This window comes from Paracoccus beibuensis (assembly GCF_026162625.1).
In the GTDB taxonomy this organism is placed as follows: domain Bacteria; phylum Pseudomonadota; class Alphaproteobacteria; order Rhodobacterales; family Rhodobacteraceae; genus Paracoccus; species Paracoccus beibuensis.
Genome location: NZ_JAOTBD010000020.1, coordinates 1 through 56069, shown reverse-complemented (window position 1 = coordinate 56069; position 56069 = coordinate 1). Strand labels below are relative to the sequence as shown.

The window sequence follows — 56069 nt, the reverse complement described above, 5'->3', positions numbered from 1 at the left end:
CCGCCGGCGAAGGCAAGGTCCTGCTGATCATGGGCGGGACCTTAACCGTTTCTCGGCTTGCCGCTTGAACCGACGGATCGCCCTGCCATATTCTCAACCATAGCGTGTAGCCAAGAGGGTCCGATGTCACATGCCACCCCGGCCGAGCGGTACTTCCTGCAGCTGGTCAACCAGGAACGTGCGCGGCACGACCTTGCCCCACTGGTGCTGGAAACGCGGCTGAACGACGCCGCAGCAGACCATAGCGAGTGGATGCTCGACGCAGATGTCTTCTCGCATACGGGCGAGGAAGGATCGAAGCCCTCCGCACGCGTGCAGGAGGCGAACTTTTCGCTGCAGGGCGGCTGGCGCGTGGCTGAAAACCTGGCCTACATCTCGGACGACCGCGACGGTTCGCTGCTGGACGAGGTCCGGCAGATGCACCGCAACCTGATGGACAGCCCCGGTCACCGCGCCAACATTCTCGACCCAGATGTCGACTATCTTGGCGTCGGGATCGATGTCGGAAATTTCGGCGCTCACCGGGTTGTCATGGTCACGCAGGATTTCGCGGCGACCGGCGGCCAGGTGCAGCTAGATGTCGCGCCGGATGTCACGATCACGACCGTCGGGACGCCGATGACAAACGCCGCGGCCCCGCGGGTGGCGGACTGGCTGGCGCAGGTTGGCGATCATCACAAAGGGCCCTTCGCGACCGGCGGCAGCGACCGGATCGTTCGCGGGGCCGGGAACGACTCGGTCTGGGGCGGGACGGGGTCCGACTGGATCTTCGGCGGTGCCGGGGACGACGCGCTGCACGGCGGACGCGGCAACGACGTGATCCTGGGCCATTTGGGCAATGATCGTATCTGGGGAGAGATCGGCAACGACCGCCTTCTGGGCGGCGCCGGAAACGACACGCTCGCGGGCGGAATCGGAGCCGACCTCATCAACGGCGACATGGGCGCCGACCGGATATTCGGTGACGATCACAACGACCGTCTGTTCGGGAACTGGGGCGCCGACACGCTGGACGGCGGTGCCGGGAACGACCTGCTTGCGGGCGGCGTCGGCAACGACCTGCTGCGGGGCGGCGCGGGGGCCGATCAGTTCGTCTTCGCAGGATCGGTCGGCACGGACCGGATCGCGGATTTCCAGTCCGGTCGCGACCGCATCCTGATCGACAAGGACCTCGTCGGCCCCGACGTGACCAAGTTCGTCCGCGACGATATCCGGGAAACGGCCGAAGGCGTCGTCATCGACCTGGGGTCGGGGCAGCGCATCGTCCTGACGGACCCGGACCTGACCTGGCAGGACGTGGCCGACGACGTCTTCATGTTCTGACGCCCACTAGTCGCGCTGCAGCAGATAGCAGTCCATGATCCAACCGTGCGCGGCCCGGGCAGCCGCGCGGGCCCGGACGATTCGCGGACCGGCCTCGGCCAGCGGGCCGTGGTCGAGGATCTGCTGCGGCATGCCAAGGAAGGCGCCCCACCAGATCCCGATGCCGTCTGTCGGCAGGGACTGGAAGGCGCAGGCGCCGTCCAGCATCACCACCAGCCGGTCGACCGCCGCGGGCCAGCCGCGGTCGCGCAGCATCCGGCCCGTGGTGATCTGCACCGGCGCGCCCAGGTTGTTCAGCGGGATCGCATGCGCCGCACACAGTGCCTGGATGGCCGTAACGCCGGGTATCACCGTCACCTGCGCATCCAACCGCGCGGCGATGCGCAAGCTGCTGTCGTAAAGCGATGGGTCCCCCCAGACCAGCAGCGCGACATTGCCGCCCTCCGGCAGGTGGCGCGCGATCTGAGTGGACCACGCTTCCGCGATGGCATCGTGCCAACGCTCGACCCCGTTCAGATAGTCTGGATCGGCACTGTCGCGGCGCGGCAGATCGAACTCTGCCAGTCGGACCTGCGCGTCCGTCAGGTGCCGGTCCAGCAGGGCGCGGCGCAGCCCTGCCAGATCGGCCTTTTCATCGCCCTTCAGCGGGATCAGCACCAGGTCCGACGCATGCAGGGCCTGGATGGCCTGCAGGGTCAGGTGGTCCGGGTTTCCGGTCCCGATCCCGATCAGGGTAAGACGGATCATGCGAACAGGCGCGGCGTCACCAGGCCGCTGTCGCGCAGGCCGCGCAGGGACTTGGCGCCGGCCAGCAGCGCAAGGTCGACCAGCGGCTCCAGCGCGACAACCAGCAGGTAGGCCGCGCCGAAGGTGGCGACGCCCTCCCATGCGGCAGCGCCTTGGCCATAGAACGCCCAGAATGCCACCCAGGCGACGACGCCGCCCTGGAAGGCCGTCGACAGCGCCAGCGCCTGGCCATAGCTCAGGTCGACATAGGCGGTGCCGGGGGCGATGACGCGGCGCGCCGCCGCGGCGACCGCGAACAGCGGCACCAGCAGCGTCGTGACGTTCATGCCGTATTGCGGCAGGTCGGCGGGCGCAAACAGCAGCCCTTGCGCCAGCAGCCCAAGCGCCAGCCCGATGGCGGCGGGGGCCGCGCCGAAGACCAGGAACAGCGTGGAGCCGAGGATCAGGTGCACCTCGGACACGCCGACGGGGAAATGCGGCAGCACTTGGAAGAAGACGAAGGTGGCAACGGTCGCCAGCGCGGCCCGTGCGCCAAGCGAGGAGAGGCCCCGTTCGCGCAGCGATTCGAAGGCCAGCTTCAGGGTATAGGCGCCGGCGGTCGCGGCGGTGGCATAGCTGAGCACGATCTTGGCGCCCGCGACGATGCCCGGTTCGATATGCATGGTCGATTCTCCTTTGGCCGTCACACCCGACGGCGGATCTGGTGTCTGCCATGGCCGGTTTCCTGGCTTGCGGGTCGGGGCGCGGCGTCGGCCTTCCCGGGGCGTGGCCCCAGTGGCACGGGTGACGCGCGCTCTCCGCATACAGTCGCGGGGGCGGCTGGGGCTTCGGGCGCCGCGATTGGGTCCGCCCTTCCCCATTCCCGATGAAGCCCGACGCTGAAACGTCATGCAGGCACCATGCAGGCCTTCACCTGAACGTCATCGCGCCGCCTGCGTCAAGTCGTGGCAGGCGCAATCAGATGAAAGAATGTCCCCGTGACCTGCCCACCGCCGGGCATCGCGCGATGGCTGCCAGTCTCGGGCACCTGGGCGCCGTTGGCATCCGTCACCTGCGCCAGCGGCGCGTCGGGCTGCGACAGGATCGAGGCATAGTGGAACTCGTGCCCCCGCAGCGGGTGCCGGCCGAGGCCCGGCACCGCCGCCAGCGGTTCGGCCCGCCGGTATCCCAGGTGCATCCGGCGCTTGGCATAGCTCGTCTCCAGCCCCAGCAGGCCCAGCATCGGGTGTCGTTTGCCCTCGGCATCGACCAGCCCCGCCCCAAGCGCCATATAGCCGCCGCATTCGCCGTGCACCGGGCGGGTTGCGGCAAAGCGGTGCAAGGCCGCGCGAAAGCCTTCGGCAGACGCGATGCGCGGCGCGTGCAGTTCAGGATAGCCGCCGGGCAGCCAGCAGCAGTCCGCGCTGACATCCGGGCCCTGGTCGGCCAGCGGCGAGAACGGCAGGATCGTCGCACCGGCTCTGCGCCAGGCCTCGATCACGTGGGGGTAGACGAAGCTGAAGGCGGCATCCCGGGCCAGGGCGATGCGCATGCCGGGCGCGGTCAGCGGCAGCGGCGCCGCGTGATCGGGCAGGGTGCGGCTGGCGGCGGCGGCGACAATGGCATCAAGGTTGCAATGCGCGCCGACAAAGTCGCCCGCATGATCCAGAATCGCCTGGAGGCCAGCGGTCTCTTCGGCCTGGACCAGCCCCAGGTGGCGTTCCGGCAGGGTGATGTTGCCCTGACGCGGCAGGACGCCCAGCACCGTGATCCCGGCGGCGCGCATCCCTTCGCGGATCAGCGCCTCGTGCCTCGCCGAGGCGACGCGGTTCAGCACCACCCCCGCGAAGGGCAGGTCCGGCCGCAGCGTGGCAAAGCCCCGCGCGGTGGCGGCGGCCGACTGCGCCTGGCCGCCCACGTCCAGGATCAGCACCACCGGCCAGCCCATCATCTGCGCGATCTCGGCGCTGGAACCGATGCCGGTTTCCCCGGCCGACGCGACCCCGTCGAAAAGCCCCATCGATCCTTCGGCCAGCACCAGGTCGGCAGGCGGCTGGCCCGTGACATGGGCGGCGATGCGCCCCGGCTCCATCGCCCAGGCATCCAGATTGAAGCTGGATCGCCCCGAGGCCGCATGGTGGAACCCCGGATCGATGTAGTCGGGTCCCGACTTGAAGGGCTGCACGGTCAGCCCCTTGCGCCGCAGCGCCGTCAGCAGGCCCAGCATCAGCATCGTCTTGCCGGTCCCCGAGGCAGGGGCCGAGATCATCAGTCCTGGCGTCATTCCGGAAACCTCGGGTCGGGGCCGACAGGGCGATAGCGGCGGTCATAGTCGGCGGCGTAAAGGCGGCTGTCGTCGAACCCCTCGGCCGCCAGTGCGGGGCCGACCAGGATCAGCGCGGTCCGGTCGATCCCCTGCGCGTCGTCCTGAACCCGCGACAGCGTTGACCGGATGATCCGCTGGTCAGGCCAGCTGGCCCGCCAGACCACCGCCACCGGGCAGTCGGGGCCGTAATCCGGCATCAGGTCCGCCACCACCCGGTCCAGCGCGTGGATCGACAGATGGATCGCCAGCGTCGCCCCGGTGGCGGCGAAGGCGGTCAGCGTTTCGCGTTCGGGCATGGTCGAGGCGCGGCCCGGCGTCCGTGTCAGCACCACCGATTGCGAAATGCCGGGCAGCGTCAGCTCGGTCTCCAGCGCGGCGGCCGCCGCGGCGAAGGACGGCACGCCCGGCGTCACCTGGAACGGGATGCCAAGCTGGCGCAGGCGGCGCAGCTGTTCGCCCAGTGCCGACCAGACCGACAGGTCGCCCGAATGCAGCCGCGCAACGTCATGGCCTTTGGCATTGGCCTGCGCCATCTCCTCGACGATCTGGTCCAGGCTGAGCGGCGCGGTGTTCACGATCCGGGCGCCGGGCGGGCAGTGCTGCAGCAGGGCGGGCGGCACCAGGCTGCCGGCATAGAGGCAGACGGGACAGGCGGCGATCAGGTTGCGGCCCCGCAGCGTGATCAGGTCGGCGGCACCGGGGCCGGCGCCGATGAAATGGACGGTCATGGAACCTCTGCGATGGCGATGGTGACGGGGCCGAAGGTGCGGCGCGGGGCCAGCAGCCTGCCGCCGCAGGCGATGGCGGCAGCCTCGGCCACCGATCCGGTCCCGTGCAGCGACTGGATGCGCGGTGACTGCGTCGGCGTGGCGATGCCCGTGACCGCGACCAGGTGCAATGGCAATCTTAGCGCGGCAGCGGCGGGGCGTAACTCGGCTTCGCGGGCGGGAATGGTGGCCAGCGCGTCGATGCTGCCCGCCGCTGCGATGGCGTCAAGGATCGGGCCGGAGCCGGTTCCGGGACGACAGCCGATGCCGGCGATCCTCATCGGCTGACTGCCCATTGCACGACCGGGCGGGCCGGTTGCCAGCCGCGCATGCCGCCCAGGGGGGCGGCGCGGGCGAACTCGATCCGGGTCAGATCGCCGCCGTGACGGGCATGGCGGTCGGCCAGCAGCGCCTCGGTCTCTAGCGTCACGGCATTGGCGACCAGCCGCGCGCCGGGCGGCAGCACGGGCCACAGCATGTCGAACAGGGCCGCGCTGGCCCCGCCACCGACGAAGACCGCATCCGGTTCGGGCAGGTCCGCCAGCGCCTGCGGCGCCGCGCCCTGTCGCAGCATCACGCGGTCGGCCAGGCCGAAGTCGTCCAGGTTGGCGCGGATCAGCGCCAGCCGGTCCGCCCGCGGCTCGAGACAGATCGCGCGGCCCCCGGCCAGCGCCCACTCGACCGAGATCGACCCCGACCCGCCGCCGATGTCCCACAGCAGCGCGCCGGCCCTCGGCACCAGCGCCGCCAGCGTCAGCGCCCGGATCGGCGACTTGGTGATCTGGCCCTGATGGGCGAACTGGTCGTCGGGACGGCCCGCAACAGCCGACAGCCCGAAGCCGCGTGGCAGGTCCGACCCGTCCAGCGCCACGGCCACCGGCGCGCCCACATCCGTCAGCGCGAACCCCGCCGCCGTGGCCTGGCGGACACGTTCGGCGGGCCCTGCAAGCCGCTCCAGCACCGTCATCCGGATGGCCCCCGCGCTCTGCGCCCTCAGCCAGGCGGCCAGCGTGGCCGGGGCGTTACCGTCCCGCAGCGTCGCAATGATCCGGCAGCCGCGCGCCAGATGCGGCCGAAGGCGCGCGAAGGGGGCGGCGTGCAGGCCCAAGGTCACGCAGCTCTCGATCCGCCAGCCAAGCCGCGCAGCCGCCAGCGACAGCACCCCCGGCGCGGGTAGGGCGCGCCATTCGGCGGGCTGCAACGCTGCGGCAAGGCTGCCGCCGGCGCCGAACCAGAAGGGATCGCCCGAGGCCAGCACCGCCACCCGCTGCCCCCGCAGCGCCAGCACCGGTGCGATGTCGAATGGCACCGGCCAGAACCGTCCCCGCGCGCCGACCCCCGCAAGCTGCAGATGGCGAGGGCCGCCGAACACGACCTCGGCCGCGGCCAGCGCATGGCGGCTTGCATCGCCCAGGCCGGGCAAGCCATTCTCGGTGATCCCGATGATTGTCAACCAAGGGTCAGCCATGCCGCGCGTCCTTCTGCTGGGCGGAACGTCCGAAGCCAGCGCCCTGGCTCGCCTGCTTGCCGAAGCGCAGGTGCCGGCGATCTATTCCTATGCCGGGCGCACCGCCGCACCGTTGGCCCAGCCACTGCCGCTGCGCATCGGCGGCTTCGGCGGCCCCGAAGGGCTGGAGCGTTACCTGCGCGACAAGGCGATCAGCCACCTGATCGATGCCACGCACCCCTTCGCCGCCCGCATCAGCCGCAACGCGACCCAGGCCGCGCGCCGCGCCGGTGTGCCGCTGCTGGCCCTGCAGCGCCCGGAGTGGCAACCCGGTCCGGGGGACGACTGGACCGGCGTTGCCGACATCGACGGTGCCGTCGCGATGCTGCCGCCGACGCCCTCGCGGATCTTCCTGGCCATCGGCAAGCAGAGCCTTGCGTCCTTCGCCGGCCTGCCGCATCGCTGGCTGCTGCGGCTGATAGATGCGCCCGGCGAACCGCCCCTGCCGCAAGCCGACGTCGTGATCGCCCGCGGACCCTTCACCGAAGCCGGCGACCGAGCGCTGATGGCCGCGCATGGCATCACGCACCTGGTCGCCAAGAACAGCGGCGGCAGCGGGGCGGCGGCGAAGCTTGCTGCCGCGCGGGCCCTGGGCATCCGCGTGATCATGATCGACCGCCCATGGGTTCCAGAGCGCATGACGGTCACCGAGCCGCAGGTGGCGCTGGATTGGCTGCGCGACAGCACCCCTGCCGGCAGCGGCTGACAGTTCCGGCAACTGCCGGCAAGGGCGCCGCGTCTGACGTCCGCCTCGCATCAGGCGACGCCTGCGCTGCGGGGGGTATAGACCCACCGGCCGACCCGCCGCGTGGCAGAGTTGCCGACCAGCACGACCGTGCGCATGTCGGCCATCGCGGGGTGGGCATCGGCCAGCGTCACGATCTGCAGCGCCTCGTCCGGGGTGCTGACGGCGCGGGCGAAGATCAGCAGGCGCCCAGGTTCGCATTCCTCGCGCAGGATCTCCAGCACGCGGGCAAAGCCCTCGGGGCGGGACCGCGACCGGGGGTTGTAAAACGCCATCGCGAAATCGCCCCGCGCCGCATGGCGCAGGCGGTGTTCGACCAGCGCGAAGGGCTTGAGGTTGTCCGAGAGGTTGATCGCGCAGAAATCGTGGCCCAAGGGCGCGCCGGCCCGCGCCGCCGCCGCCAGCATCGCCGTGATGCCCGGCAGGATGCGGATGTCCGGATCGGCGCCCGCCGCCTCGAGCGCCTCGAATAGGGCCGAGGCCATGGCAAAGACCCCCGGATCGCCGGACGACACGATGACCACCCGCCGCCCCGCCGCCGCCAGGTCCAGCGCGTGGCGCGCGCGATCCAGTTCCACCCGGTTGTCCGAGGGATGCAGCACCAGGCCCGGACGCGGCGCGACCCGCGCAACATAGGGGATATACCCGATCACATCCGTCGCCTGATCCAGGGCGGCGGTCACCTCGGGCGTGACCAGTGCATCATCGCCCGGCCCCAGGCCCGCGACGGCGATCCAGCCGGTCATTCGGCAGCATCCGGCACCGCAACAGGGCGGCGGCCCTGGCCGTGGACCAATACGATGGCGAAATAGGGGCAGTCGGCGCCCTCGACCTCGGCCAGCCGCGCGATGCGTTGGCCCGGCATGGTGCCGCGCTCGACCAGCCAGGCGTCATCAAGGCGTCCGGCGGCGGCCAGCGCGCGGCGGACCTTGGGCAGGTTGCGGCCGGTCTTCATGACCACCATCGCGTCGCAGGCCGACATGTGGCGCGCCAGGTCGGCTTCGGGAAGCGTGCCCATCAGCACGGTCAGCACGTCGTCGCCCCAGGTGATCGGCGTGCCGCTGGCATTCCAGCAGCCGACCATGCCGGGAGTGCCGGGGATCACCCGCACCGGCACCCGGTCCTTCAGCCGCACATAGAGGTGCATGAAAGAGCCATAAAGAAACGGGTCCCCTTCGCACAGCACCACCACCTCGTCGGTCGCGGCCAGCGCCGCCAGACGCCCTGCCCAGTCGTCGTAGAAGGCCGACAGCAGGTCGTTATAGGCTGGGCTGTCGAAGGGCAGTTCCGTCGTCACCGGGTATTCCATCGGGTATTCGGTGCAACCGGCAGGCAGCATGCCCTGCACGATCCGCCGGGCCTGCCCCTGCCGTCCGGGCTTGCGGAAGAAGGCCACGTGCCGCGCGCCCCGGATCGCGCGGTCCGCGCCCACCGAGATGAGGTCCGGATCCCCCGGCCCAAGACCCGCGCAGATGATCTGTCCCATGGTTCACTCCTTCCGGCTGGCCAGCGCGTTGATCGCCGCCACGGTGATGGCCGAGCCGCCAAGCCGCCCGCGCACGATGACCGAGGGTGCAGGAGGTGCCGCCATCAGCGCGTCCTTGGATTCGGCCGCGCCCACGAAGCCCACGGGGCAGCCGATGATCGCGGCGGGACGGGGGCAGGCAGGGTCTTCCAGCATGTTCAGCAAGTGGAACAGGGCGGTCGGCGCATTGCCGATGGCGACCAGCGCGCCGTCCAGATGCGGACGCCACAGCTCCAGCGCGGTGGCGCTGCGGGTGTTGCCCATGTCGCGCGCCATGTCTGGGACGCGAGGGTCGTGCAGGGTGCAGATAACCTGGTTGTTCGCGGGCAGCCGGGCACGGGTCACGCCTTCGCTGACCATGCGCGCATCGCAGAGGATCGGGGCACCGGCCGCTAGCGCCGCGCGGGCGGCGGTCGCCATGCCGGGGGTGAAGGCCACGTCGCGTTCCAGGCCCACCAGCCCCGCCGCGTGGATCATGCGGACGACGACGGGCTCCTCGTCGGCGTCGAAGCGCGCCAGATCGGCCTCGGCCCGGATGGTGGCGAAGGACTGGCGATAGATGGCGGCGCCGTCCTTTTCATAGTCGTGGGGCATCAGAGAACCTTCGGCAGTTGGTCGGGGTGCAGGCCGCGCAGGGCGGCGGGATCGGCGGCGCGGCCGTGGCAGATCAGGTCGAACCCTTCGGTCGTGGCGGTCAGGGTGCGGTCGGCGGCGTGCGGCCAGCCGCAGCCCTTGGCGCAGCCAGACACATGCAGCACCGCGCCGGGCGGGACAAGCTCTGCCAGGCTGCGGGCCAGGTTGCGGGTCTCGGCCAGGGCCTGCGGACAGGCGGGCGCGCCGGGGCAGGCCCGCAGCCTGAGGCGGGGGTCTATGGGGTCAAGGATCAGGCCCGGCATCGCGGGCAGGTGGCGCGCGCCCCGCACCAGCAGCATCCGCCACGGAGTCATCCGCAAGGGGCCAAGGCGCGCCAGGCGGCGCAGCGTGTCGGGGGGGACCTGCCCGAACTCCATCGCCGCCAGCATGCCCTGCGGGACCGCGCCGGGGCCGGGCGGGGGCATGGGGGCGGGCGCCGGCAGCGCCGCATCGGGGCGGATGCCCCGCGCGATCAGCGCCGCCATCCGGCCACGGCCACCGGCCGCGCCGCCCATGTCCAGAAACCACCGCGCCAGCGCCAGCGCATCATCGACGGATCGCAAGGGGGCGGCGAGATTCACCCCGTCGGCGCGCAGCAGCAGGGCCTCGCGGCCCCGCTCGATGCGGATATCGGCCGGGTCGCGGGCCAGGACCGGGACGCGGCCGGGATCGACCGCAAAGCCGAATTTGGCCGGCAGCGGCAGGTCCGAGGCGGCCAGCGCCCCAGCCAACGCCTCGGCCAGGGCATCCGCCTCGGCATCCGCGAAGGGGGTGACAAGGATGTTGCGCCGCGTCTCGGCGGCGATGTCGGCGTCGATCAGGGCATGCGCCGACAGGGCCGCAACCAGCGGCGCGTGCGCGGCGGGCGCCACGCCGCGCAGCTGCAGGTTGGCGCGTCCGGTCAGCTCGATCACGCCGTTGCCATGGGCCTCGGCGGCATCGGCGATGGCCCCCGCCTGCGCCGCGTCCAGCCGCCCGCCCCGGGGGCGGATGCGGACGACCCAGCCGTCGCCGGACTGCATCGGCTGCAGCGCACCGGGGCACCAGCCCTTCACCACGCTCACAGCGTCACCGCGATGGAGTTGCGGCGCGTCACCCACAGGCCCGCCTCGTGCAGCCGCTGGAACAGGTCGCGCATCGCGGCCAGCGCCGGCGCGTTCTCGGCCTCCATGAAGTTCACGATCTCGGGCCGGCCAAGCGTTGCCTCGTGATACAGGTCGAACAGATGCGGCGGCACGGCGCCCGCCAGATGGGCAAAGGCCGCCATGTGGTCCAGCGTCGCCGCGATCTCGGCAGCGCCGCGAAAGCCGTGGCGGGTCATGGCGTCGGCCCAGGCCGGGTCGGCGGCGCGGGAGCGGACGGTGCGGGCCACCTCCTCGGTCAGGGTGCGGGCGCGGGGGCGGTCGGGCTGCGTCGCGTCAAGATGATACAGCGCCGCCTTGCCCCCCAGATGAGCCATGGCGGCGGCGAATCCCGCCTCGTGTGCGGCAAAGTCGGCGGCCATCAGCAAGTCGGTCTCGGGCAGGTCTTGCGGGTGCACGAAGCTGTCGACGCCCGCCAGCCGCGCCTCCAGCCCCGCGCGGTCGGGGCGGCTGGTTCCGTCCGCGCCGATCGCCCAGGCAGAGGCCGACAGCCACGCCTCTCCGGCCGCCTGCCGGGCCGCATCGGTGAAGCTGTCCGGCGCAGTGCCCATGCCCAGGCCATATTGCCCCGGCTGCGGGCCAAAGACGCGGGGCGCGCGGGCGGCATAGGGATTTCCGGCCTCGTCCCGGTCCGCCAGGGTGGCCGTCCCTGTCTCGAACAGCTGCGCCAGCACCGGAAAGACGTCACGAAAAAGGCCCGAGACCCGCAGCGTCACGTCGATGCGCGGCCGGTCCAGCAGCGCCGCCGGGATCACCTCGACCCCCGAGACGCGGCCCGAACCCGCATCCCAGACCGGCTTCAGCCCCGCCAGGTGCAGGGCCATGGCGAATTCCTCGCCGGCGGTGCGCATGGTCGCGCTGCCCCACAGGTCCACGACCAGCCCCTGCGGCCAGTCGCCGTGATCCTGCAGGTGGCGGCGCAGCAATTCCTCGGCCAGTTTCACGCCCTGCGCATGGGCTGCGGGCGTGGGCACGGCGCGCGGATCGACCGAAAAGAGGTTCCGGCCCGTCGGCATCACGTCCCGGCGCCCCCGGTTCGGCGACCCCGAGGGGCCCGGCGCCACGAACCGCCCATCCAGCGCGGCCATCAGGCCCGCGCGTTCGGCATCTCCACACTCACCGCTGCCCCAGACATGCAGCCCCTCGCCATACTGGCTTTCCTTGATGTCGCAAACGAAGCGGTCGATGCGGGTGATCGCCTCGGCGGCAGAGGCATCGGGCGGGATGCCCAGGTCATCCTCGACCCCCAGGGCGCGGGCCTCGTCGCGGATGGCGGCGATCAGGCGGTCGCGGCGCGCGGGGTCCAGCCCGTCGGCGGTGGAATATTCGTCCAGGCTCCGCTCCAGCCCCGCCATGCCAGGGGGCAGGGCGGATTGCCGCATCGGCGGCGGCATGTGGCCCAACGTCACCGCACCGATGCGGCGCTTGGCCTGCGCGGCCTCGCCCGGGTCGTTGACGATGAAGGGATAGATCACCGGCAGCGCCCCCGTCAGCGCCTGCGGCCAGCAGTCGCCCGACAGCGCCACCGCCTTGCCCGGCAGCCATTCCAGCGTGCCATGGGCCCCCATGTGGACCAGCGCATGCGGGCCTTGCGCGCGCAGCCACAGGTAGAAGGCGACATAGGCGTGGCGAGGAACGCGGGTCAGGTCGTGGTAATCATTCTCGCGCCCCGCGCGGTGGCTGCGCTCGGGCTGCAGCGCGACGATCAGCTTGCCGCGCCGGATCGCGGCGATGCGGAAAGCGCCATGCCGGCAGTCGGGGTCGTCCTCGGGGGCGCCCCAAGCCGCCTGCAGATCGTCCTGCAGCGCCTGCGGCAGGGTGGCCAGCGCGGCGCGGTACTCCTCCAGCGGGCAGTCCAGCCGCGCGGTCGTCAGCGCGGCCGCGCTGCCGGGGGTGGCGTCATACCCGGCCTTGGCCAGCATCCCCCCCACCGCATCTGCCGAGGCGGGCGCGTCCAATCCGACGGCATGGGCCATCTGCCAGTCGCGGCCGGGATAGGTGGACAGCACCATCGCCACCCGGCGCGCGGGCAGGGGCGTTTGGGCCAGCCGCGCCCAGGCCTCGATCCGGTTCACGGCGGCGGTCAGCAGGTCGGGGTCGGGCCGGTGGGCAAAGCGCGAATATTGCAGGTCGGGGTCGCGGCGTCCGGGCGACTTGAAGCTGATGACGCCGGCGAAGATGCGGCCGTCCACCTCGGGCAGGACGACGTTCATCGCCAGGTCCGAGGGGGACAGGCCACGTTCGGCCCCCGCCCAGTCACGGCGGCGGTTGGTGGACAAGGCGACCTGGAAGACCGGCGCGGGGAAATCTGCAAAGGGTGCCATTCCGGCCCGGGCTGTTTGGCCGAGGGGAACGACCTGTTCAGCTGCGCCGCTGCCCGCCGCAAAGCCGGTGGCGTTCACGATGATCCGGGGCGCCGTGGTCAGGGCGGCCGCCAGCCAGTCGCCAAGCCCCTCGGCCTTCAGAGAGGGCGCGAATGCCCCCGTGGCGCTGATCCCGCCCCCGCGCAGCGTGCGGATCAGCGCGTCGATGGCGGCCATGTCGGCGGCGGCCAGCCAACTGCGGTAAAAGGTCACCAGCGCCTGCACTTCGCCCGGCGCATCGACCACGCCGTGGTCGGGATCATAGAACCCCATCTGCGGCAGCGTCTTGCGGCCCGGCACCGGCGCGGCCTCCAGCCCCGAGGCGATGGCCATCTGCGCCAGCGCCGCCTGCGCGGCCACCGCGCCGCCCTGGTCGCAATGCCGCCGTAGCACGCGCAGGACCGATGCCGGAACGGTCGAGGCCTCCTCCAGCCGCGCATCGTCGCGACCGTCGGCGGGCAGCACGGCCAGCGCGATCCCCTTCCGGCGCGCAAGATCCTGCACAGAGGCCAGGCCATAGGGCCAATAGGCCTCTCCTCCGATCAGGCGGATCAGGATGCCTTTCGCGCCGGCCAGCGTGTTTTCGACATAGGTATCGACCGACACGGGGTGCCGCAGCGCCACAAGGTTGCAGAGCCGCAGCGACGGCAGTCCGCCCGCCGCGCGCCGCCAGCCCTCCGCGAATGCCCCGAGGTCGCTGTCGGAAAACGACAGGACCACCAGATCCGCCGGCGTCTGGCCGGGGTCGTAGGGGGTGTCGGACCGCTCGAGTCCGACCTGTTCGCGGAAGATGACGTGCATTACGCGGGCACAGCCTCCAGAACCGCCCGGATCGCCGCCGGATCGACGTGGTCGTGTTCGGCGATCACAACCAGACGCGACCGGCGGGGCTGGTCGCCCCAGGGGCGGTCGTACTGGTGGCGCACCCGCGCGCCGACCGCCTGCACCAGCAGGCGCATGGGCTTGCCAGCCACGGCGACATGTCCCTTGACGCGCAGGATGTGCTGTTCGGCGGCCAGCCGTGCGATGCGGACGGTCAGATCGGCGGGATCGGCGATTTCGGGCAGGTCGATCACGACGGTGTCGAAATCCTCATGCTCGTGATCGTCAGCGCCGTCATGGTGGCTGGGCCGGGCGGCCAGGTCATCCTCGGCGGCCTTGCCGAGGCCCAGGATCAGGCGCGGGTCGATGGCGCCCTCGGTCACGGTCAGGATGGGCAGGGGGCGGGGCGCCTCGGCCTCGATCACGGCGCGGGCGGCGGCGATGCCCGCCTCTCCGGCCAGATCGGCCTTGGTCAGCAGCACCACATCCGCGCAGGAGATCTGGTCCTCGAACACCTCGGACAGCGGCGTCTCGTGATCCAGGCTGTCATCGGCCTGCCGCTGCGCGTCCACCGCCGCCACGTCGGGGGCAAAGCGGCCCGCCGCCACCGCCTCGGCATCGGCCAGCGCGATCACCCCGTCCACGGTGATGCGCGAGCGGATCGCCGACCAGTCGAAAGCCTTCAGCAAGGGTTTCGGCAGCGCCAGGCCCGAGGTTTCGATCAGGATGTGATCGGGCTTTTGCGGCAGCGCCATCAGCGATTCCAGCGTCGGGATGAAGTCGTCGGCGACCGTGCAGCAGATGCAGCCGTTCGACAGCTCCAGGATGTTCTCGGCCGGGCAGGATGCGTCGGCGCAGCCCTTCAGGATGTCACCGTCGACGCCCATCGTGCCGAATTCGTTGACGATCACCGCAAGGCGCTTGCCCTGCGGGTTCTGCATCAGGTGGCGGATCAGGGTCGTCTTTCCCGACCCCAGAAAGCCTGTAATCACGGTGACGGGGGTCTTGGTCAGATCGGTCATTGTCACTCCTGCGGGGGAATTCGGGCAAGGCTCTGCTTGCGGAAGATCACGGGGCGCTCGCGCCAGGGCACGATGCCGTCGGGGGTGCCGGCATAGGCGGCGGCGCCGGCCAGGATGTCTGCGGCGTCTTCGGGCGTCAGGCGGCCATAGACATAGGACCACTTGCCCGGAGCCGACAAGGCCACCGAACAGCCCTGCGAACAGGCCGAGAGACATTCGACCGCACGGATCTGCACGCCCTCGGGGGCGGCGTCCTGCAGCGTCTCGTGCAGGACGGCGCCGGGGCGCGGGGCGTCGAGGTCCTCTGCCGGCTGGGTGCCGCGGCAGGTGGTGCAGACATGCAGAACAGCGCGCATCGCCGGCCTTTCCTTTGTGGGGTCGGGGAATGTCCGAAAGGGACGGCGCGGGTCGACCGGCCATCGCCTGCCGGTCGCGAAACACCCCGTTCGCCCGTCAACAACAGGTGCTGGCAGGTCTCCCGGCTTGCGGATCCAGGGTTTCCCCAACGGTCGGCCCACCTTCCCGGCATCTGCCAGTGGATCGGGCGACCTTTCCGGTCACGGTCGCGGGGGCGGCTGCGCCTGGGGCCGGGGCCCTGTCGCATTCCCTCTTCACCTGTCGTAGGACAGGAACCAACACGCGTCCACCAAAAGCGCCGCGCCAGTGATTTGTCAACCATGGAGGAGCCTGCCCGTGACCCAGAACGACCCCATTCCCGCCGAGGATCTGGCCCGCCACGCCCGGAAGATGGCCAAGAAGAAGGCCGCCCGCGACCGCATGATGGAGACGAAGACCGGCGAAAAGGGGCTGATCATCGTCCATACCGGCCCGGGCAAGGGCAAATCCTCCTCCGGCTTCGGGATGATCATGCGCTGCATCGCGCACGGGATGCCGTCGGCGGTGGTGCAGTTCATCAAGGGGGCGTGGGACACGGGCGAACGGCGGCTGCTGACGACGCATTTCCCCGACCTCTGCCAGTTCCACAGCATGGGCGAGGGGTTCACTTGGGAAACCCAGGACAAGTCGCGCGACATCGCCGCCGCCCAGGCTGGCTGGGCCAAGGCCCGGGACCTGATCCGCAACCCCGATATCCGCATGGTTCTGCTGGACGAGATCAACATCGCCTTCCGCTATGGCTATCTGGACGTGACCGAGGTGGTGGAGTTCCTGGCATCCGAGAAGCCGCCGATGACGCACGTGGTCCTGACCGGCCGCGGCGCGCCCGAGGCTCTGGTCGAAGCCGCCGACCTGGTGACCGAGATGACGCAGGTGAAGCATCCCTTCCGGTCGGGCATCAAGGCGCAGGCAGGGGTGGAATACTGACCGCCATGCCGCATCGCGGCAGAAAAATACACGGAATGGTGAACCAGTGGGGGGCTTCGGGGGTTGGATGTTGACGCCACTGGTCCGTGTCCACGCCTTGCAGGAGTATCGCCGCCCATGAACCCCCCTCCGCTTCCCGCCGATGCCGCGCTGTTTCTCGATTTCGACGGTTGCCTGGTCGAGATCGCCCATCGCCCGGACGCGGTTGTCGTATCAGAGGCGCTGCGGGACCGGCTGGTCAGGCTGAACGACCGGCTGGACGGGGCGCTTGCGTTGATTTCGGGGCGGGACGTGGCGGACCTGCGCGGCCACCTGGTGGATTTCCGGGGTATCGTCGCTGGCAGCCACGGGTCAGAACTCTCGGTCGGCCCCGACGAGATCCAGACGCTGCACCAGGCGCCCTTCGACGCCGCCGCCCTTCATGCCGCCGCACGGAAGCTGGCCGCCCCCCATCCCGCGATTCTGGTCGAGGAAAAGCCGCATGGCGTCGCCATGCATTACCGCGACACGCCCTCGCTTCAGGGCTTCGTCGAGGATGCGATGCACGATCTGGCCGCCCGCAACCCGCACCTGATGCTGCAGCCCGCCAAGATGGCGCTGGAGCTGCGGCCCGGCGGGGTCGGCAAGGATACCGCGCTGGCGCAGCTGATGCAGATGCCGCCCTTCGAGGGGCGCGTGCCGGTCTTCGCCGGCGATGACACCACCGACGAACCCGCCATGGCCGAGGCGCAATCCCGCGGCGGTTTCGCGATCAAGATCGGCGAGGGTCCCACCGCCGCCCGCCACCGCCTGTCCGACCCTGCCGCGCTGGCGGCCTGGCTGGACGCATCGCTGAACTGAGGGAGAGAGCATGTCGCGCCTGATCGTCGTCTCGAACCGCCTGCCTCTGGGCGACAACCCGTCCGGCGGCCTTGTTGTCGCGCTGGAAGACGCGTTGCGCAGCTCTGGCGGGGTCTGGATCGGGTTCTCGGGCGAGGTGGCCGACGATCCGTCGGACGACCTGCAGGACAATCCCGGTGCGCCGTTCCAGCGCCTGTCCTTCGACCTGACGCCGCAGGATCACGAGGAATACTATCTGGGGTATTCGAACTCGATCCTCTGGCCGCTCTGTCACGGGCGTCCGAACCTGATGCGCATCCTGCCGGAATACGTGGACGGCTATCGCCGGGTGAACGCGCGCATTGCCCGGATGATGGTGCCGCACCTGAAGGAAGGCGACCGGATCTGGGTTCAGGACTATCACCTCTTCCCGCTGGCCGCCGAGCTGCGCAAGCTGGGCGTCACCGCGCCCATCGGGCATTTCCTGCACACGCCCTTTCCCGGCCCTGCCGATTGCGCCGCACTGCCGAATCCGGACGAGCTGTTCGAGTGGCTGTCCCACTACGACCTTCTGGGCTTTCAGGCGCAGCGCGACCTGGGCGCCTTTTCCGAAAGCGCGCGGCAACTGGCCAAGGTGGTCCAGCTGTCGCCGACCAGCTTCCTTCTGGGCGATCGCCGGGTCCACGCGCAGGTTTTCCCGATCGGCATCGATGCCCAGGCCTTCGTGGCCGAGGCCGAGCATGCCCCCGACGAGGACCGCATCCGCAGCCTGACCGGGGCCAAGCTGATGATCGGGGTGGACCGGCTGGATTACTCCAAGGGCATCCCGCAACGCTTCCGCGCCTTCCAGATCCTCCTGGACCAGAACCCCGACCTGGTCGAGAAGATGTCGTTCCTGCAGATCGCGCCTCCCACGCGGGGCGAGGTCGAGGCCTATCAGGTCATCCGCGAGGAAACCGAACACCTGGCGGGCCGGATCAACGGGCAGTTCTCGACCCTTAACTGGACGCCGATCCGGTTCATCCACCGGCCCGTGCCCCGCAACGTGCTGGCGGGTCTGTTCCGGCAGGCCCATATCGGCCTGGTCACGCCGCTGGCCGACGGCATGAACCTGGTGGCCAAGGAATATGTCGCCGCCCAGAACCCCGAGGACCCGGGAGTGCTGATCCTGTCGCGCTTTGCCGGCGCGGCCGAGCAGATGCCCGAGGCGCTGATCATCAACCCCCACGACCCGCACGACCTGGCGCAGGCCATGGCCGACGCCATGCGCATGTCCAAGGCCGAACGCCGCCGCCGCCACGCCGCGCTGCTGGAGGGGGTGATGAGCCATGACGTCGCCTGGTGGTCGCAGACCTATCTGCGGGCCCTGCGGGTGTCGGACCAGGCCTACGAACCGGACCGGCTGCCGTCAGACGTGACGTGACTGCACGTTCTGCGTGCAACCGGTCGTGTTCCTGCATGGCTGGCGGGCAGCTTTCGCCGCCCATCCGGTGCCGCAGCATCCGGCTGTGACATTCCCGCAGCACGGGCGCATCATGACAGGGCGGGGCCAACAGCTTCGTGGCGTCCTCCTCCTCCGCATCCGTAAGGGGATCGCACAAGCACCGCCGGACCTGCCGCATCCTCCTCCCTGCGGTCGGGTCCGGCGGTCGCGCCCGTTCAGATCGACGCGGCGATGTGGCGCAGGGCCGCGACGTAGCCTTGAAGCCCAAGCCCCGCGATGATGCCGTCGGCCCGTTTCGACACGAAGGAATGATGGCGGAAGGCCTCGCGCTTGTGGATCTGGCTGATATGCACCTCGATCACCGGGCCGTCGAAGGCGTTCAGCGCGTCAAGCAGCGCGACCGAGGTATGCGTCAGCGCCCCAGGGTTGATGACGATGCCGGCGGCCTCCTCCCGCGCCTCGTGGATCCAGTCGACGATCTGGCCTTCCCAGTTCGACTGCAGGAAGCGGATCTGGTGCGGCGCGGCGGCCTCGCGGCACATCGCTTCCAGATCGGCCAGGGTCTCGCGGCCATAGATCTCGGGCTGGCGCTTGCCCAGCAGGTTCAGGTTGGGACCGTTCAGGACGTGGATCAGCGGCATGGGATTTCCTTCGGGGCTGGCCGTTCCTTGCTAGCGCAGGCCGCGCCGCCTGTCAGCCCGCCAGCGCCGTGACAGGTGCGGTGCGGCCTGCCGGATCGACCAGCAGCAGGGCCGGTGGCGCTGCGGTCAGCACCGGCACGGCACCCGGCGCGCCAGGGGCGCTGGTCCAGGCGACGGCGCCGTCCGGAGACACAAGCGCCAGCCGGTTCCCCTGCATCAGCAGCCGCCCCGGGGCAGGGGCCTGCCACAGGACTTGTCCCCCCGCCACCAGCCGTGGCCCCGCGTCGGGGTCGTTCATCAGCGTCGCGTCACCGTCCGCCGCCAGCAGGCGCTGGCCCGGAAGCAGCGTCCCGGTCAGCCGGTCGCTGGCGGCGCATTCCCCCGTCAGGCTGCGGGTCAAAAGCGCGCGCAACGCCATGCGGTCCCAGCCCTGATACCCGGCGGCGGTGTTCAGGATCATCAGCTTGGCCAGCGCGGCCACCGGCGTCATGTCGCCCGCGGCGATGGCGCCCGTCGCGCCAATCCACGCCCCGGCGGCATAGTGGAACGCGCCGACCTGCCCGTCGATGGCGCGGCTGGCGATCAGTACTGGAACCTGTGCGCCTTTTAGCGCCGCCTGCATTGCGCCGTTGCCTGCAGGGATGTTGCCCTCCCCGAACCCCTCCAGCAGCAAGCCTGTCGCGCCACCCTCCAGCGCGTCGCGCACCATGCGGGCCAGCAGGGGCTGGGCCGCGCCGTGATCGGCGGGCATGGCCGGGATCTGGGCGATGCGCTGGCTGTCGATGCAGGCTTGGACGGCATCCAGCTGGGCCAGCGCCAGCGCGTGGGCGGCAGGGTGGTTCAGCGACAGCTCCGGCGCGGCGGGTCCGGGCAGGGGCGATGTCCCGTGGCGGATGCCGATGCCCACCTCGGCCAGGGGGGGCAGGTGCGGGCTGTCGAAGCCCGCGAACCGCGTGGTCGAGACCTTCAGCGCCCGGCTGCCGCGCAACAGCTGGCCGCCAAAGAAGACCGCGACCTCTGGCAGGCGTAGGCGGGCGCAGTGCAGCGCGCCCGCAAGGTTCGCGAAGCCGTCGCTGCCCGCATTCAGGACCAGCCCCTCTGGCGTGTCACGGAACAGCGGAAGCTGCGATCCGGTCAGGATCACCGGCTTCGACAGGGCCGCGCGGGCCAGCCCCATCGCGTCGAAGACGTTCAGCAGCAGGGGCAGCGCGGCGCCGGTGAAGTCCATCGTGTCGGTGCCGTGCAGGATCACGAAGGCGTCGTGGTCGGCATAAAGCTCCAGCACCCGACGTGCGATCCGGCACCAGTCCGAGGGGCGCAGGTCCGTGCTGTCCAGCAGCCCGCCGCCGGGGAAGCGCAGGCCGGTGTCGATGTGCAGCCGGTCGTCGGGCAGCGCCGCCGCCAGCGATGCGCCCAGCAGGCCTGTTACCGCAGCCGCGAAACGTTCGGCGGACATGGGCGCCAGCGGCTGGCCGACGCTGGCGATGGTGCCGCCGGTGTTGATGACGCAGATCCGCATGGTGCCCCCTTGGTTCAGCGCCCCTATAGGCCGGTCAGGGGCCGTCGATCCAGCCCCGAAGGTGGCTGGCGATGTTCTGCGTCAGATCCTCGGAGAGATAGCCGCCCTCTTGCACGATCACGGTCGGCAGGCGCAGGGCGCGGATCAGGCGCGCGGCCTCGGCAAAGGCGGGGGTGGTCACGCGCAGGCCCTTGAAAGGGTCGTTCTCGTGCGCGTCGAGGCCGAGGGCCAGCACCAGCGCGCCGGGGGCAAAAGCGCGCATGCGCCGCGTGGCATCGGCGATGGCCTGCAGCCAGGGCGCATCGCCGCTTTTCAGGGGCAGCGGCAGGTTCAGGTTGAACCCCTCGCCCGCGCCGCGCCCGGTTTCGGGCGCATGGCCCAGGTAGAAGGGATAGAACGCGTCCGGATCGGCATGGACCGACACGGTCAGCACGTCGGCGCGGTCATAGAAAATCTCTTGCGTGCCGTTGCCGTGGTGGACGTCGATGTCCAGGATCGCGACGCGGTCGTGATGCGCCCGCAGCGCCTGCGCCGCGATGGCCGAATTGTTCAGGAAGCAGTGTCCTGCCGCCGTATCCGCATCCGCATGATGCCCCGGCGGACGGCAGAGCGCATAGGCTGCCCGCGCACCCCGCGCCACCGCATCAACCGCCGCCAACGCCGTGTCCACGCCCCGCAGCGCGGCAGAAAGGGTGTCGCGGCCAAGCGGGCAGCCGGTATCGGCCATGTGCCAGCCCGCCCGGCCCGTGATCCCCGAAGGATAGGTCTGCGTCGCCTTCTGCGGATGCAGGTTCGCCACGACCTCGGGGCCTGCGCCGGGGGCGGCCTGCCATTCCTGCCACGCCGTTTCCAGAAACTGCAGATAACGCGGTGTATGGATGGCGCGCATGGCGGCGCGGTCGGTCACCGGCGGCTCGCTGGCCGTCAGCCCGGCCAGCGCGACGCCGGCCAGCAGGCGGTCCGCGCGTTCGGCGGTTTCCTTGTTCCGCATCGGCACGCCGCGCAGCATCCAGAACTGCGGATCATGGGCGGCGGTATCGGGCGCATAAAAGCAGGGCAGCTGGTCCATGCCGCGAAGGCTAGGCCGGGCCTGCCCTGGCTGCAAGATCAGAACCCGGAATGGGTCTTCAGGAACTCGGCTTCCTCCGCTGTGCTGTCGCGGCCGAGGACCCTGTTGCGATGCGGAAAGCGGCCGAAGCGGGCGACGATGTCCCGATGTTCCCGCGCGAAGTGCTGCGAGTGGCCGTTGCCGAGCGCCTCGTACAGCGCGACCGAGCGGTCCTGGTCGGCCAGATCCTCGCTGTGCATGAAGGGCAGGTAAAAGAACTGACGGCGTTCCGGCGACTGGTCCCGGTCGAAGCCGCGATCCTGTGCGGTGCGGGCGTGGCGCAGGGCGATGTCGTTCGATTCGAAGCTGCGCGCGTCGCCGCGGTGGATGTTGCGCGGGAACTGGTCCAGCACGATCACCAGGGCCAGCGCGCTGTCCGCGTCCTCCATCCAGTGGTCCAACCCGCCTTCGTGCGCGGCCTGATAGGTGGTGGAGAAGTCGTCGCGGATGCGGCTGTCGATGTCGTCGGACTTGGCGAACCAGTTCGGCTTCATCCCGTCCGAGAACCAGAAGTCCAGCACCTGCTGCGCGGTCTTCGTCATGGCATGCTCCTTTGTTGCTGTCCCGACGGTGGGCGCAAAATCCAGAACGGGCAAGGGCGGATGGGTTCGGCCTGGGCGAACGCCGGGTTTTGGCTCCGCCGGCTGGCGGGGACGATGCCGCAGCGGCATCTTCTGCCGGGAAAGGAGATCTGCCATGACCTCGGGACTTCACCACGTCACTGCCGTCACCCGCGACGTTCAGGCGAATATCGATTTCTGGATGGGCTTCCTGGGCCTTTCGCTGGTCAAGCAGACCGCCGGGTTCGAGGACGCCAAGCAGTTGCACCTGTTCTATGGCGATGCCGCCGGCAGCCCCGGAACGCTGGTCAGCTTTCTTGTCTGGCAGGACGGTGCGCCGGGGCGCGTCGGTCACGGGCAGGTGGCCGAGATCGCGCTGGCGATCCCGCGCGCCCGCATCGGCGACTGGCTGACCCGCGCCATGCAGCGCGGCCTGCGGATCGAGGGGCCGTTACGCGAATTCGGCGCGCCGGTCCTGCGTCTGAAGGATCCGGACGGGATCATCGTCAAGCTGGTCGGCACCGACCTGCCCGACGGCGGCTGGCCCGCCGCGCCCGCACGACTGGCGGGCGTGACCATCTGGTCCGAGGATGCCGAGGCCACCGCCGGCTTCCTGACCCGCTTCGGCTATTGCCCCGGCGGGGCCGAGGGCGCCGTGATCCGGCTGGTGTCCGAGACGGACGTCCTGGACATCCGCAACACGCGTGGCTTCGTCCCGGGCATCCCCGGCACCGGCATCATCGACCACGTCGCGCTGCGCATGCCCGACGTCGCCGCGATTGCCGTGCATCGCGCGGCCCTGGACGATGTGACGGTGCATGACCGGATGTACTTCACCTCGCTCTATGTCCGTGAACCCGCGAACACGCTGATCGAGCTGGCGACGGATGGTCCCGGCATGGCCGTGGACGAGGCCCCCGACGCGCTCGGCCGGACCCTGAAGGTCCCGCCGCATTTCACCGATGACATAGACCTGCGGCTGCACCTGCCGCAATTCGCCCGGCCGGGCGAGGAAAGGAGACCCATGCGCGACCTGCCCTTCATCCACCGCATCCACACGCCGGAAGATGCCGACGGCTCGACCCTGGTGCTGCTGCACGGCACCGGCGGGTCCGAGACGGATCTGATGCCGCTGGCCAACCGCATCGCCCCGCGCGCCACGCTGCTGGGGGTCCGCGGACGTTCGACCGAGGAAGGCGTGGCGCGCTTCTTCCGGCGGCTGTCGATGGCCAGCTTCGACCAGGACGACATCCGGGCGGAAGCGGCGGCCTTCGCTGCCTTCTGGCACGGGGCGCTGCGGGCCTATGACCTCGATCCGGACCGGCTGACGGTTGTGGGATATTCAAACGGCGCGAATTTCGCCGGCGCGGTGATGGCGCTGCATCCCGGCCTGATCCGGCGGGCGATCCTGCTGCGGCCGATGGCAGTGCTGGACCCGCAGCCCGCGGCCGACCTGTCCGGCGTGTCGGTCCTGACGCTGCGGGGCGCGCGCGATCCCTATGGCGCCTCTGCGCCGGCGCTCAACGACTGGCTGTCGGCCAGCGGTGGCGATCTGGATGCGCAGGTGGTCGCCGCGGGGCACGAGATCGGACCCGATGACATGGCCCGCGCGCAGGCCTGGCTGGGCCGGACCACGGCTTGAAAAAGCCCCGCCGCCGGAAGTCCGGCGGCGGGGGCGTACTCTGGAAATTTTGACACCGGCCTACAACACGGTCGACGTGAACTTGTTCCCCCACGGGTCGAAAACATTTAAAACTTTTTCCTTGCTGCCCCGCAGCGCGATCTCGGCCAGCCCTGCCGTGCCATCGGGACGCCGGCCCGCGCCCCGGCTGTTCCACGTGTTTGCCGCGATGTGGTGGTGATAGCCGTTCCATCCATACCAGGCCGCGCCCGGACCGTCGAAGGTTCGGGTCAGGCCCAGCTGGTCCGCCAGGAATGCATCCGCCTGCGCGACATCGCCTACTTGCAGGTGGACGTGACCGATGGCGGTGCCGTCGGGCGCGCCGCGCCAGGGGCCGTCGGCCGAGGCGGCAAGCTCGTCGAGGTCCAGCCGGGCAGTCATCATCTCGATCCGGTCGCCATGCCGGGTCCAACTGTCGGTGGGGCGGTCGCGATAGATCTCGATCCCGTTCCCCTCGGGGTCGTCCAGGTAGATCGCCTCTGACACGCCATGGTCCGACGCGCCGGTCAGGCGCAGCCCGGTATCGGCGGCATGGCGCAGCCACGCGCCAAGATCGGCGCGGCGGGGCAGCAGGATTGCGGTATGGAAAAGACGCGCCTCGCGCAGGTCGCGCGGGCGGGCGGCGGGATCGCCGCGCAGTTCGATCAGCACCCGCCCGCCGGCGCCAAACCGACGGACGGGGCCGTTGTCGTCAGTCGCAGCCAGGCCCAGGCATCGCTCATAGAACGCCGCCATCGCCGGCAGGTCGCGCACCGTCAGCGCGACGTGGTCGATCGATCGTTTTGTCATCGGACCTCCGTTGGAGTCAGGCTGGCGGCAAAGCCGGCAACGAAGTCGGCCAGTCGCTGGCGGGACCTATCGTCGATCAGGTTCCCCCGATCGTCGAAGAGGTCGCCCGCCCGCGACATCATCAGCCGGCCCTCGAACCAGGGACGGGTATCAAGCGTACGCAGCACCGGCAGCCAGTGCGACTGCGCATGGGCGGTGCCGAAATTGCCCGGAGAGGCGCCGATCACCGCCACTGGCTTGCCCTTGAAGATCTTCAGCCCGTCGCCCCGCGACATCCAGTCGATGGCGTTCTTGAAGACGCCGGGAATGCCGTTGTTGTATTCGGGCGTCACCAGCAGCAGACCGCCGGCCGCCGCCAACTGGTCGGTCAGCGCCGTGACGGCGGCGGGGATGCCCTCGGCGGCTTCCAGGTCGCCGTCATAGAGCGGCACGTCGCGGATGCTGCCGATGGTCAGGGTGACGCCGTCGGGGGCGACCTGCTGCGCGGCGCGCAGCAGGCCCGAGTTGAACGACGCCCGGCGCAGGCTGCCGGACAGTCCCAGGATCGTGGTCATCGTCATCTCCTTCAGGCGAGGGGCTTCAGCCCGGCCTCGATCTGTGTGCGGCGGCCTTCAAGGAAGGGCGGCAGGGACAGGCCCTCGCCCATGCTGTCGCGCGGTTCGTCCACGTCGAAGCCCGGCCCGTCGGTCGCCAGCTCGAACAGGTTGCCGCCCGGTTCGCGGAAGTAAAGGGACCGGAAGTAGTAGCGCTCGACCTCGCCGGAGGTGGGGACGCGGAACTGGCCGACCCGGGCGGTCCAGTCCGAAAGCGCCGCCTGGTCGGGGACGCGAAAGGCGACGTGGTGAACGCCGCCGGCCCCCTGCCGCGCCCGCGGAAGGTTGGGCTGGACCGCGACATGCAGTTCCGCCGCGGCGCCGCCGTCGCCCATCTCGAACACGTGGACTTGGCCGTGGCCGTCCGGGCTGGCATAGTCCCGCACCCGGCGCATGTTCATGACCTGGGTCAGCAGCGCCTCAGTGGGGGCCAGTTCGGGAACCGAGATGGTGATCGGACCGAGGCCCCGGATCTGGTGTTCGGCCGGGACCGGGCTGCGGTCCCAGGGCTGGCCGGCGGGGGTGGGGGCTGCGACAAGGCGCAGGCGCTGGCCCTCGCGGTCCTCGACATCGACGCTGGGGCGGCCGTCGAGGTTGGTGACCTTGCCGGTCGAGACGCCAAGGTCGGTCAGGCGCCCGGCCCACCAGTCGAGGCTGCCCTCGGGCACACGCAAGCTCGTTCTTGTGATTGCATTAGTGCCGCGGCGTTCGCGGGCGGCGGGCCAGTCGAAGAAGGTGATGTCGGTGCCGGGCGTGCCCGCCCCGTCGGCGAAGAACAGGTGATAGGCCGAGGTGTCGTCCTGGTTCACGGTCTTCTTGACCCGGCGGAGGCCCAGGGTTTCCGTATAGAAGCGGTTGTTGCCGGCGGCATCGGCGGTGATGGCCGTCAGGTGGTGGATACCGGTCAGTTGCATGGGATAGCTCCTTTCCTTGATTGCATCCTATATGGCCCAAGCGGGCCGTTCGTGGCAGCCGGGACGGGTGCAACGCGGTGTTCGGTTCTTGCGAACGGTGCGGCGGGCGCTATGGTGGCGGCATGAACTGGACGCTGTCAGACATCCGCACCTTCCTCGCGGTCCTGGACGCCGGCAGCATCTCGGCTGCGGCGGCGCGGGACGACCTTTCGAAGTCGGTGGTCAGCAAGCGGATCAGCGACTTCGAGGCCGAGCTGGGCGTCGCGCTGTTCATCCGACACGCCGGGCGGATCGCGCCAACCGACAGCGCGCTGGCCTTGGCCGAGCGTCTGCGCCCGGCGCTGGCGGAACTGGTTGCCGCGACCGAAAGCGTCACGGCCGAGGCCGAGTTGCGCGGGCGGCTGGCGGTGGCCGCGCCGATGAGCTTCGGCATTCGCCACCTGGGGCCGGTGATCGCGGGCTTTGCGCGCGCGCATCCGGGGCTGGAGATCGTTCTGGAATACGACGACCGGCAGACCGATCTGGGCCGCGCGGGCTTCGACCTCGGGCTGAGGATCGGCCATCTGAAGGACAGCAGCCTGATGGCACGCCGGTTGTGCGAGGACCCAAGGGTCCTGATCGCCAGCCCTGATTACCTGTCCCAGCACGGCGGCGTCGAAAGCCCCGGCGACCTGGCCCGGCACGAGGCGATCGGATACCTGCACGCACGTATGGGCGAGGTCTGGCCGTTCGGCCCGGGAATCGAGCCGCCGCGCCTGGGCCGCATCACGGCCAACAACGGCGAGGCGATGCGCGACATGGCCATCGGCGGGCTGGGACTGGCGCTGCTGCCGTTGTTCATCGTCCATGACGCGCTGCGCGACGGGCGCCTTGCGCAGGTGCTGCCCGACCTGCCGCAGCGGCCGCTGCCGATCAGCGCGGTCTGGCCGCCGGTCCGGCCGATGCCGCGCAAGACGCGGGCGCTGATCGACCATGTCGCTGCCGCCTTTGCCGAGGCGCCGCCCTGGCAGCGGGGGCTGCTGCGTCCCGCGACCGCCGGGGGGCCGGCCCCCCGGACCCCCCCTGTCGGCACTGCGCCCGACGCGTTCCCCCGAACTGCAAGGACAGAAGATGCTGGTTGACCCGAATGCCCCGTTTTTCAAGCCGCTCTGGGTGCGGGTGCTGAGCGTGGTTCTGCCCCTGCTGTGGGCGGCGGTCGAGCTGTGGACCGGGAACCCGTTCTGGGCGGTGCTGTTCGGCGGCGCGGGACTCTATCTGGGGTTGGCGCTGTTCGTCTGGAGGCGGCCGGGGCGCTGACGCCCCGGCGGGCCGGTCAGCACGTCAGGGTGACGGCGCCGTCGAGCCAGGCGAAGCCCTTGGCCGGCAACAGAAGCCTGTCGCTGTCCAGCCGGGCCTGCGACGGGCCGTCCAGCGAGGTGGCGCCCTGGACCTGCAGCGCCTGCGGGTGGTCCGACAGGTTGAAGGCGCAGGTGAGGGTCTGCCCGTCATGCGTGCGGTGGAAGGCCAGCACGGGTTCCGGCAGGTCCAGGAACGAGGTCTTGCCCCAAAGCAGCGGGTCCTGCGCCTTACGGAAGGCCAGGATCGCTATATAGGTCGCCAGCACGCTGTCATTGCGGTCCTGCTGGCCAGCCACGGCGCGCGCCGCCTGCGGGTCCTTGACCGGCAGCCACGGTTGGGCGTCCGAAAAGCCGGCATGGGGCTGCGACGCGTCCCAGACCATCGGCGTGCGGCAGCCGTCGCGGCCCTTGATCTCGGGCCAGTAGCGCAGGGCAGGGGGGTCGGTCAGTTCCTCGAAGAGCAGCTCCGTCTCGGTCTGGCCCAGCTCTTCTCCCTGATACAGGCAGACGGTGCCGGGGAAGGACAAAAGCATCGCCGCGGACAGCCGGGCCAGTGCGTCGGGGTCGCAGGCGTGGTCGCCCCACCGGGTGACATGCCGCGCCACGTCGTGGTTCGAGAAGGACCAGCAGGCATGGGCGTCCGGTGCATTTTCCTGCAGGACCCGGATCGTGTCGCGGAAATGGCGGGCCGAGAAGTTCCGGCTCAGCATCTCGAAGCTGTAGCACATGTGCAGGCGGTCGGTGCCGGCGGTGTATTCGGCCATGATGTCCAGCGCGGTCTTGCCGTTGTCGCCGACCTCGCCCACCATCATGCGGCCGTCGTATTCATCGGTCAGAGCGCGCATGCGCTTCAGGAACGCGATATTCTCGGGCTGGTTGCGGGAATTGACGTGGCGCTGCCAGGCATAGACGTCGGGGCCGTCGTATTCGGTGTTGGGCGGGTTGTTGCGCAGCTGCGCGTCGTGGAAGTAATAGTTCACCGTATCCAGCCTAAAGCCGTCCACGCCACGCTCCAGCCAGAAGCGCATCGTGTCCAGCAGCGCGTCCTGCACGGCCGGGTTCCACAGGTTCAGGTCCGGCTGCTGGATCAGGAAGTTGTGCAGATAATATTGCCGCCGGCGGGGTTCCCATTCCCAGGCATGGCCGCCGAAGACGGCCAGCCAGTTGTTCGGCGGCGTGCCGTCGGGATTCGGGTCGGCCCAGACATACCAGTCGGCCTTGGAATTGGTGCGGTCGGCGCGGCTTTCCGTGAACCAGGGATGCTTGTCGCTGGAATGGCTGATGACCTGGTCGATGATCACCTTCAGCCCCAGCTGGTGCGCCCGTTCCACCAGCGCGTCGAAATCGGCCAGCGTGCCGAACAGCGGGTCGATGTCGGTATAGTCGCTGACGTCATAGCCCATGTCCTTCATGGGCGAAGTGAAGATCGGCGACAGCCATATCGCGTCCACCCCCAGCTGCGCGACATGGTCCAGCCGCCGCGTGATGCCCGCAAGATCGCCGATCCCGTCGCCGTCGCTGTCTTGAAAGCTGCGGGGGTAGATCTGATAGATCACCGCGTCGCGCCACCATTCCGCCATGTCGTCACCTTTCGGATGCAAGGGATTCGCCGCCAGTCAACCACGAGCGGCGCGGGATGGCAAAGGCGGTCGGGCAATGAGGGGCATTGCGGCACCTTGCGGCACCGCTAAGGTGGGGTCGGGGCGGCTTGGGAAAAAAATGTTCGCCCCGGTGGCGGCGCTGTCGGGGCCAAGGTCGTTAGTATCGAAGATGTTCTTGGGGAGGATGTTCAGATGGCGGAAACGCAGCGTGTGACACGGCGGGCCATGGCCTTCGTTCTGGCGGGAGGGCGCGGCAGCCGGTTGAAGGAACTGACCGACCGGCGGGTGAAGCCCGCGGTCCATTTCGGCGGCAAGGCGCGGATCGTCGATTTCGCCCTGTCCAACGCCATGAACTCTGGCATCCGCAAGATCGCGGTCGCCACCCAATACAAGGCGCACAGCCTGATCCGCCACTGTCACCGCGGCTGGAACTTCTTCCGGGCCGAACGCAACGAGTTCCTGGACATCCTGCCCGCCAGCCAGCGGATCGAGGGCGAGCATTGGTATCGCGGCACGGCCGATGCCGTCACGCAGAACATCGACATCGTCGACGACTATGACGTCGATTACGTCATCATCCTGGCGGGCGATCACATCTACAAGATGGATTACGAGATCATGCTCTGCGAGCATCTGGACAGCGGCGCCGACGTGACCGTCGGCTGCCTCACGGTTCCGCGGGAAGAAGCAACCGCCTTTGGCGTCATGGACGTGGACGACCAGGGCCGCATCCTGTCGTTTCTGGAAAAGCCCGCCGATCCGCCCGCGATGCCGGGCCATCCCGACAAGGCGCTGGCGTCCATGGGCATCTATGTGTTCAGCTGGCCCTTTCTGCGCGACCTGCTGCTGCGCGACGCCCAGGACCCGAATTCCAGCCACGACTTCGGCACCGACCTGATCCCGGACATCGTGAAGAACGGCAAGGCCATGTCGCACCGCTTCGACGAATCCTGCGTGCGCACGGATGGCGGGCCGGCCTACTGGAAGGACGTGGGCACCATCGACGCCTTCTGGAGCGCCAATATCGACCTGACCGACTTCACGCCCGAACTGGACCTGTGGGACACGGACTGGCCGATCTGGACCTATTCCGAAAGCACGCCGCCCGCCAAGTTCATCCACAACGAGAAAGACCGGCGCGGGATCGCCATTTCCTCGATGGTGTCGGGTGGCTGCATCATCTCGGGGACCGAGATCCGCGATTCGCTGCTGTTCACCAAGGTGCACACGAACAGCTATGCCATCCTGGACCATGCGGTCGTTCTGCCGCATGTCACGGTCCAGCGCCACGCGCGGTTGCGCAACGTGGTGATCGATTCCCGCGTCGTCATCCCCGAAGGGCTGGTCGTGGGCGAGGATCCGCAGGACGACGCGAAGTGGTTTCGCGTCAGCGAAAGGGGCGTCACCTTGATCACGCAGGACATGCTGGACCGTCGGGCGGCGTCGTCGTGATGCAGGTTCTGTCCGTTGCGTCCGAATGCGCGCCGCTGGTCAAGACCGGCGGCCTCGCCGATGTCGTGGGGGCGCTGCCCGGGGCGCTGGCGGGCCAAGGGGTGCGGATGCGTGTCCTGCTGCCGGGCTATCCGGCGGTGATGGGCGCGCTGTCGGATGCGCAGCGGGTCGGCTGGTTCGACGACCTGTTCGGGGGTGGCGCACGGCTGGTCCAAGGGCGGGCGGCGGGGCTGGACATCTTGGCGATCGATGCGCCCCACCTGTTCGCGCGGCCGGGCGGGCCGTATATCGACCCCAACGGGCGCGACTGGCCCGACAACCCTGAACGCTTCGCCGCCCTGTCCTGGATGGGCGCGCATGTTACGGTGCATGGCGCTGGCGACTGGCATCCGCAGGTGCTGCACGGCCACGACTGGCAGGCGGGTCTTGTCACCGAATACATGCGCCAGATGGGCGGGCACAGACCGACGGTGCTGACCATCCACAACATCGCCTTCAACGGCTCGACCGATCCCGGCCGGGTGCAGTCCCTGCGCCTGGACCCCTGGCGCTTTCATACCGAGGGGTACGAGTTCTGGGGCTCGATCTCGGCCCTGAAGGCCGGGCTGATGGGGGCGGATGCGCTGACGACCGTGTCGCCCAGTTATGCCGAAGAGCTGATGACCCCTCAGTTCGGCATGGGGCTGGAAGGCGTGATGCAGCACCGCCGCCACGTCCTGCACGGCATCCTGAACGGCATTGACGACAGCGCCTGGAACCCCGCGACCGACCCCGCCATCGCCCGCTATGACAGCCCCGAGGGCAAGGTCGCCGCCAAGGCTGCCCTTCAGGCCGAACTGGGGCTGCCCCAGGCCGAGGGGCCGCTTTATGTCATCGTGTCGCGCATGACGCACCAGAAGGGGCTGGACCTCGTGCTTCAGATCCTGCCCGACATCCTGGACCAAGGCGGACAGCTGGCGGTGCTCGGGTCGGGCGATCCGGGGCTGGAACATGCGTTCCGCCAGGCTGGCGAGGACCCTAACGTGTCGGTCCGCATCGGCTATGACGAGCCGTTCTCGCATCGCCTGATCGCGGGTGGCGACGCCATCCTGGTGCCGTCGCGGTTCGAACCCTGCGGGCTGACGCAGATGTACGGGCTGCGCTATGGGACCATTCCGGTCGTGGCGCTGACGGGCGGTCTGGCCGACACGGTCATCAACGCCTCGCCCGCCGCCTTGGCCCAGGCGGTGGCGACAGGAGTGCAGTTTTCGCCGGTCACTGCGGATGCGCTCTGCAATGCGCTTTCGCGGCTTGGCGCGCTCTATCGGGACCGCGACAGCTGGTCCCAGCTGCAGCGGAACGCAATGGCGCAGCCCGTGGGCTGGTCCCATTCCGCCCGGGCCTATGCGGATCTCTATCGCAGCCTGACCGGGGCCGAATGACCGACCGCTTCAGCATCTCGGCCGGGCACCCCACGCCGCTTGGGGCGACCTTCGACGGGGCAGGCGTGAACTTCGCGGTGTTTTCCCAGCATGGCGAACGCGTGGTGCTGTGCCTTTTCGACGAAAAGAACCGCGAGACGCGCATCGATCTGCCAGAGCGCGAAGGCCATGTCTGGCACGGCTATCTGGAGGGGCTGCGCCCCGGCCAACGCTACGGCTATCGCGTTCACGGCCCCTATCGCCCGCAAGAGGGGCACCGCTTCAACCACAACAAGCTGCTGGTCGACCCCTATGCCAAGCAGCTGACCGGTAAGCCCGCGGCGCATGACGCGCTCTACGGCTATCGTGCCGGCCATGCGGACGAGGACCTGTCCTTCGACCGCCGCGACAGCGCCCATTACGTGCCGAAATCGGTGGTGGTTGACCCTGCCTTCACCTGGAACGACGACCGTCCGATACGCCGCCCGATGACCGAGACGGTGATCTACGAGGCGCATGTGAAGGGGCTGACCGCAGGGCGTGCCGACATCGCGGGACGGGGCAGCTTTGCCGCCATGGCGTCAGAGCCGGTGCTGGACCACCTGGTCCGCCTCGGCATTACCGCGGTCGAGCTGCTGCCCGTCCATGCCTTCGCCGACGACCGCTTCCTGACCGACCGGGGGCTGACGAACTACTGGGGCTACATGTCCTACGGCTTCTTCGCGCCCGATCCGCGCTATCTGCGGGGCCGCGACATCGCCGAGTTCCAGCAGATGGTCGCACGCTTCCACAAGGCCGGGATCGAGGTGATCCTGGACGTGGTCTACAACCACACCGCCGAAGGCAACGAGCTGGGGCCGACGCTGTCGTTCCGCGGCCTGGACAACGCGGCCTATTATTGCCTGGAGGAAGACCGCCGCTTTTACGTGAACCATGCGGGCACCGGCAACATCCTGAACCTGGACAGCCCCTTCGCGCTGCGGCTGGTCATGGACAGCCTGCGATACTGGGTGCAGGTGATGCATGTGGACGGGTTCCGTTTCGACCTGTGTTCCGTGCTGGGCCGCACTGGGGGAGAGTTCGACCGCGACGGGCCGTTCTTCCGCGCCGTCCGCCAGGACCCGGTCCTGAACCGCGTCAAGCTGATCGCCGAGCCGTGGGACATCGGGCCGGGCGGATACCAGTTGGGTGCCTATCCCGCGCCCTTCGCCGAATGGAACGACCGCTTCCGCGACCAGGTGCGCGGCTTTTGGCGCGGCGATCCGGGGCTGATAGGCAAGCTTGCCAAGCGCGTCGCCGGATCGGCCGCGCGCTTCGACCACGACGGGCGGGCGGCCAGCAGTTCCGTCAACTTCGTGGCCGCGCATGACGGGTTCACGCTGATGGACACCGTGAGCTTCAACGACAAGCACAACAAGCCCAACGGCGAGGAGAACCGCGACGGCCACAACCACAACCTGTCGGACAACATGGGGGTCGAGGGGCCGAGTGCCGACCCCGCCATCCGCGCCCGCCGCAACCGCCGCCGCCGCAACCTGGTCGCGACGCTTCTGTTGTCGCAGGGCACCCCGATGCTGCTGGCGGGGGACGAACTGGGCAACTCCCAAGGCGGCAACAACAACGCCTACGCCCAGGACAACCCCATCGGCTGGGTGGACTGGGACGACGTCGATCCGGTCTTCCTGGACTTCGTGCGCCGCGTGATCGCGTTTCGCCAGGCGCATCCGATCCTGCGCCAGAAGCGGTTTTTGCACAGCCAGCCGCGCGAACAGGATGGCCTGCCCGACCTCTTCTGGCGCCGCGCCGACGGCCACCCGATGACGCCCGCCGACTGGAACGACCCCGACGGCCGCCTGCTGGCGGCAGAGATGCGAATGGCGCGTGGCACGCCCCCCTATGCCGCGCTGCCGGGGGCGGTGTTCGTCGTCATCAACAACGGCTCCGACGCGCGGGTTCACCTGCCCGACGCGCCCGACGGCCAATGGCACCGCCGTCTGGACAGCGCGGCGGACGGCGAAGTTGACTTTCCCGCCATCGCGGTGGAACCGATTGCGGCGGAAAGCGTGGTGGCCTTCGTCCTCTGCCCGATGGACTGATGCCGGCGCTGCCGCGCCCGGCGCCCCTGGGCCGGAATGCCACAACCTCCGCGCGAATTCCGCTCAGCACCAATGTTTGACTTCCCAATCAGCCGGAAGGCTGGCAACAGGGCACCGCTAGACGGCGGACGTTTCCGACGCCGGCAGGCCTGCGGCAACCCGGTATCGGAAACGCGGCCGCGCCTGGTTGCCGTAACTTACCTTTCAGCCGACGAGGCCGACATTGACCCATGCACCTTCGGCGCAGGACCTGCGCGAGAAAATCCTGTACCATCTGACCCATACGCAGGGTCGGGGACCGGAATTCGCGACCGTCTTCGACTGGCGGCTGGCGGTCAGCTTCGCGGTGCGCGACCTGATGGTCGGCCCTTGGGTCGACGCGATCCGCGCTGCCCGCGACCAGGGCGCCAAGCGCGTCTATTACCTGTCGATGGAATTCCTGATCGGCCGCATCCTCGGCGATGCGATCATCAACCTGCGGCTGGAACCCGCCATGGGCGAGGCGCTGACCCAGCTTGGCCTGGACGAGCAGGAGATCCTGGACAACGAGCCCGACGCCGCGCTTGGCAATGGCGGCCTCGGCAGACTTGCCGCCTGCTTCATGGAGTCGCTGTCGTCGCTGCGCTGCCCGGCCTTCGGTTATGGCATCCGCTATGAACACGGCCTCTTCCGCCAAAGCTTCGAGAACGGCCAGCAGGTCGAACGCCCCGAGGACTGGCTGAACCAGCCGCACCCGTGGGAATTCGTGCGCATCGACTACAGCTATCGGATCGGGTTCAAGGGCCATGTCGAGACGGTCGACGGCCGCGCCGTCTGGCAGCCGGGCGAAAGCGTCATCGCGCGCGCCTATGACACGCCTGTCATCGGCTGGGGCGGGGACTGGGCCAACAGCCTGCGCCTGTGGGGGGCGCATCCGACGACGCTTCTGGACCTGCCGCGCTTCAATGCCGGTGACTATACCGCCGCGGCCGAGCCCGAGGCGCTGGCCCGGACGCTGTCGCGGGTTCTTTATCCCGATGACACGACCGAGTCCGGCAAGGAGCTGCGGCTGAAGCAGGAATATTTCCTGACCTCGGCGGCGCTGCAGGACATCCTGCGCCGCTTCCTGGCCGAACATGGCGACCTGGACCTGCTGCCGCAGAAGGTGGCGATCCAGCTGAACGACACGCATCCCGCCATTGCCGGGCCGGAACTGATCCGGCTGCTGATGGACGACCACGGCCTGCCCTTCGCCCGCGCCCGCGACCTGGCGCGCGCGACGCTGAACTATACCAACCACACCCTGCTGCCCGAGGCGCTGGAGCGGTGGTCGACGTGGCTGATGGGCCGCATCCTGCCGCGCCACATGCAGATCATCCAGATGATCGACGACGACCACCGCGACACGACCAACCGTCCGGCCCACGTTGGCATCGTCCACAACGACCAGGTGCACATGGGCGAACTGGCCTTCATCATGTCGGGGAAGGTGAACGGTGTCTCGGCGTTGCACACGGACCTTGTCAGGGACACCGTTTTCGCCGACCTGCACAAGCTTCACCCCGGCCGGATCGTCAACCAGACCAACGGCGTCACGCCGCGCCGGTGGCTGCGCATGTCGAACCCGTCGCTGACGCGCCTGCTGGACGACACCATCGGCACCGGCTGGACCAGCGATCTGGACCAGCTGAAGGGGCTGGAGGCGCATGCCGACGACGCGGGCTTCCGCGACAGCCTGCGTGCGGCCAAGCGCGCGAACAAGATCTGGCTGTCGAACGGGCTGCTGGCCGACCTTGGCGTGAAGGCCGACCCTGACGCGATCTTCGACGTTCAGATCAAGCGCATGCACGAATACAAGCGGCAGCTTCTGAACATCCTGGAGGCAATCGCCCTGTGGCAGCGAATCCACGACGATCCGAACGGCAACTGGGCGCCGCGCGTCAAGATCTTCGGCGGCAAGGCCGCGCCCGGCTATTGGTTGGCCAAGTCGGTGATCCACCTGATCAACGACGTGGCCGCGACCATCAACAGCGATCCGGTCACGTCGAAGTTCCTGCAGATCGCCTATCCGTCGAACTACAACGTCTCGATGGCCGAGGATCTGATCCCCGCCGCCGATCTGTCCGAACAGATCAGCACCGCGGGCAAGGAAGCGTCGGGCACCGGCAACATGAAGTTCACCATGAACGGCGCGCTGACCATCGGCACGCTGGACGGCGCCAATGTCGAGATCCGCGAGCTGGTCGGCCCCGAGAACTTCTTCCTGTTCGGCTTGACGGCTGATGAGGCGGCGGCCGAAAAGGCCCGTCACGGTCACGCCCGCGCCGCCATCGAGGCCAGCGAAGACCTGAAGGTCGCCCTGCAGCTGATCGCCGAAGGGCGCTTCGGACGCGCCGAGAGCTACTATTCGCTGCTGGACCGGACCTGGAACGACGACCCGTTCCTCGTCGCCTCGGACTTCGACGCGTACTTCGCGACGCAGAGGAAGGTCGACCGGGCCTTTGCCGACACGGCCGACTGGGACAGGATGGCAGCCCTGAACATCGCGCGGTCGGGCTTCTTCTCGTCCGACCGGACGATCCGCGGCTATATGCGCGACATCTGGGACACGCAGGCCATCACCGCCTGAGGGCCGGCCCCCGCGTCGCAGCGGGGGCCGCCGGATCAGTCGCGGAAGCGGCGCGCGGCTGGCATGTACTGCATCAGCGCCCAATAGCTGACGCCAGCCGGGATCAGGCTGGCATACCAGCTGACGGCCGAGAACCACAGAGCAGCCACTACGCCGATCACCGTCGCGATCAGCGCCGCCGGGTTCACGCCCCGGTACGGGCCGTCGGCGTCGTAGAGGTGATCCAGGTTCAGCGTCTGGCGGCGGATGACGTAGTAGTCGACCACCAGGATCGCGAAGATCGGCCCCAGGAAGGCGCTGTAGGTCTGGATGAAGATCCCAAGCCCCGCCGCCGATTCGTCACGCACCAGCAGCCAAGGGAAAGTCGCGAAGGCCAGAAGGCCAACGATGACGGCGGCCGCCTTGAAGGGCAGCTTGAAGACGTCCATCATCGCGTAGGCCGGCGGCACCACGTTGTTGAGGATGTTCGTCGTCACCTGCGCGAAAGCGATGAACAGCAGCGTGACCACCAGAAGGATCTTGTTCTCGACGGCGCTGGCGAAGACGCGGATCGGGTCGACCTCGCCGGTCGCGCTGGAAACCATCAACCCGATCAGCCCCATGAACAGCGTGGCGGGCAGGATCGAATTGGCATAGATCGCCACCTGCTTGCCCGACCCGACCCGGTGCTGCAGTTCGCGCGAATAATCCGACACGTTCAGCATCATTGTCGAATAGACGCCCAGGAACAACATTGTTGCACCCCAGAAGGGTGCGCCCCAGGTGCCTTCGGCCTGCAGCAAGTTGGTGCTGATCGCGTCGCCATAGCGGCCGATGACGCTGAAGAACATGTAGACCAGCGCGCCGATGATGAAGACGGCGCCGATGTTCTCCAGCCATTTGATGCCGTGGAAGCCCAGAACCGACAGACCGATCTGCAGGAACTGGAAGCCGATGAAGAAGACCCAGATGTTGGAATAGCCGAACATCGTTTCGCTGACGAGGTTCAGCGCCCCGGCGCCGATCCAGCTTTGGAAGCCGTACCAGACGATGGCCGGGACCGATCGCACCAGCGCGGGCAGGCGTGTTCCGCCGAAGCCGTAGGCGGAACGTGCCTGCACCATGAACGGGATGCCGTACTTGTGCCCCGCGCGGCCGTTGATCATCAGCGCCACGCCGATGACCGTACAGCCGATGGCGATGGCCAGCACGGTCTGCAGAAGGTTCAAGGTGCCGACCAGACCCGATCCCACCGTGAATGTGCCGATGGACACGCAGCCGCCCAACCAGGCGAACAGGTAGGACCATGGGTCCATGATGCGCACCTGCTGGGGGGCCAGCGTTTCCTCGCCCAGTTTCTTGTCGCCGGCGGCATGGGCCGCGCCCGGCGCAAGGCCGGCGGTCGTCTCCGAGTAGGTCATGTCAGACTCCCTGTCTGAGGATTGGCTGTTGTCTTACTTTTTGTTGGGGGTCGCGTAGGCCCCGATCTTCGACGTCTTCAGCCCGGCGCCGACCAGCGCCTCGGCCAGTTTCGTGGCGACGGTCACGCCGTCAATGACCGGAATGCCGGTCTCGACGCTCAGCCATTCGGTCAGATCCGACATGCCGGCGCATCCCAGAACCACCGCCTCGCAGCGGTCCTCCTCGATGGCGCGCAGGATTTCGGCACGGACCTGCTGTCGTGCATTCGATCCGGGCTGTTCCAGCGCAAGGACGGGAATCGCCGCCGAGCGGACGCGGCGGCACTGGTGGTCCAGCCCGTATTTGCGCACCAGTTCCTCGATCACGGGGACTGACCGAGGCAGGGTGGTGACGATGGAGAACGACGTGGCGATCATGCTGGCGGCCTTCACGGCGGCCTCGCAGATGCCGATGACGGGACCGGTCGCCACCTCGCGGCAGGCGCCGATGGCGGGATCGTCGAAGCAGGCGACGACGATGGCGTCGGCGTCGCGGGCGTCCTGCACCTCTCGCAGAAGGTGGGCGGCGGACATGACCTCGTCGAAGTGGCCTTCGATGCTGGCGGGGGCGCCGTGGGCGGTGCGGCCCTCGATCGTCGTGCCGGGGGCTGCGATCGCGCGGGCCGAAGCGACGATCTTGTCGGTCATCGAGACGGTCGAGTTGGGGTTGATGACGACCAGTTTCATCCGGTTCTCCATGTCGTGAGTCGCAACATTGATAACACGGATTGTTAACAATCCAATTCTTTATTTACTGCTAAAATAGCGGGCGGATTCGCATTGCGAACGCTGAAGCAAGGTGCAATTGGAAAACCATGGACAAGCCTTTGGAAGCCCTCATCGTCGACAGCATCCTTGACGCCATCGGAGACCAGCGGCTGCGCGCAGGGACCAAGCTTGGCGAACAGGCACTGTCCGAGATTTTTGGCTGCAATCGGCTGCATGTCCGCCGGGCGCTGTCGATGCTGACGGGCTGGCAGGTGGTCGATCACCTGCCCAATCGCGGCGCCTATGTCGCCACGCCGACGCCGCAGGATGCGCATGACGTGTTCCAGGCCCGTCGTGCGATCGAGACCACGATCTGCCGCAATGCCGTGCGGCAGGCGACACCCCAAGACATCGCCGACCTGCGCGCCCATCTGGCCGAGGAGGACGCGGCGCGCGGGCACGACAACCGCCCGGTCGCGATCCGGCTGTCGCGGGGGTTCCACATCCTGCTGGCGCGGATCGGTCGCAATCCCGTGCTGGCGCGCTATCTGGATGAACTCACGATGCGGTCCTCGCTGATCATCGGGCTTTACGGCACCGGTCACGCGACGCTCTGCGCCGAGGACGAACATGCCCGCATCACCGACGCGATCGAGGCTCGGGACGAGGTGCAGGCCTTGGCGCTGCTGGACCAGCATCTGCGCCATATCGAGGCCGGTATCCATTTCGACGACGCCGCCCCAGCGACGGGCGCGCTTTCGGTGGCCCTGCGGCGCTAGCGGTTCAGGCCGGTTCGGGCGGCCGCCATCCGTTCAAGCGCCTGAAACCCTTCGTGCAGCAGCACGGCGATGATGCCGACCACCATGCCGCCCTGCAGCACGAAGGCGGTGTTCGACGACAGAAGACCCGCGATGATGACCTCGCCCAAGGTCTTGGCCGCCACGGTCGAGCCGATGGTGGCGGTCCCCAGAGAGATCACCGCCGTCAGCCGCATGCCCCCCAGGATCACCGGCAAGGCCAGCGGCAGGTCGATCTGCGTCAGGCGCTGTCGGGGTGTCAGGCCCATGCCGCGCGCCGCCTCGGCCACCTGCGGGGGCTGGCCGGTCAGGCCCGCCAGCGCGTTTTCGAAGACCGGCAGCAGGCCATAAAGGAACAGTGCCACCAACGTCGGCCCCGCGCCGAAGCCCATGACCGGCACCGCCAACGCCAGTACCGCCACCGGCGGGAATGTCTGCCCGACGCTGGTGACGGTGCGCGCCAGCGGCAGGAACTCTCGTCCCGCAGGCCGCGTCACCAGCACCGCCAGCACCAGCGCGATGACGGTCGAGGCAATGACCGCCACCGCCACCAGCGCCAGGTGCGACAGCGTCAGCGACCAGAGCGGCGTCTGGGTATAGATCGCGGGCGCATTGTTGCGGGTGACGGGCTGGAACAGCCAGGCAAAGCTGGTGGGCGTCAGCAGAAATGCCAGCAGGAACAGGACCGCCGCAGCCAGCAGCAGCCGTCCCGTCATTCGGCCGCCCGGGCGGTTGGCGCCGCATGCGCCTGAAGCGCCGCCAGCGTGACGATGCCGCCGCCCTCGACCGGCACGGCCGACCGCCCGGACCAGAGGCATTCGGCCAGGGCCTCGCGCAGGCTGGCGTCGCGGGCGATAGGGGCGCCGGGGGCGTCGCCATCGACTGCGATGGCATGCGCGGGCGTCAGCGACAGAAGGTGGAAGGGCCGTTCCCGCATCCCGATGAGGTCGCGCACGAAGGGGGTGGCGGGGGCGGTCAGGATCTCGGACGGGGGGCCGTATTGGACCAGCCGGCCCTTGTCCATGACGGCGATACGGTCGCCCAAGGTCACGGCCTCTTCCATGTCATGGGTGACCAGGATCAGCGTCGTGCCCAGCTGGCGCTGGATGTGGCGCAGGTCGTCCTGCGCCTTGGCGCGAATGACCGGGTCCAACGCGCCGAAAGGTTCGTCCATCAGCAGCAGGTCAGGCTTGGCCGCGAGCGCCCGCGCCACGCCCACGCGCTGCTGCTGGCCGCCCGACAGCTCGTGCGGCATGCGGTCGCGGAAGGCGGCGGGGTCCAGCTGGAACAGGGTCAGCAGCTCGTCCACGCGGTCCCGGATCTGGTCGGCGGTCCAGCCCAGCAGGCGCGGCACCGTGGCGATGTTCTGCGCCACCGTGCGGTGCGGAAAGAGGCCGTGCCCCTGGATCGCATAGCCGATGCGGCGGCGCAGCAGATAGCCGGGCAGGTTGTGCGTGTCCTCTGCGTCGATCAGGACCTGGCCGCTGGTGGGCTCGACCAGCCGGTTGATCATGCGCAGAAGCGTCGTCTTGCCCGACCCCGAGGTGCCGACAAGGGCCGCGATCTGCCCGGCCTCGACCGTGAAGCTGACATCGTCCACCGCAGCCACGCCGTCATAGCGCTTGGTCAGGTTGCGGATCTCGATCATGTCCGACATCTCAGGTTCCTTTCGGGCGGCGCGAGGTCGCCTCGACCAGCAAATCCAGCGCGATGCCCGCCACCAAGGCCAGGGCGATGGTGGGCAGCGCCCCCAGAAGAACAAGATCCATGGCCGTCTGGTTCAGCCCCTGGAACACGAAAGTGCCGAAACCTCCGCCGCCGATCAAGCCCGCGATGACCGCCAGCCCGATGTTCTGGACCAGAACGATCCGCACGGCCGCCAGCAGAACCGGCAGGGCCAGCGGCACCAGCACCCAGGTCAGCACCTGCGTGCTGGTCAGCCCAAGCCCGGTCGCGGCTTCCCGTGTCGCAGGGTTCACGCCGGTCAGTCCGGTCAGCGTGTTCGACACCACCGGCAGCAGGGAGTACAGAAACAGCGCCACCAGCGCCGGGAAGACGCCGATCCCGGCCACCCCGGCCTGCGCCGCGCCCGGCACGTTTGCGGCGATCCAGCCGAAGATCGGGATCATGATCCCGAACAGCGCCAGCGACGGGATGGTCTGCAGGATGTTCAGCACCGACAGGACCGGCCCGCGCAGCCTGCGCGCCTGATGCAGGGCCACGCCAAGCGGCAGGCCGACCAGCAGCGCCAGCCCGAGCGAGCCGAAGGCGAGGAACAGGTGGGCCCGCGCCTCTCGCAGGAAGATGTCGCGCCGTGCCGCGTATTCGCGCATGACCGACACGCCGTCGAGGATGCCCGAGGCGAGGACGACCGCCACCAGCCCCACCGCGACCGCCAGCAGAAGCCAGCGCACAGGCAGGCTGGGCCGCATCCGGCCTATGGCGTCGGCCAGCATCAGCGCGAAGGCCAGTCCGGTCAGCCAGAAGCCGGTGGAAGGCGAAACCCGCGCCAGCGTGTTGTCGGGCGGCGTCAGGTGTCCGGCCGACCCGCCAAGCGCCAGCACCAGCCCGACCAGCGCGCCCACGGCGCCGATCAGGCGCCAGGCCGCGCTGCTACGCCAGCAGCCGGCGACCAGCACCGCCGCCAGCAGCAGCGCCAGCGGCATGCCAAGGGGCAGGGCCGCAGCCAGGGTCATCCCCTCGCCCAGGACGATGCGGTTCGGCTTGAACTGCACCAGCGGCAGGGCCAGCCCCGCCAGCCCGATGGCGGCGAACAGCAGGCCCGGCCGGTCCAGCCTGGCATGCATCAGTCGATAAAGCCGGCCGAGGTCAGGTGATCGCGGGCGACGGTAGCGGCGGGTTCGCCGCCGATCTGGATGCGGCCGTTCAGTTCCTGCAGGGTCTGAAGGTCGAGCGATTCGAAGATCGGCGCCAGCACGTCGCGAATGTCGGGATGTGCGTCCAGCACCTCTGACCGGACGATGGGCGCGGGCTGATAGACCGGCTGCACGCCTTTGTCATCCTCCATCACCACCAGTCCGGCGGGCGCGATGCCGCCGTCGGTGCCATAGACCATTGCCGCGTTCACGCCTGACGTCTGCTGCGCCGCTGCCGCGATGGTCGCGGCGGTGTCGCCGCCCGACAGCTGCACCAGCTGGTCGGGGTTCATGGTGAAGCCATATGTTTCCTGGAACGCCGGCAGCGCGGCGGCCGAGGTTACGAATTCGGTCGAGGCGGCGAGCTTGACGTCGCCGCCACCGGCGATCCATTCGCCGAAATCGCTCATGGTGGTCAGGTCGTTTTCCTGGGCCACGTCCTGCCGGACCGCGATGGCCCAGGTGTTGTTCGCGGGCGCGGGCTGCAGCCAGACGATGTCGTTCTGCTCCAGGTCCAGCTCGGCCACGCGCTCGTAGCCCGCCTGCGCGTCCTTCCAGACCTCGCTGTCAGCCTCATTGAAGAAGAAGGCGCCGTTGGCCGTGTATTCCGGATAGATGTCGATCTGCCCCGAGGTGATCGCGTCGCGCATGATCGGCGTGCCACCCAGCTGCAGGCGGTCCTGTACCGGCAGGCCCGCATCCTGCAGCGCGATCAGCATCATGTTGCCCAGAAGCCCCCCTTCGGTGTCGATCTTCGAGGACACGACGATGTCCTGTGCCGATGCCGCGGCGCCCAGCCCGATCAGCATGGCGGCAAGGGGGGTGATGGCTTTCATGGTGATCTCTCCTGTGGCGAAGACGGCATGTCCCTTGGCCCCGCTGTCGCACACAGTGGGACTCAGAACACGCAATGCGTCGGCGGGCGGTTTGGTTCCGCCCTCAGTAGAGGGCGATGCCGGGGAAGAGGATCAGCAGCGCGACGGCCAGCACCTGCAGCCCGATGAAGGGCATCAGCGCCCGGAATATCTCTCCCAGAGAGATGTCGGGCGGGGTCACCGATTTCAGGTAGAAGGCGGCGGGTCCGAAAGGCGGCGACAGGAAGCTGACCTGCATGTTCATGGCGAACAGCACCCCGAACCAGACCGGGTCGTATCCCAGGCTGACGATGATCGGCACGAAGATCGGCATGGTCAGCAGCGCGATGCCGACCCAGTCGAGGAACATCCCCAGCACGAACAGGATCGCCATCATGAAGAGGATGATGATCGTCGGATTCTCGCTGATCCCGGTGATCAGTTCGGACACGAAGTCGATGCCGCCCATCAGGTTGAAGACGCCCACCAGCGCGGATGCGCCGATGCCGATCCAGACGATCATGCCGACGGTCTGCAGCGTCTGCATGGCCGCGCCGCGCAACAGGTGCCACGTGAACTCCCCCCTCAGGACGGTCGAGATCAGCACGCCCGCCACGCCCACGGCGCTGGCCTCGGTCACCGATGCGATGCCGCCATAGATCGACCCCAGCACCATGATCACCACCAGGATCGGCAGGAAAAGGCCCTTCAGAAGGCGGATCTTTTCGGCCCGGGGCGTGGGATCGGTCACGGCCGGGGGAACATCGCCTGGCGTCAGCCAGGCGCGGGCCAGCACATAGCCGACATAGAGCAGCGCCAGCATGAAGCCCGGGATGAAGGCCGCCGTGAATAGATCGCCGATCGACACGTTGGCGGTCAGGCCATAGATGATCAGCACGATCGACGGCGGCACCATGGTGCCCAGGCTGCCGCCCGCGCAGACGACGCCGATGGCCAGCTTGCGGTCATAGCCCTGCGCCAGCATCTGCGGCAGCGCGATCAGTCCCAGCAGGACGACCTCTCCGCCGATGATGCCGGACATGGCGGCCAGGATCACGGCCACGAAGATGGTCTGCACCGCGACGCCGCCGCGGATGCGGCCGCCGATCAGGCGCATCGCCTCGAACAGATCGCGGGCGATACCGCTGCGGTCCAGGATCGCGGCCATCAGCACGAACATCGGCACCGACACGAAGACGAAGCTGGACACGAAGGAATAGACGCGGCTGGTGATCAGCGGCACCACGTTCGGCCCGAACCAGCCAAGCGCGAAGATCAGCGTGACCAGCAGCGTGACGAAGGCCAGGGGGATGCCGGTGACCAGAAGCCCCAGCAGCAGCGCGAAGAGCAAGCCTGTCCCGGCCTCGATGCCCAGGGATTGCAGTGAACCGAAGATCTCGCTCATCTCACCCCCTTGCGGGCATAGTTGATCGTCAAGATGGCGAATTGCAGCGCCATGATGGCCAGCGCGACCATCAGCAGGATCTTCAGGATGCCCGGATAGGCGGGGTTCCATGCGCTGCCCGAAGTTTCCAGGTGGAAGCTGCCGTCGGGGCGCCAGGCGGCGCGCTTGACCATTTGCCAGGCCGCCCAGGCAAACGCCGCCGCCGACAGTCCGCAGACGGCCGAGATCAGGATGTCCGCCACCCGCCGCGCGGCAGGCGGCAGGATGTCATAGACCAGCACCACGCGGATGTGCCGGTCCCGCGCGGCGCACAGAAGCCCGCCATAGATGAACGAGATCGCGCAGAGGAACACGGTCGTCTCGTGCGCCCAGATGGTCGGGCGCCCGAAGACGTATCGCAGCACGACCTCCTGAATCAGGATCAGCATGGCCACGACCAGCCCCAGGGCCGGGACGATGGCCAGCCGGTCGATCCAGCGGCCGAGGATGCCCGACTGGAGCACGGCTTCGTGCTCCTCTCGCGGAACGGCTTCCGAGGTTTCCATGAACGTCTCCTCCGCTGATGAGGCCGGGCGCGCCTGCGCCCGGCAGGCCGTTACTGCACCAGACCCTTTTCGCTCAGATAGGCCGTCAGCGTGTCATAGACCCGCTGCGCGGCCGGCGACTGACCAGCGACCTTTTCCCATTCGCCCTGCGCGATGGTGCGGAACTTGGCGCGCTCTTCCTCGGGCCAGTCATGAACGGTGATCTGCCCGCTGGCCTCTGCTTCGGCCACGGCGGCGGCATCGGCTTCGGCCAGGGCCGCGGTCTGGGTCTGGGCGAAATCCTTGACCGACTGGGTCAGGACCTGCTGCAGATCCTCGGGCAGGGCGTCCCACTTGTCCTTGTTCATCGAGATCTCCACCAGCGGCAGCGAGTGGAAGCCCGGATAGACCGGATGGGGCGCGATCTCGTTGAGGCCCTGCGCCTGATTGGTCGAAAAGACCGAGTAGTCGGCCGCATCGATCACCTTCTTGTCCAGCGAGGTAAAGACCTCGGATCCCGGCAGGTTCACGGGCGCCGCGCCGGCAGCGGCAAACACCGACTGGACCAGCCCCTCGGGTGCGCGGATCTTGACGCCCTGCAGATCGTCCACGCCGTCCAGCGGCACGGCGCTGACCAGCGCCTCGAGGCCCGGCGTGGTGGCGCCGATGAACTGCAGGCCATAAGGGTTCATGATCTCGTTCAGCAGTTCCTTGCCGCCGCCGTTCTCGACAAAATCCAGCATCTGCTGGGGGTCCGACCAGGCGCCGACCGGGTTGCCCATCAGCCCGAAGGCGGGGTCCTTGCCTGCGAAATAGGACAGGTCGGTGACGTGCCCGTCCAGGATGCCGGTGGCGATGGCGTCCTGCGTCTCGTTATGGGCGACGATGGATTCGACCGGCAGCAGGTCGATGGCGATGCGTCCCCCGGATTTCTCGGCCACGTCGGCGGCCCAGCCCTGTTGCAGGACGAAGTTCGGGTTGCCGGCCGGGTCCGACGACTGGAAGCGGAAGCTGTGTTCCTGCGCCACGGCGGGTGCGGCCAGCGCCATGGCGGCCGTGGCGGCCAGCAGGGTGCGGCGGGTCAGATGGGTCATTGTTGTTCTCCTCCTGTTGATGTCGGTCGCGGCGGGGCGAAGGCCCCGGCCGCGATGTCGATGATGCGCGCCAAGGGCAGCGCCACGTCGATCCACAGTGCCCCTTCGGCCTGCGGATCCGGCGGCTGCAGCGCGGCAAGCTGGCTGTCGATCAGGCTGGTGGGCATGTAGTGGTCCCGCCGGGCCTTCATCCGCGCCTCGATCAGATCGCGGTCGCCGTGCAGGAAGACGATGTCCAGCGGCCCCGCACCGGCCCGCAGCCGGTCGCGATGCGCAACCCCCAGCGCCGAGCAGGCCAGGATCGCGCGGCGGGGCGAGCTGCGCAACGCCGCGGCCAGTCGGTCCAGCCAGCCCCACCGCATGTCGTCGGTCAAAGGCTGGCCCGCGCGCATCCGCGCGATGCTCGTAGCGTCGTGATACTGGTCCGCCTCGACGAAGCTGCCGTCCATGCGGTCGGCCACGCCACGGGCAACCGAGGACTTGCCGGTGCCGCAGATGCCCATCACCAGAATCGGGTGCGCAGTCGCCATCCTGTCTCCTCTCCTGCGTCCAGCATGAATGACAGCGCTGTCATTCGTCAACCCTTTTGCTTTCACCGGGAATGGGGATAATCATCAGAATCATGAACGATAAGCCCAAGATCACCCTTTCCGAGGTCGCGCTGGCTGCCGATGTCAGCCCTATCACCGTGTCCCGCGCCTTGCGGAACCCGGCCAAGGTTTCGGCCGAGGCGCGTGCCCGCATCGAAAGGGCGATCCACGAGCTGGGCTATGTGCCGAACCCGGCTGCGCGGGCGCTGGCCTCGGGGCGGACGGACGTGATCGGGGTGATCATCCCGTCGGTCAGCAACAACGTCTTCGCCGACGTCATGCGCGGCATCTACGAGGGACTGGAGGGCAGCAGTCTGGGCGTGCAGTTGGGCACGACCCGCTATTCCCCACTGACCGAGGAGCAGCTGATCCGGGTATTCCTGTCGCAGCGCCCGGCAGGACTGATCGTGGCGGGCCACGACCAGTCGCCGGCGGCGCGCGCTCTGCTGGGGGCGGCCGTCTGCCCGGTGGTGCAGATCATGGAGGTGGGGCCGCCGCCCATCGACCTGTCGGTCGGCCTGTCGCATTTCCACGGGGCGCGGGCGGGGGTCGAACACCTGCTGGCGCAGGGCTATCGCGCGCCGGCCTTCCTGGGCGCGCAGATGGACCCGCGCAGCCAACGCCGGCTGGCAGGATTCCGCGACGGGCTGGCCGCCGCAGGCCTCGGCGGTGATCCGGTGGTCACCACGCCCGAGCCGTCCTCCGTCAGCTTGGGCTGCCGGCTGCTGGCCGACCTGCTGGCGCGGCGGCCGCAGACGGACGCGGTCTTGTGCAACAACGACGACCTGGCGATCGGCGTCCTGTTCGAGGCGCAGCGGCGCAATATCCGGGTGGGTCCGCAGCTGGGCATCTGCGGCTTCAACGATCACGAGATGATGTCCGCGGCCGAGCCTGCGCTGACCTCGGTTGCAACGGACCGGCTGTCGATGGGACGGCAGGCGGTCCATATGGTCCGCGACCGGCTGACCGGCGCCGGGGCGCCGCGCGGCCATGCGCTGGACTTGGGTTTCCGGCTGATGCCGCGCGCCAGCACCGCGCGCGAAGGCTAGCCCCCGAAGCTGCGGCTGCCGCCGAACCCGCCGCGCGACGTGGCGGTGGCCCGCGTCATGGGCGCGCGACCCGCGGTCGCTGACGGGCGGGCGAAGTTCTGCGCGCTCATCTGCGTGCGGCCCAGGTTGCTGCCGAAGTTCGTGGTGCGCGCGGCGTTCGTAAATCCACCCTGGGCATTGCGGTAGAGCGGTTGCGACGCTGCCATCCCGCCACCGACGCGTCCCAGCATGTTGCCGATCAGGTAGCCCGCCAGAAGCGGCATGAAGATGCTGCCCGACCCGCCATTGCTGACCTGCTGCTCCTCGGACCCGCAGGCGCCTTCGCCGTGCTGTTCCTCGCAGACGGCGAGGCTGTCGTAGCGCGGCGCGGCTTCGACATGCAGCTCTTCGGCCTGGGCGAAGGCTTGGTCGCATTCGGCGGGCGTGAACAGGCCCTGCTGTTCGGCCGCGGCCTGGCAGCTGGCCAGGTCGGGGAAGGCCTGCGCCTCGACCTGCTCCTCTCGGCAGCCGGCGACGGTGAAGGCGGCGGCGCCGAGAATGGTCAGCGCGACGGTTCTGGATCGTTTCCTCATAACCCCTCCTTAACGCGAATCACTCCGCGATGTAATGCGGCTTGAAGCGCGACAGGTCCTGCGTAATGCGCCCCCGGTCTTCGCGGATGCCCAGCCCCACGCAGGCCTGCCCGACGATCCAGGCCCCCATCACCGGGCGGAAGCCGTCAAAGACCGGCAGCGGGTGATAGGCCTGAACGATCCGCGGGTGCCGGTCGTATTCCGTGTTCGGAGAGGTTTCGGTCACCTCGCCCCCTTCGACGATGCTGATCGACGCCCCCTCGCGCGAGAAAATCGGCTTGACGACATGCCCCCTGCGGAACCCGTCGGCGACCCTGTCGAAGGCCTTGGCAACCGCCGGAACAGGACGCCCGCCCGCGACCAGCGCGTCCGCCACATCATCGGCGAAGAAGGCCGGCAGCAGGTTCGGGTGGCCGTCGAACATCTGCCACAGAACGGGCAAGAGGCCCTTGTTCGACACTACGGCCTTCCACGCGGGTTCAAGAAACAGGCAGCCCGAGCGCGCAATGTGGCGCGCATAGTCGTCGGCCAGCAGATCTTCCCACGGATAGAGCTTGAAGAGCGTGCCGATCACGCGGTCCTCGGCGTCGAGGAACTGTCCCTCGCGGCTGACGCCGAGCTTGCTCAGGTCGCTGAAATGCGCCCCCAGATCGGCTTCGCGCGCCGCCCAGGCCAGCTGCTCGACTGTGGCGTAATCCTCCGGGTTGTCGGCGACAGCGGTGAAGTGGATGTCGGTGCGGGGCGGGAACAGCCCGCGGAAGCGTTCGACCAGCGCCTCGTGGATGCCGTTGAACTGGTCCGACCCTTGGGGCAGCACGCCCGCCGCCATCTGATCCTCGAGCCACTGCCACTGGAACGCGGCGCTTTCGTAAAGCGATGTCGGCGTGTCGGCGTTGTATTCCAGCAGCTTGGCGGGGCCGGCGCCGTCATAGGCCAGGTCCATCCGGCCATAGATCTCGGGCTCGTTGCGCGACCAGCTGTCTGCGATCAGGTCGAAATGCGCAGGCGGAATCCCCAGCCGCGTCATCAGCGCCTCGTCGCGAACGATGCGGTCCACCGCCTCGCGCGTCATGGCGTGAAGTTCGGTTGCGGGGTCCTCCAGGTCCGTCTCGACCTGGGCCAGCGTCAGGCGATAGGCCGACGTTTCGTCCCAATAAGGTTCGCCGTGCATGCTGGCGAAGCTGAAGCCCTGTTCGGCCGCCTTGGCGGCGAGGTCGGGACGTTCCGGCAAGGTCATTTTTTCCATGCCAGTGACATAAACACTTCACCGTCCTACCACCAGTGGGGCCATGGCACCGTCGGCTCAAGATGCAAGATGCCTGCCCGAAGGCCGCGATCACATCGCTGCCGATCAAGGAGAGCGCCACGTGGCGGCGAAAGCACGCGATCCCTGAACCGGCGACTTCGAGATCTGCTGTGTCCCGGCAGTCGATCGAGGCGCCGTCGTCGTGGTCACCGCCGATCCCGGCCTCACCTCCGGTTGACGGCCTGTAGGCGGCAGAGCCGGCCAGCGACACCTTCGTTGCTAGGTCGGCGGCTGATCGCAGCTGCAGGGCCTGACCTTCCACGAGGGGGTCGGCAGAGAGATGGACGCAATCGACACCGGTTTGGCGGCCGAAAAGATCGCTTCGCTGCTGGGCGACATTCCTGCCTTCACCGAATAGGCAGCCTCTCGGTCCGCCGTTTCCTGCGCCCGGTCTGCCACCTGAACCTGCCCAAAGCCCTGCAGGATTGGGGCTGAAGGCCAACGAGACCGGCCGTCCCCGGCATGTCTGCGGCCTTGCCGACTCGGGTCGCGACCTGCTAGATACCTGCGGCGCTTTGGCGCAGTCGAGCGGTGACCGGGCCCCTCTGGCGGAAGTGGCGGCGCTTTCGTGATGTCGGCACCTGTTCTTTTTCCAGCCGCCTGGAACCTACCTCTCATGTCACAGCAAACTCGGCCCCTTGGGGGCGGTGCGCCCGGACGATCCATCCTGTCCTACCTGAAATGGGCCATCATCGTCACCGTGCTGGGCCTGGTGCTCGGCGCCGCCCTTGGCTGGCAGACCACCGGTACCGTCGGCGGAATGCTCTCGATTCTCTTCATCTGCACGGTGCTGGCGGTGCTGGAGATATCGTTGTCCTTCGACAACGCGATCGTGAACGCGAACAAGCTCAAGGAAATGCAGCCGGTCTGGCAGCATCGCTTCCTGACCTGGGGCATCCTGATCGCCGTCTTCGGCATGCGCATCGTCTTTCCGCTGCTGATCGTCGTGGTCGCCGCGGGTATCGGACCCTGGCAGGCGCTGGTGCTGGCGGCCGCTCAGCCCGAGGAATACGCCCGCATCATGCACGATGCGCATCTGCCGATCGCGGCCTTCGGCGGGACCTTCCTGATGATGGTCGGCCTCAGCTTCTTCTTCGACCACGAAAAGGACGTGCACTGGGTCAGCTGGCTGGAGCGCCACATGGCGAAATATGCCACGATCCGCGGGGTCGAGGTGGCTGTCGTCCTGCTGTTCGTGATCGGCTTCTCGCACCTTCTGGAAGGTGCCGAGCGGACGGTCTTCTTCAGTGCCGCAATCTGGGGCCTGATGACGTTCCTGCTGGTCGAGGTGCTGGGCGGCCTGCTGGACAGTTCGCAAGAGACCTTGAAGGGCGCCGCGCGCGGCGGCCTTGGGGCGTTTCTCTACCTTGAAGTGCTGGATGCATCCTTCAGCTTCGACGGCGTGATCGGGGCCTTCGCGCTCAGCCAGAACCTGTTCGTGATCGCCATCGGCCTGGGCATCGGCGCGATGTATGTCCGGTCGATGACCATCATGCTGGTCGAAAACGGTACGCTGTCGGAATACCGCTTTCTGGAACATGGTGCCTTCTATGCCATCATCGCCCTGTCGATCGTGATGTTCGCGCAGTCGCTGGTGCACATCCCCGAGGTCATCACCGGCCTGGGTGGCGCAGCCCTGATCGGAATCTCGCTCTGGTCCTCGATCCGCTGGAACCGGGCCGAGGCGCTGCACCCCGCATGAATGACCTCCGGGGGCGGCGGCCGTCGTCCCCGGAGCCTGTCGATTGACGACGAAGTCGGGATGACGTCTGCGGATACTGTCGATGGTCTGCAGCGTGCCCGACAGGTGCTGCAGCATGGCCGCGGCGGCCGCATGTTCGTCCCGCGCCTTCAGAGCAGTCACGATCCGTGATCGCGGATGATCTGCGCGGCCTTGCCCGTGCTCAGCAGGGACAGGCGCCGCAGCCGGTCGATATGCCCGCTGTTGCGACGAACGACCGCCGTCACGTCCGGCACGCCCGCAGTTGCCAGAATGGCATGGTGGAAAGTGCGGCCGCGTTCGTCGAAGGATGAAAGCTTGCTGTTGTCCAGCCGCAAGTTCATGCGCTTCTGCAGGGTTTCCGACGCGTCCAGCATCTCGTCCGCACCGTGCGTCTGGTCGAGCAATCGCAATGTCTCGATTTCAGCCGGGCGTCGCAGGAAGTGCGCCTGCCGCGCCATGTCGAGGCAGATCGGCCACACCAGCGTCCTGTGCTGGAGAGAGATCTGGAACAGCCCTCTCTTTCAGCCGCAGCAAGGCATGTCGGACGGCGTGCTGCTCTGCCCGAGCTCGGCCAGGGGCAGGTCTCGCCGGTCTTCATTGTGTCGCGGATGGGGCCTTGGCCCGGCCCATGCCCAACCGTGATCAGCGCCACCTTGTCGTGCTGTTGTCGCGGCTGCCGTCTGATGTGCCATTCGGTGTCCTCTCGTTCCGAGGGTCCCGGACGAGTGCACCGAATGGCAACCGCGATGCCCCCCGTTCAGGACGGGGGGCAGACGCTTGCATGCAGGCTCAGCCGTTGCTGTCTCCGCCGCCTTCGCCACCGGAGTCGCCGCCATCGCTGCCGCCGCTGTCCCCGCCGTCGCTATCGCCGGCGTCGCTATCGCCGCCGTCGCTGTCCCCGCCGCCGCTGTCCGATCCGCTGTCACCGTCACCGGCGCCGTCCGACCCGCTGCCGTCGGAACCCGTGCCGTCGCCAGTGCTGCCGTCGGCGCCGCCGTCGTCCGAGCCCATGCCACCGTCATCGTCGCCTGCGTCGTCACCGCCCATGCCACCGTCGTCGGTGCCGTCAGCAGCGTCGTCGCCGTCGTCGCTTTCGTCCGCATCCGGGGTGCCGGACCCGTCATCCGTCCCGATGCCGACCTGGTCGTTCGCCGATGATCCTTCGGGCGCCGCCCGCGTCTCGACCCCGTCGACGGAAACCAGCCGGCCGTTGGCGGTGCTGTAGACCAGCTCGATCGGCGTCGCGCCGCGGATCGCGGTGACGGTCAGGATCGGGCCCTCGCGACTGATCACCACGTCGCTGTAGCCTTGGGCGATCAGGGCCTCGGCAATTGCGGTGTTGTTCTCGATGCTATCGAGACGCGGGTAGTCGCTTTCCATGACATAACCCGCTGAGGGCTGCGTCTCGAGCGCGTCGTCGGGCACGACGACGGTGTTGCCCTGCGGCGTGTCGATGGTGGTCGTCTGCGCCATCGCCGTCGTGGCCAGCAGCGCGGTGGCGGTCACGATCCGGCTGCCCATCATCAGGGTCTTGATCGAAGAGGTGAGCATCCTGTTTCTCCCATGAAGGTCGCATGGAAACGCCCAAGGATCTGCTTCAGGTTCCGTCGCGCGCGCCGGGTGGCGGGAACATTTTCGACAATCGCCCGGTTCACGAAGCCACGATAATCCGCGTCATCGCCAGCCACGGAGGACCCATGTCATACGCCGAAATCATGAACCTGTCCCGGCAGGAGGCCGCGGGAGGACTGGCGCCCTGGTTCGACAGCCGCCTGACCGAGCAGATCGACCGGGGGCTGTTCCTGTCCGGCGACCAGCTGGTCGAGGTGCATCGCCGGCTGGTGGAAAAGCTGGACGACTATCGCCGGCAGGGCGGCGTGGGCATTGCGGTCTTGGGCATGTCGGGCGGAGTCGATTCCGCGCTGACGGCCGCGCTCTTCAAGGAGGCCGGATGGCGCGTCGTGGGCCACACGATGCCCATCCACCAGAACCCCGAGGAAACCGAGCGCGGGGTCGAGGCCTGCGAGGCGCTTGGCATCGAGCATGTCCATATCGACCTGACGTCGGAATACGAATCGATGGTGGCCGCGCTGGCGCGGCTGGACCCGGACCTTGCGGGATCGGACGATGAGGCCGCGCGGACGCGGCGCGGCAACCTGCGGGCGCGGCTGCGGATGGTGACGCTCTATGACCAGGCGCACCGCCATGGCGGGATCGTCGCCAGCACCGACAACTATTCCGAACTGGGCGCGGGCTTCTGGACGCTGCACGGCGACGTGGGCGACCTTGCCCCGGTCCAGGGGCTGCTGAAGTCGTGGGAGATCCCGTGGATGGCCCGTGCCGCCGGGGTGCCCGAGAAGACCTGGCGCGCCAAGCCGACCGACGGGCTTGGGATCGGCGCGGGCGACGAGGCGCAGATCGGCGCCACCTACCTTGAATGGGACATCATGGTCTTTGCGCTGAGCGACGCGCTGGAACAGGCCCCGCGGTTGAGCGCCAAGGACCTGGCGTCCAGGCTGGAGGTCGAACCCGACAGCCACACGCACAAGGTGATGCAGGCGGTCCTGCACCGGTTGCGCACGACCTGGCACAAGCGGGTGAACCCGATCAGCTTTGACAACCCGCTGACCGGCCGCTTCCCGGTGCTGGACCGGATCGACGAATCCCTGTTCCGCCCGAAGGTCCTGGTGCGGCAAGACGCGCGGCTGGACTTCCCTGTCGACCTGCAGGCGGCGGCATCCGATTTATGCAGGGCACTGGGTCGGCGTGACATGCGGCTGGTCACGGCGGAATCCTGCACGGGCGGGCTTCTGTCGGCAAGCATCGCGGCCGTCTCGGGCAGCGGCGCCACGCTCGAGGGAAGCTTCGTGACCTATGGCGCGACGATGAAGACCTCGGCGCTGGGGGTGTCGCAGGAGGTGATCGACGAACGCACCGTCTATGACCCCGAGGTGGCGCGGCAGATGACGACAGGCGCTCTGGAGGCCGCGCCCCATGCCGACCTGGCGCTGTCGATCACCGGGGTCGCGGGGCCGGACGAAGACCAGGGCAAGCCTGCGGGCTATGTCTGCATCGGCGTCTGCCGACGGGGCAAGCCGCCCATGGCCAAAGAGTTCAACTTCGAGGGCGGGCCGCAGGCCGTTCTGGCGGCCAGCGTGTCGACCGCCTTGCAGATGGGCCTGTCGGAACTGGAGGCCGATGACACCTAGCCACCGGCCCCGGCTGCGTCAGTCGGCCCGCGTGCCGACGGACCGGAACAGCGTCTCGCCGGAACTGTCGTCGACGCCGTCGTTGTCGGTGACCAGCCAGCCGCTTCCGGCGGCGTCGATGGCAAAGCCCTCGACCTTGTCCTGGACATGGCCGTTCAGCGCGCGCAGGTCCGGGATCAGGTCGCGGACCTCATCCTTGGCGACCAGGGGCAGGTCCTGGTCCAGCGGCACGGGCGTCATGTCGGACAGCGCGACGCGGTAGAGCTTCTTCGTGGCCGCGGCCTCGCCGACCTGGTTGTCACGCTCGATCAGCCAGGCCCAGTCACCGTGGATCGAGATCTCGGACAGTCCCATCCAGCCCGGCGCGCGTCGTCCAGCGGATAGGCGACGGCGCCCCATTCCTCGGCCGCGGTGTCATAGGCCAGAAGCTCGACCTGACCTTCGGCATCGGTGCCCCATTCGCGCTGGACCGCCAGCCACAGCAGGTCGCCTTGCCGCGCGATGCCTTCGAAGCCGAATCGGGCTTCGGACTGCAGAAGTTCGGCGGGAAGGGCGATCTCGTCCTGCATCTCTCCGTCGGCGCCGACGTGATAGATCGCGTGGGGGATCAGGCGGTCGCTGCGCCCTTCCGAGGCCAGCCAGAAGCCGCCATTCCCGTCGGGTGCGATCCCTTCCAAGTCCAGCTTCTGCGCCGGGTCGCCGTTGCGGATCACCACGGTCTTGGCGGTGATGCGGGCCGGGGTCTGCGTCGCGTCGATGGTCAGGATCGCCGGCTGGCTGCCATAGAAGCTGTCGGGGAGGCCAAGAAGCTGCCCCGCGCCCTCGCCGGCGGCAAGGCCCGACAGCGCGCCCCAGCCAATCAGTTCGTCCGTGCCTTCCGAGGTCAGCATCGGATAGGCCGCGGGACTGTCGCCGCCCTGGAAAACCATGACATGCACTCGTGCGCCGCCGTCCTCGACAAGGTCGCTTTCGTTCGCGGTGACCAGCAGGTTGCGCGACGGGATCGCGACCACCCCCTAGCAGGCCGCTGAAAAAGTCGGCTCTCGACGCGGTTTGCGGAACATGATTCACCCTTGGCACGACAATGGCGGGGGTGATGATGCGTGGGGCGGACAATACGAGCGGATCGCTGTTCAG

Annotated in this window: 51 protein-coding genes, 1 pseudogene and 2 riboswitches; of the genes and pseudogenes, 16 read left to right on the top strand and 36 right to left on the bottom strand. The window is 68.7% G+C overall.

All coding sequences use genetic code 11. From position 1 onward, the window contains the following. Window positions 1-123 precede the first annotated feature (123 nt). Complete coding sequence (locus OC159_RS12855) at window positions 124-1323, top strand: CAP domain-containing protein (RefSeq protein WP_265501577.1); 1200 nt, start codon at window positions 124-126, stop codon at window positions 1321-1323. A gap of 6 nt (window positions 1324-1329) precedes the next feature. Here the strand turns inward: OC159_RS12855 and cobF are convergent, their stop codons facing one another. The 6 genes from cobF to cbiE form a co-directional block, all read right to left on the bottom strand. Further along, on the bottom strand, window positions 1330-2070 hold the full coding sequence (cobF, locus tag OC159_RS12850) for a precorrin-6A synthase (deacetylating) (RefSeq protein WP_265501576.1): 741 nt from the start codon (window positions 2068-2070) through the stop codon (window positions 1330-1332). Next, complete coding sequence (locus tag OC159_RS12845; protein WP_265501575.1) at window positions 2067-2732, bottom strand: energy-coupling factor ABC transporter permease; 666 nt, start codon at window positions 2730-2732, stop codon at window positions 2067-2069. The genes cobF and OC159_RS12845 overlap by 4 nt, the downstream gene beginning before the upstream one ends. Before the next feature lie 35 nt (window positions 2733-2767). After that, window positions 2768-2987: riboswitch (cobalamin riboswitch) on the bottom strand. 20 nt (window positions 2988-3007) lie between these two features. Then, entirely contained in the window at window positions 3008-4333 is a 1326-nt protein-coding gene (locus OC159_RS12840; RefSeq protein WP_265501574.1) for a cobyrinate a,c-diamide synthase, read from the bottom strand. Beyond that, a complete protein-coding gene (gene cobM / locus OC159_RS12835) occupies window positions 4330-5103 on the bottom strand; it encodes a precorrin-4 C(11)-methyltransferase (protein WP_265501573.1) in 774 nt (257 codons plus the stop codon). Before cobM ends, OC159_RS12840 begins: the two co-directional genes overlap by 4 nt. After that, the gene (locus OC159_RS12830) at window positions 5100-5438 is read right to left on the bottom strand and encodes a cobalamin biosynthesis protein (RefSeq protein WP_265501572.1); all 339 of its coding nucleotides are present in this window, start codon (window positions 5436-5438) and stop codon (window positions 5100-5102) included. Before OC159_RS12830 ends, cobM begins: the two co-directional genes overlap by 4 nt. Beyond that, the gene (gene cbiE, locus OC159_RS12825) at window positions 5420-6610 is read right to left on the bottom strand and encodes a precorrin-6y C5,15-methyltransferase (decarboxylating) subunit CbiE (protein WP_265501571.1); all 1191 of its coding nucleotides are present in this window, start codon (window positions 6608-6610) and stop codon (window positions 5420-5422) included. Before cbiE ends, OC159_RS12830 begins: the two co-directional genes overlap by 19 nt. On the opposite strand from cbiE, the gene OC159_RS12820 reads away from it, so the two are divergent. Continuing rightward, window positions 6609-7355 (top strand): cobalt-precorrin-6A reductase, encoded by a 747-nt coding sequence (locus OC159_RS12820; RefSeq protein ID WP_265501570.1) that lies wholly within the window; start codon window positions 6609-6611, stop codon window positions 7353-7355. The genes cbiE and OC159_RS12820 overlap by 2 nt on opposite strands. Before the next feature lie 50 nt (window positions 7356-7405). On the opposite strand, the gene cobJ is transcribed toward OC159_RS12820, so the two are convergent. From cobJ to OC159_RS12785, 7 genes are read right to left on the bottom strand one after another with little or no spacing between them, the layout of a single operon-like run. Further along, a complete protein-coding gene (gene cobJ, locus OC159_RS12815) occupies window positions 7406-8140 on the bottom strand; it encodes a precorrin-3B C(17)-methyltransferase (RefSeq protein ID WP_265501569.1) in 735 nt (244 codons plus the stop codon). Beyond that, the gene (gene cobI, locus OC159_RS12810) at window positions 8137-8880 is read right to left on the bottom strand and encodes a precorrin-2 C(20)-methyltransferase (RefSeq protein ID WP_265501568.1); all 744 of its coding nucleotides are present in this window, start codon (window positions 8878-8880) and stop codon (window positions 8137-8139) included. The genes cobJ and cobI overlap by 4 nt, the downstream gene beginning before the upstream one ends. 3 nt (window positions 8881-8883) lie before the next feature. Further along, the gene (locus tag OC159_RS12805; RefSeq protein ID WP_265501567.1) at window positions 8884-9513 is read right to left on the bottom strand and encodes a precorrin-8X methylmutase; all 630 of its coding nucleotides are present in this window, start codon (window positions 9511-9513) and stop codon (window positions 8884-8886) included. Beyond that, window positions 9513-10616: a precorrin-3B synthase gene (gene cobG, locus OC159_RS12800; RefSeq protein ID WP_265501566.1), complete on the bottom strand. Its 1104-nt coding sequence runs from the start codon at window positions 10614-10616 to the stop codon at window positions 9513-9515. The genes OC159_RS12805 and cobG overlap by 1 nt, the downstream gene beginning before the upstream one ends. Further along, complete coding sequence (gene cobN, locus OC159_RS12795; RefSeq protein WP_265501565.1) at window positions 10613-13858, bottom strand: cobaltochelatase subunit CobN; 3246 nt, start codon at window positions 13856-13858, stop codon at window positions 10613-10615. The genes cobG and cobN overlap by 4 nt, the downstream gene beginning before the upstream one ends. After that, a complete protein-coding gene (gene cobW, locus OC159_RS12790; protein ID WP_265501564.1) occupies window positions 13858-14901 on the bottom strand; it encodes a cobalamin biosynthesis protein CobW in 1044 nt (347 codons plus the stop codon). Before cobW ends, cobN begins: the two co-directional genes overlap by 1 nt. Before the next feature lie 2 nt (window positions 14902-14903). Beyond that, window positions 14904-15257: a DUF1636 domain-containing protein gene (locus OC159_RS12785; protein ID WP_265501563.1), complete on the bottom strand. Its 354-nt coding sequence runs from the start codon at window positions 15255-15257 to the stop codon at window positions 14904-14906. A gap of 95 nt (window positions 15258-15352) precedes the next feature. Next, window positions 15353-15553, bottom strand: a riboswitch (cobalamin riboswitch). A 41-nt stretch (window positions 15554-15594) separates the two neighbouring features. Between OC159_RS12785 and cobO the strand changes: the two genes are divergently transcribed. From cobO to OC159_RS12770, 3 genes are all read left to right on the top strand, one after another. Beyond that, complete coding sequence (gene cobO / locus OC159_RS12780; protein WP_265501562.1) at window positions 15595-16224, top strand: cob(I)yrinic acid a,c-diamide adenosyltransferase; 630 nt, start codon at window positions 15595-15597, stop codon at window positions 16222-16224. A gap of 117 nt (window positions 16225-16341) precedes the next feature. Beyond that, entirely contained in the window at window positions 16342-17064 is a 723-nt protein-coding gene (gene otsB / locus OC159_RS12775) for a trehalose-phosphatase (protein ID WP_265501561.1), read from the top strand. A 10-nt stretch (window positions 17065-17074) separates the two neighbouring features. After that, window positions 17075-18466 (top strand): alpha,alpha-trehalose-phosphate synthase (UDP-forming), encoded by a 1392-nt coding sequence (locus OC159_RS12770; RefSeq protein WP_265501560.1) that lies wholly within the window; start codon window positions 17075-17077, stop codon window positions 18464-18466. 236 nt (window positions 18467-18702) lie between these two features. Here OC159_RS12770 and aroQ read toward each other — a convergent pair whose 3' ends face one another. Genes aroQ through OC159_RS12750 form a run of 4 tightly spaced genes read right to left on the bottom strand, consistent with a single transcriptional unit; the run spans window position 18703 to window position 22297 of the window. Then, window positions 18703-19128 carry a type II 3-dehydroquinate dehydratase gene (aroQ, locus tag OC159_RS12765; protein WP_265501559.1) on the bottom strand — a complete coding sequence of 142 codons (426 nt, stop codon included), beginning with the start codon at window positions 19126-19128 and terminating at the stop codon, window positions 18703-18705. 52 nt (window positions 19129-19180) lie between these two features. Next, window positions 19181-20647 (bottom strand): asparaginase domain-containing protein, encoded by a 1467-nt coding sequence (locus tag OC159_RS12760; protein ID WP_265501558.1) that lies wholly within the window; start codon window positions 20645-20647, stop codon window positions 19181-19183. Window positions 20648-20681: 34 nt separating this feature from the next. After that, window positions 20682-21716, bottom strand: a complete 1035-nt coding sequence (locus OC159_RS12755) for a histone deacetylase family protein (RefSeq protein WP_265501557.1) — start codon at window positions 21714-21716, stop codon at window positions 20682-20684. A 38-nt stretch (window positions 21717-21754) separates the two neighbouring features. Continuing rightward, entirely contained in the window at window positions 21755-22297 is a 543-nt protein-coding gene (locus tag OC159_RS12750; RefSeq protein ID WP_265501556.1) for a DUF924 family protein, read from the bottom strand. Window positions 22298-22451: 154 nt separating this feature from the next. On the opposite strand from OC159_RS12750, the gene OC159_RS12745 reads away from it, so the two are divergent. Further along, window positions 22452-23957, top strand: a complete 1506-nt coding sequence (locus tag OC159_RS12745) for a VOC family protein (protein ID WP_265501555.1) — start codon at window positions 22452-22454, stop codon at window positions 23955-23957. A gap of 60 nt (window positions 23958-24017) precedes the next feature. On the opposite strand, the gene OC159_RS12740 is transcribed toward OC159_RS12745, so the two are convergent. Genes OC159_RS12740 through OC159_RS12730 form a run of 3 tightly spaced genes read right to left on the bottom strand, consistent with a single transcriptional unit; the run spans window position 24018 to window position 26292 of the window. Next, the gene (locus OC159_RS12740; RefSeq protein ID WP_265501554.1) at window positions 24018-24785 is read right to left on the bottom strand and encodes a VOC family protein; all 768 of its coding nucleotides are present in this window, start codon (window positions 24783-24785) and stop codon (window positions 24018-24020) included. Next, complete coding sequence (locus tag OC159_RS12735; protein WP_265501553.1) at window positions 24782-25339, bottom strand: NADPH-dependent FMN reductase; 558 nt, start codon at window positions 25337-25339, stop codon at window positions 24782-24784. The genes OC159_RS12740 and OC159_RS12735 overlap by 4 nt, the downstream gene beginning before the upstream one ends. A gap of 11 nt (window positions 25340-25350) precedes the next feature. Next, window positions 25351-26292, bottom strand: coding sequence for a ring-cleaving dioxygenase (locus OC159_RS12730; RefSeq protein ID WP_265501552.1), 942 nt, complete (start codon window positions 26290-26292; stop codon window positions 25351-25353). 122 nt (window positions 26293-26414) lie between these two features. Here OC159_RS12730 and OC159_RS12725 point away from each other — a divergent pair, with 122 nt between their 5' ends. Together OC159_RS12725 and OC159_RS12720 are read left to right on the top strand one after the other, a co-directional pair. Next, a complete protein-coding gene (locus OC159_RS12725) occupies window positions 26415-27413 on the top strand; it encodes a LysR family transcriptional regulator (RefSeq protein WP_265501551.1) in 999 nt (332 codons plus the stop codon). Further along, window positions 27403-27588: a hypothetical protein gene (locus OC159_RS12720; protein WP_265501550.1), complete on the top strand. Its 186-nt coding sequence runs from the start codon at window positions 27403-27405 to the stop codon at window positions 27586-27588. The genes OC159_RS12725 and OC159_RS12720 overlap by 11 nt, the downstream gene beginning before the upstream one ends. Window positions 27589-27604: 16 nt before the next feature. Here the strand turns inward: OC159_RS12720 and OC159_RS12715 are convergent, their stop codons facing one another. Further along, window positions 27605-29209: an alpha-glucosidase family protein gene (locus OC159_RS12715; protein WP_265501549.1), complete on the bottom strand. Its 1605-nt coding sequence runs from the start codon at window positions 29207-29209 to the stop codon at window positions 27605-27607. A 213-nt stretch (window positions 29210-29422) separates the two neighbouring features. Here OC159_RS12715 and glgC point away from each other — a divergent pair, with 213 nt between their 5' ends. The 4 genes from glgC to OC159_RS12695 all read left to right on the top strand — a co-directional run bounded on the left by glgC (window position 29423) and on the right by OC159_RS12695 (window position 36786). Then, a complete protein-coding gene (glgC, locus tag OC159_RS12710) occupies window positions 29423-30682 on the top strand; it encodes a glucose-1-phosphate adenylyltransferase (protein WP_265501548.1) in 1260 nt (419 codons plus the stop codon). Further along, the gene (gene glgA / locus OC159_RS12705) at window positions 30682-32103 is read left to right on the top strand and encodes a glycogen synthase GlgA (RefSeq protein WP_265501547.1); all 1422 of its coding nucleotides are present in this window, start codon (window positions 30682-30684) and stop codon (window positions 32101-32103) included. Before glgC ends, glgA begins: the two co-directional genes overlap by 1 nt. Next, entirely contained in the window at window positions 32100-34178 is a 2079-nt protein-coding gene (gene glgX, locus OC159_RS12700; RefSeq protein ID WP_265501546.1) for a glycogen debranching protein GlgX, read from the top strand. Before glgA ends, glgX begins: the two co-directional genes overlap by 4 nt. 223 nt (window positions 34179-34401) lie before the next feature. After that, complete coding sequence (locus OC159_RS12695; protein ID WP_265501545.1) at window positions 34402-36786, top strand: glycogen/starch/alpha-glucan phosphorylase; 2385 nt, start codon at window positions 34402-34404, stop codon at window positions 36784-36786. A gap of 35 nt (window positions 36787-36821) precedes the next feature. Here the strand turns inward: OC159_RS12695 and OC159_RS12690 are convergent, their stop codons facing one another. Together OC159_RS12690 and OC159_RS12685 are read right to left on the bottom strand one after the other, a co-directional pair. Further along, complete coding sequence (locus OC159_RS12690; protein ID WP_265501544.1) at window positions 36822-38186, bottom strand: NCS1 family transporter; 1365 nt, start codon at window positions 38184-38186, stop codon at window positions 36822-36824. 33 nt (window positions 38187-38219) lie between these two features. After that, window positions 38220-38912 carry an aspartate/glutamate racemase family protein gene (locus OC159_RS12685; protein WP_265501543.1) on the bottom strand — a complete coding sequence of 231 codons (693 nt, stop codon included), beginning with the start codon at window positions 38910-38912 and terminating at the stop codon, window positions 38220-38222. Between the two features lie 128 nt (window positions 38913-39040). Between OC159_RS12685 and OC159_RS12680 the strand changes: the two genes are divergently transcribed. Next, on the top strand, window positions 39041-39712 hold the full coding sequence (locus OC159_RS12680; protein WP_265501542.1) for a GntR family transcriptional regulator: 672 nt from the start codon (window positions 39041-39043) through the stop codon (window positions 39710-39712). Here OC159_RS12680 and OC159_RS12675 read toward each other — a convergent pair. From OC159_RS12675 to OC159_RS12640, 8 genes are all read right to left on the bottom strand, one after another. Then, a complete protein-coding gene (locus OC159_RS12675) occupies window positions 39709-40446 on the bottom strand; it encodes an ABC transporter permease (RefSeq protein ID WP_265501541.1) in 738 nt (245 codons plus the stop codon). The two genes, OC159_RS12680 and OC159_RS12675, sit on opposite strands and share 4 nt — an antisense overlap. After that, window positions 40443-41378 (bottom strand): ABC transporter ATP-binding protein, encoded by a 936-nt coding sequence (locus tag OC159_RS12670; RefSeq protein WP_265501588.1) that lies wholly within the window; start codon window positions 41376-41378, stop codon window positions 40443-40445. The genes OC159_RS12675 and OC159_RS12670 overlap by 4 nt, the downstream gene beginning before the upstream one ends. Before the next feature lie 10 nt (window positions 41379-41388). Next, entirely contained in the window at window positions 41389-42537 is a 1149-nt protein-coding gene (locus OC159_RS12665) for an ABC transporter permease (protein ID WP_265501540.1), read from the bottom strand. Further along, window positions 42537-43442, bottom strand: a complete 906-nt coding sequence (gene osmF / locus OC159_RS12660; protein WP_265501539.1) for a glycine betaine ABC transporter substrate-binding protein OsmF — start codon at window positions 43440-43442, stop codon at window positions 42537-42539. The genes OC159_RS12665 and osmF overlap by 1 nt, the downstream gene beginning before the upstream one ends. Window positions 43443-43545: 103 nt before the next feature. Further along, window positions 43546-44865 carry a TRAP transporter large permease gene (locus OC159_RS12655; protein WP_265501538.1) on the bottom strand — a complete coding sequence of 440 codons (1320 nt, stop codon included), beginning with the start codon at window positions 44863-44865 and terminating at the stop codon, window positions 43546-43548. Continuing rightward, on the bottom strand, window positions 44862-45410 hold the full coding sequence (locus OC159_RS12650) for a TRAP transporter small permease subunit (RefSeq protein ID WP_265501537.1): 549 nt from the start codon (window positions 45408-45410) through the stop codon (window positions 44862-44864). Before OC159_RS12650 ends, OC159_RS12655 begins: the two co-directional genes overlap by 4 nt. Window positions 45411-45460: 50 nt before the next feature. Continuing rightward, the gene (locus OC159_RS12645; protein ID WP_265501536.1) at window positions 45461-46483 is read right to left on the bottom strand and encodes a TRAP transporter substrate-binding protein; all 1023 of its coding nucleotides are present in this window, start codon (window positions 46481-46483) and stop codon (window positions 45461-45463) included. Beyond that, on the bottom strand, window positions 46480-47013 hold the full coding sequence (locus OC159_RS12640) for a gluconokinase (protein ID WP_265501535.1): 534 nt from the start codon (window positions 47011-47013) through the stop codon (window positions 46480-46482). Before OC159_RS12640 ends, OC159_RS12645 begins: the two co-directional genes overlap by 4 nt. Before the next feature lie 92 nt (window positions 47014-47105). On the opposite strand from OC159_RS12640, the gene OC159_RS12635 reads away from it, so the two are divergent. Continuing rightward, window positions 47106-48122: a LacI family DNA-binding transcriptional regulator gene (locus OC159_RS12635; protein ID WP_265501534.1), complete on the top strand. Its 1017-nt coding sequence runs from the start codon at window positions 47106-47108 to the stop codon at window positions 48120-48122. Here the strand turns inward: OC159_RS12635 and OC159_RS12630 are convergent. Continuing rightward, a complete protein-coding gene (locus OC159_RS12630) occupies window positions 48119-48694 on the bottom strand; it encodes a DUF1190 domain-containing protein (RefSeq protein WP_265501533.1) in 576 nt (191 codons plus the stop codon). The two genes, OC159_RS12635 and OC159_RS12630, sit on opposite strands and share 4 nt — an antisense overlap. Window positions 48695-48713: 19 nt before the next feature. Continuing rightward, entirely contained in the window at window positions 48714-49940 is a 1227-nt protein-coding gene (locus OC159_RS12625) for a glutathionylspermidine synthase family protein (protein WP_265501532.1), read from the bottom strand. Window positions 49941-50616: 676 nt separating this feature from the next. Between OC159_RS12625 and OC159_RS12620 the strand changes: the two genes are divergently transcribed. Continuing rightward, window positions 50617-51702 (top strand): DUF475 domain-containing protein, encoded by a 1086-nt coding sequence (locus OC159_RS12620; RefSeq protein ID WP_265501531.1) that lies wholly within the window; start codon window positions 50617-50619, stop codon window positions 51700-51702. A 158-nt stretch (window positions 51703-51860) separates the two neighbouring features. On the opposite strand, the gene OC159_RS12615 is transcribed toward OC159_RS12620, so the two are convergent. Further along, window positions 51861-52181: an FCD domain-containing protein gene (locus OC159_RS12615; protein WP_265501530.1), complete on the bottom strand. Its 321-nt coding sequence runs from the start codon at window positions 52179-52181 to the stop codon at window positions 51861-51863. Window positions 52182-52512: 331 nt separating this feature from the next. Beyond that, window positions 52513-53274 carry a hypothetical protein gene (locus OC159_RS12610; protein WP_265501529.1) on the bottom strand — a complete coding sequence of 254 codons (762 nt, stop codon included), beginning with the start codon at window positions 53272-53274 and terminating at the stop codon, window positions 52513-52515. A 146-nt stretch (window positions 53275-53420) separates the two neighbouring features. Between OC159_RS12610 and nadE the strand changes: the two genes are divergently transcribed. After that, complete coding sequence (gene nadE / locus OC159_RS12605; RefSeq protein ID WP_265501528.1) at window positions 53421-54932, top strand: NAD(+) synthase; 1512 nt, start codon at window positions 53421-53423, stop codon at window positions 54930-54932. A gap of 18 nt (window positions 54933-54950) precedes the next feature. On the opposite strand, the pseudogene OC159_RS12600 reads toward nadE, so the two are convergent. Beyond that, a pseudogene (locus tag OC159_RS12600) lies at window positions 54951-55948 on the bottom strand (esterase-like activity of phytase family protein); the annotation flags it as partial. Window positions 55949-56069: the final 121 nt, after the last annotated feature.

Coding starts and splice junctions, on each gene's coding strand:
- OC159_RS12855 (WP_265501577.1), top strand. CDS start 124: ATGTCACATGCCACCCCGGCCGAGCGGTACTTCCTGCAGCTGGTCAAC.
- cobF (WP_265501576.1), bottom strand. CDS start 2,070: ATGATCCGTCTTACCCTGATCGGGATCGGGACCGGAAACCCGGACCAC.
- OC159_RS12845 (WP_265501575.1), bottom strand. CDS start 2,732: ATGCATATCGAACCGGGCATCGTCGCGGGCGCCAAGATCGTGCTCAGC.
- OC159_RS12840 (WP_265501574.1), bottom strand. CDS start 4,333: ATGACGCCAGGACTGATGATCTCGGCCCCTGCCTCGGGGACCGGCAAG.
- cobM (WP_265501573.1), bottom strand. CDS start 5,103: ATGACCGTCCATTTCATCGGCGCCGGCCCCGGTGCCGCCGACCTGATC.
- OC159_RS12830 (WP_265501572.1), bottom strand. CDS start 5,438: ATGGGCAGTCAGCCGATGAGGATCGCCGGCATCGGCTGTCGTCCCGGA.
- OC159_RS12820 (WP_265501570.1), top strand. CDS start 6,609: ATGCCGCGCGTCCTTCTGCTGGGCGGAACGTCCGAAGCCAGCGCCCTG.
- cbiE (WP_265501571.1), bottom strand. CDS start 6,610: ATGGCTGACCCTTGGTTGACAATCATCGGGATCACCGAGAATGGCTTG.
- cobJ (WP_265501569.1), bottom strand. CDS start 8,140: ATGACCGGCTGGATCGCCGTCGCGGGCCTGGGGCCGGGCGATGATGCA.
- cobI (WP_265501568.1), bottom strand. CDS start 8,880: ATGGGACAGATCATCTGCGCGGGTCTTGGGCCGGGGGATCCGGACCTC.
- OC159_RS12805 (WP_265501567.1), bottom strand. CDS start 9,513: ATGCCCCACGACTATGAAAAGGACGGCGCCGCCATCTATCGCCAGTCC.
- cobN (WP_265501565.1), bottom strand. CDS start 13,858: ATGCACGTCATCTTCCGCGAACAGGTCGGACTCGAGCGGTCCGACACC.
- cobW (WP_265501564.1), bottom strand. CDS start 14,901: ATGACCGATCTGACCAAGACCCCCGTCACCGTGATTACAGGCTTTCTG.
- OC159_RS12785 (WP_265501563.1), bottom strand. CDS start 15,257: ATGCGCGCTGTTCTGCATGTCTGCACCACCTGCCGCGGCACCCAGCCG.
- otsB (WP_265501561.1), top strand. CDS start 16,342: ATGAACCCCCCTCCGCTTCCCGCCGATGCCGCGCTGTTTCTCGATTTC.
- OC159_RS12770 (WP_265501560.1), top strand. CDS start 17,075: ATGTCGCGCCTGATCGTCGTCTCGAACCGCCTGCCTCTGGGCGACAAC.
- aroQ (WP_265501559.1), bottom strand. CDS start 19,128: ATGCCGCTGATCCACGTCCTGAACGGTCCCAACCTGAACCTGCTGGGC.
- OC159_RS12760 (WP_265501558.1), bottom strand. CDS start 20,647: ATGCGGATCTGCGTCATCAACACCGGCGGCACCATCGCCAGCGTCGGC.
- OC159_RS12755 (WP_265501557.1), bottom strand. CDS start 21,716: ATGGACCAGCTGCCCTGCTTTTATGCGCCCGATACCGCCGCCCATGAT.
- OC159_RS12750 (WP_265501556.1), bottom strand. CDS start 22,297: ATGACGAAGACCGCGCAGCAGGTGCTGGACTTCTGGTTCTCGGACGGG.
- OC159_RS12745 (WP_265501555.1), top strand. CDS start 22,452: ATGACCTCGGGACTTCACCACGTCACTGCCGTCACCCGCGACGTTCAG.
- OC159_RS12740 (WP_265501554.1), bottom strand. CDS start 24,785: ATGACAAAACGATCGATCGACCACGTCGCGCTGACGGTGCGCGACCTG.
- OC159_RS12735 (WP_265501553.1), bottom strand. CDS start 25,339: ATGACCACGATCCTGGGACTGTCCGGCAGCCTGCGCCGGGCGTCGTTC.
- OC159_RS12730 (WP_265501552.1), bottom strand. CDS start 26,292: ATGCAACTGACCGGTATCCACCACCTGACGGCCATCACCGCCGATGCC.
- OC159_RS12725 (WP_265501551.1), top strand. CDS start 26,415: ATGAACTGGACGCTGTCAGACATCCGCACCTTCCTCGCGGTCCTGGAC.
- OC159_RS12720 (WP_265501550.1), top strand. CDS start 27,403: ATGCTGGTTGACCCGAATGCCCCGTTTTTCAAGCCGCTCTGGGTGCGG.
- OC159_RS12715 (WP_265501549.1), bottom strand. CDS start 29,209: ATGGCGGAATGGTGGCGCGACGCGGTGATCTATCAGATCTACCCCCGC.
- glgC (WP_265501548.1), top strand. CDS start 29,423: ATGGCGGAAACGCAGCGTGTGACACGGCGGGCCATGGCCTTCGTTCTG.
- glgA (WP_265501547.1), top strand. CDS start 30,682: ATGCAGGTTCTGTCCGTTGCGTCCGAATGCGCGCCGCTGGTCAAGACC.
- glgX (WP_265501546.1), top strand. CDS start 32,100: ATGACCGACCGCTTCAGCATCTCGGCCGGGCACCCCACGCCGCTTGGG.
- OC159_RS12690 (WP_265501544.1), bottom strand. CDS start 38,186: ATGACCTACTCGGAGACGACCGCCGGCCTTGCGCCGGGCGCGGCCCAT.
- OC159_RS12685 (WP_265501543.1), bottom strand. CDS start 38,912: ATGAAACTGGTCGTCATCAACCCCAACTCGACCGTCTCGATGACCGAC.
- OC159_RS12680 (WP_265501542.1), top strand. CDS start 39,041: ATGGACAAGCCTTTGGAAGCCCTCATCGTCGACAGCATCCTTGACGCC.
- OC159_RS12675 (WP_265501541.1), bottom strand. CDS start 40,446: ATGACGGGACGGCTGCTGCTGGCTGCGGCGGTCCTGTTCCTGCTGGCA.
- OC159_RS12670 (WP_265501588.1), bottom strand. CDS start 41,378: ATGATCGAGATCCGCAACCTGACCAAGCGCTATGACGGCGTGGCTGCG.
- OC159_RS12665 (WP_265501540.1), bottom strand. CDS start 42,537: ATGCATGCCAGGCTGGACCGGCCGGGCCTGCTGTTCGCCGCCATCGGG.
- osmF (WP_265501539.1), bottom strand. CDS start 43,442: ATGAAAGCCATCACCCCCCTTGCCGCCATGCTGATCGGGCTGGGCGCC.
- OC159_RS12655 (WP_265501538.1), bottom strand. CDS start 44,865: ATGAGCGAGATCTTCGGTTCACTGCAATCCCTGGGCATCGAGGCCGGG.
- OC159_RS12650 (WP_265501537.1), bottom strand. CDS start 45,410: ATGGAAACCTCGGAAGCCGTTCCGCGAGAGGAGCACGAAGCCGTGCTC.
- OC159_RS12645 (WP_265501536.1), bottom strand. CDS start 46,483: ATGACCCATCTGACCCGCCGCACCCTGCTGGCCGCCACGGCCGCCATG.
- OC159_RS12640 (WP_265501535.1), bottom strand. CDS start 47,013: ATGGCGACTGCGCACCCGATTCTGGTGATGGGCATCTGCGGCACCGGC.
- OC159_RS12635 (WP_265501534.1), top strand. CDS start 47,106: ATGAACGATAAGCCCAAGATCACCCTTTCCGAGGTCGCGCTGGCTGCC.
- OC159_RS12630 (WP_265501533.1), bottom strand. CDS start 48,694: ATGAGGAAACGATCCAGAACCGTCGCGCTGACCATTCTCGGCGCCGCC.
- OC159_RS12625 (WP_265501532.1), bottom strand. CDS start 49,940: ATGGAAAAAATGACCTTGCCGGAACGTCCCGACCTCGCCGCCAAGGCG.
- OC159_RS12620 (WP_265501531.1), top strand. CDS start 50,617: ATGTCACAGCAAACTCGGCCCCTTGGGGGCGGTGCGCCCGGACGATCC.
- OC159_RS12615 (WP_265501530.1), bottom strand. CDS start 52,181: ATGGCGCGGCAGGCGCACTTCCTGCGACGCCCGGCTGAAATCGAGACA.
- OC159_RS12610 (WP_265501529.1), bottom strand. CDS start 53,274: ATGCTCACCTCTTCGATCAAGACCCTGATGATGGGCAGCCGGATCGTG.
- nadE (WP_265501528.1), top strand. CDS start 53,421: ATGTCATACGCCGAAATCATGAACCTGTCCCGGCAGGAGGCCGCGGGA.